Genomic DNA, 57,671 nt, shown 5'->3' with positions numbered 1-57,671 from the left:
CTCGATGCGCACCGCCGCTCCCGGCGTTATGCGCGCATGCTCGAATTTTTCACCGGGCGCGACGATTTCCAACCCTCGGTGGAACGCACCGTGATGGCACAATCGACCCTCAACGCCTTTGATCAACTGCCCACTGAACAACGCGCGCTGCTGCTCTGGGTGTCGGTGGAAGGCTTGAGCTACAAAGAGGTCGCCGAGATTCTAGACGTCCCCCTCGGCACCGTGATGTCCCGCCTGTCCCGGGCTCGCCAGGCCCTGCGCCAACTCAGCGATGGCGAAATCAACCGCCCCTCCCTGCGGAGACTCAAATGATCAGCATGCCCCCCAGCGAGCGTGACCTGCACGCCTATGTCGACCACCAGTTGAGCGACGTCGACCGACGCCTGGTCGAGACTTTTCTGGCGAGCAATCCCGAAATATCCGCGCAAGTGCGCGCCTGGCAACTGGACGCCCAGCAACTGCGCGCAGCCCTCGGTGGTGCCTTGCAGCAACCGGCCAACCCGAACCTCGATCCGGCACTGATTCGCCAGCGCCTCAAACGGCAGTCCCGCCGACACCTGGCCAGCGCTGCGGTGCTGCTGATCGCTGTGTGCGTCGGCGGTTTCAGTGGCTGGCAGGCACGGGAAATGACGCTCCTCAGCGCAGCGCAACCGATGGCCGATGCCATGCAGGCTTACCGTCTGATTGCCGAGCAGGGGTTGTTGCCCGCGGACTACAAAGCCGGCGAAGACGGCGACATGCAGGGTTGGCTCGACCGTTACTTCACCCAGGCCAATCGCTTGCCGGACCTGACCGGCGCCGGGTTCAAACCGGTGAGCGGGCGCCTGCTCAGCACCGAACAGGGACCGGCGGCGATGGTGGTGTACGAGAATCAGGGCGGCAACAAGATCAGCTTCTACGTGCGCCCACCGGGACCGAAGAACTTCATGTTGCCCAGGGGCAGTCGCAGCGATGGCGGGTTGCAGGCCGAATACTGGTCGGGGGGCGGTTACAACTATGCGATGGTCAGCCCGGCGGATACGGCGGCGGCGCAGATGCTTAGGCAGACCACACAGTTCTGACCACACCACCACCTCCTGTGGGAGCGAGCCTGCTCGCGAAGGCGTCAGGTCAGGCTACTTCAATGGCGACTGACAGACTGTATTCGCGAGCAGGCTCGCTCCCACAAGTGGTCTGCGTATATTTCAACCCTGTCCAAACACCTGCGACGGCCTGCGCAGTAACGGATCAAACGGATTGATCCGCGGCCCGATCAACGCTGCTTCGCGCTTGAGCATCTCCACCACCGTCGGCAAACGATCCGGCCCCAAGCGGTCACTCACGGTCGCCACGCTCAACGCCGCCACCGCCCGGCCCTCACGATCGAGAATCGGCACCGCCACCCCGGCCATGCCCTGCAGCACGCCGGTGTTGCGCCCGGCGTAACCGAGCTTGCGCACGTTCTCGACCTCCGAGCGCAGGAACACCTCGTCATACAGATGGAAGTCCTTGAGCCGCGGCAAATTGTAGTGGATCACCGTGTCGCGTTCCTCTTCCGGCAGGAACGCGAGAATCGCCAGGCTGCCCTGCCCCACGCCCAGGGCCACACGCCCACCGATGTCACCGGTGAAGGTGCGGATCGGAAACGGACCTTCGCTGCGGTCCAGGCAGATCGCATCGAAGCCGCTGCGCGCCAGCAGGAACAACGAATCGCCCAGCGACGCCGAGAGCCGCAGCAGCGCCGGGCGCACCAGTTCGCGCAGGTTGCCGCTGTTGCCCGCCCGGGCGGCCAGGGCAAAAAAATCCAGGCTCAGACGATAGCGTTTGCTGCGCGCATCCTGCTCGACCATGCCCTCGTCCATCAGGCTGCGCAGCAAACGGTGGGTGGTCGGTTGCGACAAACCGATGTGCTGGGCCAGTTGCGTCACCCGCTCACCGCCCTCGACGGTATCGCCCAGCGCACGCAGCACTGCAAACAGTCTTGAGACGGCACCCACGCCGACTTCATTTTTGATTTCATTCCGCTCAATGGAATCTGACATGGATATTCTCGATAATTAATTTACTCAGCGAATGAAACTGAAAATAGTCATCGCCTCAGTGAAATTGGCCATTGAGCCCATCCTAGTCTTCGTCCTAATCTGCGTCCAGACAGGGGCGATTCGAACAACAGCGGCAGCCGACTCAAGCCGAGCGCCAACGCACCCCGGCAACATCTTTTCGTATCTGCCCATACAAGAAAGCGCGCCTGCGGGCGACGCATAACAATCTCAGGTGGAGGCGCACTCATGGCTTTTGTGCAACTTGAAAAACTCGGCAAACGCTACGGTGAAATCAACGCCGTGGTCGCCACCGACCTTTCGGTGGAGAAAGGCGAATTCGTTTCCCTGCTCGGCCCCTCCGGATGCGGTAAAACCACCACCCTGCAAATGATCGCCGGCTTCGTCGAAGTCACCAGCGGGCGCATCGTCCTGGACGGTCGCGACATCACCCATGCCAAGCCCGCCAGTCGTGGCCTGGGCGTGGTGTTCCAGAGTTACGCGCTGTTTCCGCACATGACCGTTAAGGACAACGTTGCCTTCGGCCTGCGCATGCGCAAGGTGCCGAACACCGAAATCCGGCAACGGGTCGAACGGGTACTGAAGCTGGTGCGCCTGCACCAGCACGCCGAGCGCTACCCACGGGAACTGTCCGGTGGCCAGCGCCAGCGTGTCGCCCTGGCTCGGGCACTGGTGATCCAGCCGCCGGTGCTGCTGCTCGATGAACCACTGTCCAACCTCGATGCCAATCTGCGCGAAGAAATGCAATTCGAGATCCGCCGCATCCAGCGCGAAGTCGGCATTACCACGTTGATGGTCACCCACGACCAGTCCGAAGCCCTGTCGATCAGCGACCGCGTGGTGGTGATGCAGGCCGGGCGCATCACCCAGATCGACGCGCCTTACACCCTCTACGAACACCCGCGTACCGAGTTCATTTCCGGGTTCGTCGGCAAAGCCAACCTGCTGCCCGGCGAGCGCGACACGGCCGGTGTGGTTCAGGTGTGCGCACGTGGCGATGGCGACCTGACCCTGAGCCTGCGTCCGGAGAAAATCGATCTGCGCGAGGCAGGCGTTGGTCGCCTGCAAGGCAAGGTCAGCAGCCGCTTCTTCCTCGGCAGCCAATGGCTGTACGGTGTGTCGACGACCCTGGGCGAACTCTGCGTGGTGCGCCGCAACGACGGCTCGGCGCCATTGAGCGAAGGCACGGCGGTCGGCCTGGACTGGGACACGGCGCTGTTGCGGGTGCTGAGTGTCGACGAGGTGACGGCATGACTGCACTCGCCGCCATTCGCCAGGGCCGCCAGGGCTACCTGCTGTCGGCGCCCGCCCTGGCGTTGTATGTCAGCCTGCTGGTGATCCCGCTGATGCTGACACTGCTGTTGTCGTTCAACGTCTTCGACTACGGCTCGGGGATCAAGAGCGGCGCCTACACCGTCGACCACTACAGCAGCCTGCTGGGCGATTCGTACTTCTACGAGATCTTCCTGCGCACCCTGTGGATCAGCGCCCTCACCACCTTGCTCTGCGTGCTGATCGGCGTGCCCGAGGCCTACATCCTCAGCCGCATGGGCGCCCCGTGGCGCTCGATTTTCCTGATCCTGATCCTCACCCCGCTGCTGATTTCGGTGGTGGTGCGCGCCTTCGGCTGGAGCCTGCTGCTCGGCGCCGACGGCCTGGTCAATCAGGTCCTGCAGGCGCTCGGTGGTTCGCCGATGAAACTGCTCTACACGCCGTTCGCGGTGGTGATTGCGCTGGTTCACGTGATGCTGCCGTTCATGATCATTCCGGTGTGGACTTCGCTGCAGAAGCTTGACCCGGCCGCCGAGCAAGCCGCGCTGTCGCTGGGTGCCGGCCACTTCACGGTGATTCGCCAGGTGGTATTGCCGCAGGTCATGCCCGGCATCCTGTCCGGCACCCTGATCGTGTTCGGCCTCGCCGCCAGCTCCTTCGCCATTCCCGGCCTGCTCGGCGGACGTCGCCTGAAGATGGTCGCCACGCTGATCTACGACCAGTACCTGTCGGAACTCAACTGGCCCATGGGCGCGGCCATCGCCGTGGCCCTGCTGCTCATCAACCTGCTGATCATGCTGTCGTGGAACCGCATGATCGAAGGCCGCTACAAGAAGTCATTGGGATAATTCGCCATGTCCAGGAACGGTCCTTTCGCCCTGCTGTTTCATGCCCTTGTGGTGCTGTTCATGCTCGCACCGCTGGTGGTGGTGTGCCTGGTGGCCTTCACTCCGGAGAACACCCTGAGCCTGCCGACCACCGAGTTTTCCCTGCGCTGGTTCCGGGCGGTGTTCGAGCGTGCCGACTTTGTCGATGCGTTCTACAACAGCCTGATCCTGGCGTTCAGCGCGGCCAGTCTGGCGACGCTGATTGCGGTGCCGGCGGCGCTGGCGATCACTCGCTTCGAATTCCCCGGTCGGGATTTTTTCAACGGGCTGTTTCTGTCGCCGATCATCATTCCGCACCTGGTGCTGGGTGTGGCGCTGCTGCGTTTGTTTGCCCTGATGGGGGTCAACGGCCGCTTTGCCTGGCTGATCTTCGCCCATGTGCTGGTAATCACCCCGTACGTGCTGCGACTGGTGCTGGCCTCGGCCATCGGCCTGGATCGCAGCGCCGAACACGCCGCGCAATCCCTGGGGGCCGGGCGTTTCACGCTGTTCCGCCAGATCACTTTGCCGATGATCCTGCCGGGGGTTGCCGGGGGGTGGTTGCTGGCGTTCATCAACAGTTTCGACGAAGTCACCCTGTCGATCTTCGTCACCTCGCCGGCCACGCAAACCCTGCCGGTACGCATGTACGTCTACGCCACCGAATCCATCGATCCGATGATGGCGGCGGTGTCGGCGCTGGTCATCGCGCTGACCGCGCTGACCATGATTCTGCTCGATCGGGTCTATGGCCTGGATCGGGTCCTGGTGGGCAAACAATGAGGGCGCCATGGCTCTGCTGAAACGACTGGCCGAAGGCGACCGCCCGGTCCTGGACTTTACCCTCGACGGCCAACCGGCCAGCGGCATGCTCGGCGACACCGTGCTGACGGCGGTGCTGACTTGCAGCGAACACCTGCGCGGCAGCGACTTCAGCGCCGAACCGCGCGCCGGCTTCTGCCTGATGGGCGCCTGCCAGGACTGTTGGGTGCGCCTGGGCGACGGCCGCCGGGTGCGCGCCTGCTCGACGCTGCTGGAAGCCGGGCAACACATCAACCGCGAACCGGGGCGATCCATATGAACACCAACAGAATCTGTGGGAGCGAGCCTGCTCGCGAAAGCGCTCTGCCAGTCAACATCTCAGCTGAATGTGTTGCCGTCTTCGCGAGCAGGCTCGCTCCCACAGGGGGACTGCGCCGGGCACAAAAAGCGCAGCCAACCCCGGCCCACTGTGGGAGCGAGCCTGCTCGCGAAAGCGCTCTGCCAGTCGACATCTCAGCTGAATGTGTTGCCGTCTTCGCGAGCAGGCTCGCTCCCACAAAAGAACAGCAGCCGAGGTGTGCATGAAACCCGTCGTCATCATCGGCGCCGGCCCAGCCGGTATTCGCGCGGCGCAAACCCTGGTCGCCCATGGTGTTCGCCCGGTGGTGCTGGACGAAGCGGCGCGCGGTGGCGGGCAGATTTACCGGCGCCAGCCGGCCAACTTCAAGCGTTCACCGGTCAAGCTGTATGGCTTCGAAGCGCGCAAGGCCAGTGCGTTGCACCAGACCATCGACGCGTTGCGTGATCAGCTCGATTACCGCCCTGAAACCCTGGTGTGGAACGCCGAGGATGGCACCCTTGACACCCTGCAGGACGGACGTGCCGCACGACAGGAGTTTTCCCGGGTGATCGTCGCCACCGGCGCCACTGACCGGATTCTGCCGGTCCCGGGCTGGACGCTACCCGGGGTCTACAGCCTCGGCGCGGCGCAGATCGCCTTGAAATTCCAGGGCTGCGCCATCGGCGAGCGCGTGGTGTTCGCCGGCAGCGGTCCGCTGCTGTACCTGGTCGCCTATCAATACGCCAAGGCCGGCGCCAAGGTGGTCGCGGTACTCGACAGCTCGCCCTTCAGTGCCCAGGCTCGCGCCCTGCCCGGCCTGCTGTCGCAACCGGCCACACTGGCCAAAGGCATCTATTACCGTGGCTGGCTGACCGCCCACGGCATCCCGGTGCATCAAAGCGCAACCTTGAAGCACGTCGAAGGCGAACAACGGGTGCAGGCGCTGATCTGGTGCGACGCAAAAGGTGAGCATCGACTGAACTGTGATGCCGTCGCCTTCGCCCACGGCCTGCGCAGCGAAACCCAGCTCGCCGATCTGCTCGGCTGTGAGTTCACCTGGAGCCCGCTCAACCGCGCCTGGTTGCCCCAACGTGATCGCGCCGGACGCAGCAGCGTCGCCGAGGTGTACCTGGCCGGTGACGGCGCCGGGATCATGGGCGCCGACGCCGCGGAAATGGCTGGCGAACGCGCGGCACTGGCGCTGCTTGAGGACACCGGTTACCTGATCCCGCCACAACGCCCCGCGCAACTGGAACAGGCTCTCGAACGCATCGGCGATTTTCGTCAGGGTCTGGAACGCGCCTTCGCCTTTCCCGAGAACTGGGCCGCCGGCATCGCCGATGAGCTGATGGTCTGCCGCTGCGAGGAAGTTCGCGCTGGTGATATTCGTGAAGTGGTGCGCGAGGGTCACTGGGAAATCAATCGGGTCAAGGCCCATTGCCGGGTCGGCATGGGTCGCTGTCAGGGCCGGATGTGTGGCACCGCCGCCGCGGAAATCATTGCCTGTGAAAGCCGGCGCGCCGTGTCCGACATCGGCCGGCTGCGGGCCCAGGCCCCCATCAAGCCGCTGCCCTTTGGCCTGGAGATCGACGCATGACCGAAGTCGACGCAATCATCATCGGCGGCGGCATCGTCGGTGCTTCGGCGGCGCTGTTTCTTGGCAAGGCCGGGCGTCGCGTGGTGCTGCTGGAACGGGACTTCTGCGGTTCGCATTCCAGCGGCGTCAACTACGGTGGCGTTCGCCGCCAAGGCCGACCGTTGTCGCAATTGCCGCTGTCGCAACAGGCCCACGCCATCTGGGCGCAGCTGCCTCAGTTGATCGGTATCGATGGCGAGTATCAACGCAGCGGTCACCTCAAGCTCGCGCGCAGCCTCGACGATTTGCGAGCGCTGCAGGACTATGAAATCAGCAGTCAGGGCTTCGGCCTGGACTTGCAGGTACTCGACCGCAAGGAATTGCGAGCGCGGTTTCCGTGGGTCGGTGATGTGGCGGTGGGCGCCTCTTATTGCCCCGATGACGGACACGCCAACCCGAGGCTGGTGTCCCCGGCATTCGCCCGCGCGGCACGGCATCACGGTGTGCAGGTACATGAGCAATGCGCGGTCAGCGCCGTGGAACACGACGGTCAGCGCTTTCGCGTGCGCACGCAAACCGGCCTCGAGCTACACGCGCCCTGGCTATTGAACTGCGCCGGGGCCTGGGCCGGCAGCCTGGCTGCGCAATTCGGCGAGCCGGTGCCGATGCACTCCGGCCACCCGGCGATGCTGGTCACCGAACCGTTGCCGTTGGTGATGGACGCCAGTACAGGGGTCGAGGGTGGCGGCATCTACGCGCGTCAGGTCGCACGCGGCAATTGCGTGCTGGGCGGCGGCCAGGGGTTTGCCCTCGACGACGCCCGCGCTCGCCCCGGTCAAGGCACGGTGCTGGATATCCTGCGCCAGGCCGTCGAGCTCTACCCCTTTCTGCAAGGCGCCCAGGCGATTCGCACCTGGAGCGGCACTGAAGGTTATCTGCCCGATCGCCAACCGGTGATCGGCCACAGCCGTACCCAGCCTGGTCTGTTGCATGCGTTCGGCTTTGCCGGCGCCGGTTTCCAGATCGGCCCGGCGGTGGGCCAGGCGCTCACCGAGATCATCTGTAGCGGCGCGTCAAAGACGTCGCTGGATGCGTTTTCCATCACCCGGTTTCACTCCATCTCCGTAGCTTGATAGAGGAAGGTCGCGCCAATGAAAAACCTCAAACGCAACGCACTGCTCGGTTTGTCCTGCATGAGCGCCCTGCTCACCATCACCCAGGCCCACGCCGAACCGACGCTTTACCTGGGCATGAACGGCGGGACCATGGAGCGGTTGTACGCCGACAAGGTACTGCCGGCTTTCGAGAAGGCCAACAACGTCAAGGTGGTGATCGTGCCCGGCACCTCCGCCGATATCCTGGCCAAGGTCCAGGCCAGCAAGGACAACCCGCAGATGCAAGTGATGTTCCTCGACGACGGCATCATGTACCGCGCCATCGCCATGGGCCTGTGCGGCAAACTCGAAGACAGCCCGACCCTGGCGCAAATTCCGGCCAAGGGGCGCATCAAGGACGAAGCGGTGGCCGTCAGCCTCGGTGTCACCGGGCTGGCGTACAACACGCGCCTGTTCAAGGAGAAAGGCTGGAATGCGCCGACCTCGTGGATGGACATGGCCGATCCTCGATACAAGGACAAGGTTGTGTTCCAGTCGATGGCCTCCTCTACCTTCGGCCTGCACGGTTTCCTGATGTTCAACCGGATTCAGGGCGGCAGCGAAACCAACGTCGATCCGGGCTTCAAGGCCTGGCCAGACACGGTTGGGCGCAACGTGCTGGAATACATTCCGAGCTCGGCAAAGATTTCAGAAATGCTCCAGACCGACGAAGCCGCGCTATTCCCGCTGACGCCGACCCAGGTCACCGCGCTGAAACTCAAGGGCATGCCGGTGGAATACGCACAACCCAAGGAAGGTGCCGTGGTACTCAACGTCGCCGAATGCACCATCGCCAACAATACGCAGCCGCAACTGGCGCAGAAACTCGCCGCGTTCCTGCTCACCCCCGAGGCCCAGGCCGCCGCGCTTGAGGACGGCGACCAGATTCCTTCCAACCCCAATACCCCGACATCCGACCGGACCCGCGGCCAGGTCGAAGCGATGAAACAATATCTGCAGACAGCGATCGCGGTGGATTGGGATCAGGTCAACGAACAGCGCCCGGCGTGGAATGCACGGTGGAACCGGAGCATCGAGCGGTAGAAAGCGATCTCGTAAACGACGCAGCTCCCTGTAGAAGCGAGCCTGCTCGCGATGGACGTCAACGATAACGCGTGCTGTCTGAATGAACGCGTTGCCCAGACGTTTTTCGCGAGCAAGCTCGCTCCTACAGTGCCCCGTCGTAACGGTGGACATTCACGCGCTGACACAGCTGGAAGCAAATTCCCTGCTCTGGTTACACTATGCCGCCGCAGCTCGGAGAGACTGCCCGCAGACCAGAGGTGATACTTCAGTGGCCGTTCGACCGCCCAACCGTTCGCGAATCAAATTGCGCTGGCAATCGTTGCGTCGCCTTCTCGGCAAGGTACCGGCTGCCTGCAACGTCGCGGCGGGCCAAGTCATCCGCGACTACTTCCGCCACCAGGCCCACTTCCAGGGCTACACCCTCAGTCACAGCCAACAGCGCGTGATCGACTGCATGGCCCGACAGGCTTGCATACTGGCGGGCAATGCGCCGAACCCCCTTCCCGGCCTGTACCTGCATGGTGCCGTGGGGCGCGGCAAAAGCTGGCTTCTCGACGGGTTTTTCCGGGCCATTCCCCTCGCGGAAAAACAACGCCTGCACTTCCATCAGTTTTTCGCCCAACTGCACCAGGGCATGTTCGAGCACCGCGAACATGCCGACGCCCTGGAGATCACCCTCGACGCACTGCTCAGCGATTGCCGGGTGCTGTGTTTCGATGAGTTCCATGTGCACGACATCGGTGATGCGATGCTCATCACCCGGTTGTTCAAGGCACTGTTTCAGCGCGGCATCCTGTTGCTGGTCACCTCCAACTACCCGCCCGAAAGCCTGCTGCCCAATCCGCTGTACCACGCCCGCTTCAAACCGGTGATCGACTTGATCAATGCGCGCATGCAGGTGATGGAAGTCGGCGGTCCGCATGACTATCGCAGCCAGGTCCGCAGTCACGCGCAACAGCTGTTCACCCAAGGCCATTACGTATGGCCGGCCAGCGCGGCGCAGCGGCGGTCATTGCATTTGCCGGATCGCGGTGCCCCGCCCGTGTCGCTACCCGTGGGCACCCGGCATTTCCAGGCCCGTCTCTGCGATGAGCGGCGCATCGGTTTTACCTTCGCCGACCTGTGCGACCAACCTGTGGCCGTGATGGACTACCTGGAGCTGTGCCGCCGTTTCGATAGCTGGATCATCGATGAACTGCCGCGGCTCGGTGAGTGCTCGATTGCCGCCCAACAGCGCTTCATCAACCTCATCGACGTGCTGTACGACCAGGACAAGCACCTGACGCTGCTCGGGCAGTACGCCCTGCGTGAAAGCCTGGACGGTGATGCGATTGATCTGGCACGCACCCGCAGTCGATTGGGGCAACTGGTCGAAGTCTGCGAGCCGGCCTGATCGATAGCTTTTTGTTGTATTAAAGGGCCCCTTCGCGAGCAGGCTCGCTCCCACACGGGATCGGTGTCACGACAAGAATCCATTGTGGGAGAATCCATTGTGGGAGCGAGCCTGCTCGCGAAGGGGCCTGACAGTCGCCACATCTTTCCCGCTATCATGTCGCGCATTTCCGGGGCCACGCGCCTATTCCCTGATCAATAGCGAATCTGTTCATGCATACCCTTGCTCAATTGCGCGCCGGCGAGTTGTCAGGCATCACGCGGCTGGATCTTGTTGAAGGCCTCACCGAATTTCCCCGGGAGATCTTCGATCTGGCGGATTCGCTGGAAGTGCTCAACCTCAGCGGCAATGCTCTGAGCGCGCTGCCAGAGGATTTGCACCGCCTGACCCGTTTGCGCGTGCTGTTCTGCTCCGATAACCGTTTCACCGAGTTGCCGGCCTGTGTGGGCCGATGCGCCGCACTGACGATGATCGGCTTCAAGGCCAACCGCATCGCCCACGTGCCTGCTGCGGCACTCCCACCGCTGCTGCGCTGGCTGATCCTGACCGACAATTGCATCGAGACGCTGCCGAGCGAGTTGGGAGAGCGGCCATACCTGCAAAAGCTCATGCTTGCCGGTAACCGCTTGCAAGCATTGCCAGAGTCGATGCGCAATTGTCATCGGCTGGAGTTGATCCGCATCGCCGCCAACCAGTTCACCGAGTTGCCGCAATGGCTGCTGGAACTGCCGAGCCTGACCTGGCTGGCATACGCCGGCAATCCGCTGGAAACCGAAGCCGATGCCGCCGCCCTCGAGGCCACGCCACGCATTGACTGGTCGACATTGCATCTGGAGAAAAAACTCGGGGAAGGTGCGTCGGGGGTGATTCATCAGGCCACCTGGCAACCGGCCGACCAGCCGTCCATGGCCGTTGCGGTGAAGCTCTACAAGGGCGAAATGACCAGCGACGGTTCGCCACTGCACGAGATGAACGCCTGCATCACCGCGGGCCTGCACCCGAACCTGATCCGCGTCGAAGGGCGGATTGTCGATCACCCCCAGCAAACCGCCGGGCTGGTGATGCAACTGATCGCACCGAGTTACCGCAACCTCGCCGCGCTGCCGAGCCTGGCATCGTGCAGCCGCGACATTTACCCCGACGACTTGCGCTTCAGTGCTGCCGTGGCGTTGCGCATTGCCTCGGGCATTGCCTCGGTGGCCGAACACCTGCACAGCCATGGCATCACCCACGGCGACCTCTATGGGCACAATATTCTGTGGAATGAACAGGGCGATTGCTTGCTGGGGGACTTTGGTGCGGCGTCGTTCCACGCGATTTCCGACAGCCTTGAAAGCCGTGCCTTGCAGCGGATCGAAGTGCGGGCGTTCGGGGTGTTGCTGGGGGAGTTGCTGGAGCGGATCGACTCAGGGCTGAGCGCTGAACGGCGTGGGGTGCTGGAGGATCTGGAGCGGCGTTGCTGTCAGCCGCAGGTGCTGGCGCGGCCGGGGTTCAGCGAAGTCGTGGAGCAACTGGAACATCTGTGACCGCTGCGCGGTCAATCGCGAGCAGGCAACTCCGTCAACTGTGGGAGCGAGCCTGCTCGCGATGACGGCCTGCCAGACAACAGAGCCGTCATTGACACAAAGACTTAACCCGCCAACCCGACAAACATGTCCTGCACGTCGTCGTGGTTATCAAGGCCTTCGAGGAACGCTTCGACTTCCGCCATCTGCTCGTCGCTCAGGCCGCTGACCGGGTTTTTCGGCTGGTAGCCCAGTTTGGCCGACAGCACGGTGAAACCTTGTTCCGGCAGGGCTTTCTGTACCGCGTCGAGGTCGGTTGGCTCGGTCAGGAACAGGGTTGCACCGTCTTCACCCGGTTCGAAATCCTGTGCACCGGCTTCGATGGCGGCCATTTCAGGATCGGCGTCCGGGGTGTCCGGCGATGCTTCGATCATGCCGACATGATTGAAGTCCCAGGCCACCGAACCGGAAGCGCCCAGTTGGCCCTTGCGAAATGCCACGCGGATCTCGGCGACGGTACGGTTGATGTTGTCGGTCACGCATTCAACGATCAGGGGCACCTGATGCGGGGCGAACCCTTCATACGTCACGCGATGGTATTGCACGGTTTCGCCCAGCAGGCCCGCACCTTTCTTGATGGCGCGATCCAGTGTTTCCTTGGGCATCGAGGCTTTCTTGGCCTGTTCAACGACCAGACGCAAGTGCGCGTTGGTAGCAACATCAGCGCCGTTGCGCGCAGCAATGGTGATTTCTTTCACCAGTTTGCCGAAGATCTTGCCCTTGGCATTGGCTGCCGCTTCTTTGTGTTTAACCTTCCACTGTGCGCCCATTTCTCACTCTCTTATCTGTGGCATCTGTGGCGCCGAGACAACGATTGGCCGGCGCTTTGCGCAAGTTTATACGGCCTAAAGTTGGCAATCGACCAAAAAATCCCGACTGGTATCGACATCTTCACCAGCGGTTGTAGGGCAATTCGGAAATGTCGCTTTGGCGTGCCCGCAATGCGCCGGGGTTTCGTACGCTTTGCAGCCTATTCCACGGCAGCAGCGTGTTCGATGCACAACGACAAGGAAAGTCCCGCCACCCTGACCCTTCTCGATGACGACCTGAGTTTCCAGGTGGTCCGGTTCAGTGGTCATGAAGCACTCAACCAGCCCTATCGATTCGACATCGAGGTGATCGGGCTGGCACCGGCCCTGAACCTTGAACGATTGCTGCACCAAACCGCGTTCCTCGAATTTGGCCATGACCAAGGCATTCATGGCGTACTGGACAGCGCCGGTTGTGAACACCGAAGCGCGCACCGGGTCGCTTACAAACTGGTGCTGGTGTCCCGTATCCAGGCGCTGGATCGGCAACGATGCCGGCGGGTTTTCCAGCACGCCAGCGTGCCCATGATCCTGCGCCAGTTACTCGAGGAACACCGGTTGCCCGCCAGCAGCTATCGCTTTGAACTGGCAACCGGGAGTTATCCCCTGCGACCATTTTGCATCCAGTACGAAGAAACCGACCTGGCGTTGCTGCAACGGCTGTGCGAGGAGGAAGGCATCCACTATCACTTCGAGCATCACCGCGACGGCCATGTGCTGGTGTTGGCCGATGACAGCCTGAGTTTCCCCCAGGAACCGCTGCTCATGCCGATGCGCAGCGACGCCCTCGACGAGCATCACGAACCTGTGATCAGCGAATTGTTCCAGCGCCATGACGCTCCGCTCTCCCCCGGGCGCCCAGGCGCCAGGAATCCGGGTGCACCGGACATCGGCGACGGCGCAGCCAATCACTCGTTCGCGAAGGCCAGACACTCTCCCTCTCGCGAACAACAACATCGTGAACAGCTCGGCCGTCGACAACTGGAACGCCTGCGTTGCCGGCACCTGCAGATCCACGGTCAAAGTAACCAGGGAGCATTACGCAGCGGCCGGATCGTACAAGTGGCCGAGCACCCGTTGGCGACTTTCAACGATCAATGGCTGGTCACCGACATTCGCCATCAGGGGCATCACGCCTCCATCCTGCTCGACGAAACTCCAGGCACGGCGCCGGGTTACCGCAATCAGTTCAGCGCGATCCCGTGGTCGACGGTGTTCAGGCCGGCATACAAACAACCCCGGCCGAGTATCCCCGGGTATCAGCCCGCTCAGCTGTGCGGCCCGGCGGGGCAACCGGCGACAGTGGATGAGGATGGCCGGGGTCAGGTAATCCTCTGGCCCGCCACGCAATCAACCAACGAGGTGCCCACCGGCCTGTGGATACCGCTGGCACTGACCAGCGCCGAGGACTGGATCGATCCGGCCCGCCTGCCCGTGGCTGGCAGCGAGGTACTGGTGATTTTCCTCGACAGTGACCCGGATCGCCCGGTGCTCCTTACGGCCATGAGCCCTCGGCCACGCCCTCACCGACCTCGTCCGCGGGAGCCCCGCGGCGATACCCGCCTGCTGTTCGACTGGCTGCTCAACCGCTCGGACCTTGCGCCCTGAGGCTCAGCCCTTGTCAGCCTTTCCGGCCGCAGCGGCGAACTTTGCCAGACGCACATCCAGATGCCGCGGCCGACGCCCGTGATCCTCTGCGCGCTCCTTGCGGCGGATGGCGTTGCGCACCATCAGCGAACCGAAGTAGCGAATCGGCTCCGGCGGGAAAAAACCCAGCGGCCCGTTGACCAGCGGCGAACGGGTCCAGGGGTTGTCCAGGCCCTGGACCATCGACGCCAGGATCTGCCCACCCATGTGGCAGGGCCCGACGCCGCTGCCGGAGTAGCCAAAACCATAGAACACATTGCCACTGGCGCTCATCTGTCCGAAAAACGGCAACCCGGTCACCGAACGGTCCGACGGGCCGTTCCAGGTCGCTTCGACCCTGACGTCGGCAAACGCCGGGAAGAAATCCGCCAGGCTGCTCCGCAACAATCCGGCATAGGGTGAAGGCTGATCGAACACCGGCAACATGCGTCCGCCATAAGCGAAGGTATTACCGCCCTTGCCCAGCATGATCCGGCCGTCCGGGGTGTTGTGGTAGTAGTGCACGAAAATTCGCGAATCGAGCACCGTGACACCACTGGTCAAGCCGATTTCCTCGAGCAAATCCGGCCGGGGCTCGGTGATCAGCATGTCGCTGGAAACGATTGCCACGCTGCGTTCGAACTGCGGGAACGCCCGGGCCATCCAGGCGTTCATCGCCAGTACCACGCGATCGGCACGAACAGTGCCGTTGGGGGTTTGAATACCCACCGGCTTGCCTTCTTCCAGCCCGGTCATCGCGGTGTTTTCGTGAATCCTCACACCCAATTGCAGGGCGACCCGGCGCAGACCGCGCACCAGTTTGCCCGGCTGCACGCTGGCCGCGGCCGGGGAAAACCAGCCTTCCAGGTGCTTGCTGGATCCGGCCAAGCGCTGCACATCGGCCACCGGCCGCTGGGTGAACGAGTTGATGCCGTTGCGCTCCAGTGCGGCGATGACCGCATCGGTCGAGCCGCATTGCGCACGGTTGGTGGCGGTGTAGAGCGTACCGTCGAGACGATAATCGGCGTCCACCGCATACTGCTCGCAGAAGGCGCCGATGGCATGGATGCTGCGCTCGGACTCCTTGACCAGGCGCACGGCTTCTTCGACGCCGAACAACCGTTCCAGGGTGAAATACTTGGCCGACCACGACAGCGCACAACCGCCATTGCGGCCACTGGCCCCGGCGCCGCAGATGTCCGCTTCGATGAGCAACACGTCCAGCTCGGGGTTCTGTTCCTTGAGCATGATCGCGGTCCACAACCCGGTGTAACCGCCACCGACGATACACACGTCGGCGCGGCTGTCGCCTTCCAGCGGCGGACAGGTTTCGGATGCATCAGCCTTCAAGGCCTGGTCCAGCCAAAAGGGTCTCATGGGGGCAATCTCCAGTCAGTGGCCCACACGCCAGCCTGCCGCAGGCGCAGCAGGCGACGAGGGACAGGATTCAGGTACGCAGGGGTTTGATGGTCATCGCTTTATTGGGTACGTAGGCGAAGTGAGTACCCAGGCCACCGGGGCGACTGTTCCAGTGCGGGATCAACACCAGCGCCGAGAACATGGCACAGCCGGCGAAGACGATGAACACGGTAACGGTGTCGAAGTAGCCCGGCAGCAGCCCGCCAAGAATCGCCCCGACCGAACCACAGCCATTGACGAAACCGGCTGCCGTGGCGCCAGCCTTGGCGGTGCCGAAGTCGATGGCGGCCGCGCCGCTGATCATCGAGTCCGGTCCGTAGAGGGTCAGGCCCATGACGAACAGCAGTGCCACCACCAGCAACACGCTGCCGGTATGCAGGGCGCCCATGAAAAATGCCAGGGACACCGTCAGCGCCAACAGGCTGATCACGCAGGCTGGCATGCGCCGGGCGCCGAACAGTTTGTCCGAAGCCAGGCCAATCAGAATCGGCCCTAGCAACCCGGCCAGTTCAAAGGCGGTCGGAATGATCGCCGCACCGACCTTGCCCACCGAAGGCATCTGTTCGAAGACGATCACCGGCCCCCACAGCAGAATCGCGTAGCGCGCCGGCTTGAGCATGAAGTACGCCAACCCCAGCACCAGCACCGTACGATTGCGCAGGATTTCCTTCAACGGCTCCCACATGCTGATTTTGCTTTGCGCGTCGGCTTGTTCGGCGGTCAGCTCGGGTTCCGGCTCCACCGCCGGCAAGCCGACGTCTTCCGGTTTGTTGCGTTGGAAAATAAAAAACAGCACGGCGACCAGCCCAACCACCGCCGCACTGGAAATGAACGCCGCATGCCAGCTACCGATGAGCGTGTACGCCCACCAACCGGCAAACGGCGAGGCCACCAGACCGCCAAAGGCGTAGCAGGAACTCCACAGGCCCAAAACCCGTCCGCGTTGCTCGGAGGGAAAGAAACTGCCGAGGTTCTTGCACAGCCCCGACCAACCGGTGGACTGCGCCAGGCCTTGTATCAGCATGCAGGTAGCGAAAATCGGTAACGTTGCAAAGTTGCCCATCACCAGCGCCGCGCCAGCGGAAATCAGCAACCCGCCCAGCACCACCACCCGCGGGCCAAAGCGGTCGGCAAGGATGCCCCAGGTGAACTGGCCGACGGCATAGGCCGTCAGGTAGATGGCGTCGAGGTTGGCCATGGCCATTTTGTCGAGCATGAAGGTCGGGTCTTCGCCAATACCGAGTTTGGCGACCGAGAAGGCTTTGCGGGTGAAGTAGAAAGCGGCGTAGGCGAGCCAGGTGATCGCGAAGATCTGCACGCGCCAACGCTTGATGGTGCCGATGTGCTTGTTCATTGTGGTTCTGACCTCAGGGTGTGAGTGTGCCGGCAGAATTGGAAGAAAACGCCTGTTTTTTTATTGTTGAGCACTGCGATATCGCCCTGTCCCTACGGCGGATACCGGTCAGATGAGTCCTGTTGTTGCACGCCCAGGCTCATGGCTCCCGCGGCTGTTCGACTGACCAGTCAGCGGGGCTGAGGTGGATAAAAACAATTACTGATTAATAAGTGAAATCGATTTATCGTATTTCAAATATAAGGTCAGCTTGTTACTGGAGATTACGATGTCGGTTTCCCACGCCCAGCTCAAAGCGTTCCACGCCGTGGCGGTCCATGGAAGCTTTACCAAAGCCGCCGAACGGCTTTTTCTGACGCAACCGGCGATCTCCGACCAGGTACGCAAGCTCGAAGAGCGCTACGGTGTCCTGCTGTTTCACCGCAACAAGCGCTCGGTGCGCCTGACCGATCTGGGCGAGCGCCTGTTGAGCGTTACCCAGCGGCTGTTTGTGATCGAGGCCGAAGCCCAGGAACTGCTTCAGGAATCCCAGGCCTTGCAGACTGGCAGCCTGATTCTCGCGGTGGATGCACCGGTGCACGTGCTGCCGCAGATTGCCCGGTTCTGCGAACGCTACCCCGGGATCAGCGTGAAGATCGAAACCGGCAACACCGACGAGTCGCTTTTCCGACTGTTCAACTACCAGGCCGACCTGGCGCTGCTGGGCCGTGACGTCAGCGATGAACGCCTGATCTCCCTGCCCCTGCGCAACGACCCGATGGTGGCGTTCGTGTCGCGCCATCACCCGTGGGCCGACCGCGAATCCATCACCCTCGCGGACCTCGACGACACGCCCTTGGTGCTGCGGGAAATCGGCTCGGTGACCCGACAGACCCTGGAAGAGGAAATGCAACGCGCCGGGTTCCGCATTCGTCCGGCGATTCAGGTCGAGGGCCGGGAGGCTGCGCGGGAAGCGGTGGTGGTCGGGATCGGGATCGGGGTGGTGTCGGCTGCCGAGTTTGGCGCGGACTCCAGGGTTTGCGCGCTGCCGATTACCGATTGCGAACGGCGGCTGACGGAAACGCTGGTGTGCTTGCGCGAGCAGAGTTCGCGGCGGTTGGTGGCGACGTTTCTGGAGATGGTGCGCGAGAGTCTGGTGTAGGCAGGTCCGGCCCCTTCGCGAGCAGGCTCGCTCCCACATTGGGTCCGCGGTGAACACCTACCCCCTGTGGGAGCGAGCCTGCTCGCGAAGCCCGCACCTCGATCCTACCTGACTGGCGCCAGCCCGAAAAACGCCTGGATCAAGCGCAAATCCCTGCGCCGCTCCATGCACCCGATCATGTGCCGGTTCACCAGCCCCTCGCCAATGATCGGCACCGCCGCCACTCGCGGGTCGTGGCTGACCTCCACCGATGACACCACCCCCACCCCCAGCTCGGCGGCCACCGCCTCGGTCACCGCCTCACGGCTGTCCAGTTCCAGCAACACCCGCGGATTGACCCTGGCCTGGGCGCAAGCCTCATCGAAGGTGCGCCGGGTGATCGAACTCGGTTCACGCAGCACCATGATCACCTGATCCAGCTCCTTGAGCTGCACGCCTTTGCTCTTCTGCGCCCAAGGATGCCCATCGGGCACCAGCGCGCAAATCCGGGATTCGTTCAGCGCTTGCAGGTGCAAGCCCTTGCGCGGCTCGACCTCGGTCAGCACCGCCACGTCGGCATGCTCGGACAGTAGCGCCGCCAGGGTTTCCTGGGCGTTGCCCAGGCGCAGGTTCACCGTGATCCCCGGATAGCGCGCGCGCAGGCTGGCGAGCATCGGCATGACCATGTGCGGACCGTCCGCCGCCACCTCCAGGCGCCCGGTCAGCAATTGCCGATTGGCTTCAAGCATCACCTGCGCCTCTTCGGCCAGGCCGAACATCGCCCGGGTGATGGCCGCCAGCTTGGTGCCCTCCTCCGTCAGCTCCACTCGGCGGGCGGTACGGCGCAACAGGGTGATCTGGTAGTGCTCCTCCAGGGCCTTGATATGCCCGGTAACCGCCGGCTGGCTGATAAACAACCGCGCCGCCGCCCGGGTAAAGCTGCCTTCGCGCGCCACGGCATCGAAGGCGCGGAGCTGAAACAGGTTCATGAATAACCCTCACTGATGGCTGGCATAACAACAAACAATTTGATTGATAACACGGCAAATTGCAATTTAAGCCCCGTAGCTTCATCCCATCGATTGCGAGGACATGAGAATGAGTACTGCCGAACCCATCCTGCTCACCCCCGGCCCATTGACCACTTCGCCCCGCACCCGCCAGGCGATGATGATCGACTGGGGTTCATGGGATGACCGCTTCAATCAATTGACCGCCAGCCTCTGCGAGCAACTGCTGGCAATCGTCAACGGCGCCGCCACGCACCACTGCGTGCCCCTGCAAGGCAGTGGCACCTTCGCGGTCGAGGCTGCGATCGGCACGCTGGTGCCTCGCAACGGCAAGGTTCTGGTACTGATCAACGGCGCCTACGGCAAACGCCTGGCGAAGATCTGCGAAGTGCTGGGCCGCTCCTTCAGCACTTTCGAAACCGCCGAAGACGAGCCGACCACCGCCGCCGACGTCGACCGCCTGCTGCGCGCCGATAACGGCATCACCCACGTCGCCCTGATTCACTGCGAAACCAGCACCGGTATCCTCAATCCGCTGCCGGAAATCGCCGACGTGATCGCCCGGCACGGAAAACGCCTGATCATCGATGCCATGAGCTCCTTCGGCGCGCTACCGGTAGACGCGCAACAGATTCCGTTCGACGCACTGATCGCCGCCTCAGGCAAATGCCTGGAAGGCGTGCCGGGCATGGGCTTTGTCTTCGCCCGCAAGGAGTCCCTGGCCGCTGCCGCCGGCAATTCGCACTCGCTGGCGATGGACCTGCAGGACCAGCACGCCTACATGGCCAAGACCGGCCAGTGGCGTTTCACCCCGCCGACCCATGTGGTCGCCGCGCTGCACGAAGCCTTGCTGCAATACAACGAAGAAGGCGGCTTGCCGGCGCGACACGAACGCTACGCCGCCAACTGCCAGGCATTGATGGAAGAGATGGGCAAACTGGGGCTGCGCAGCTTCCTGCCGGCGGCTATCCAGGCGCCAATCATCGCCACCTTCCATGCCCCGAAAGACCCGCGCTACCAGTTCAAGGAGTTCTACGAGCGGGTCAAGGCCAAGGGTTACATCCTCTACCCCGGCAAGTTGACCCAGGTCGAAACCTTCCGCGTCGGCTGCATCGGCCACGTCCAACCGGCCGAAATGCGCGAAGCCGTGGCCGCGATTGGCGAGGTGTTGCGCGAGATGGAAGTGCTCGACATCTGAACCACACCGCATCCCCCTGTGGGAGCGAGCCTGCTCGCGAAGACGGTCGAACATTCAACACCAATATCGACTGATCCACCGCTTTCGCGAGCAGGCTCGCTCCCACAAAAAAGCAACGCCCCCACCAATAGTTGCCACAGGACTTGATCACCATGAACTACGCCAACCCAACCAAACTGCAAGCCGCCATCCTCGACTGGGCCGGCACCGTGGTCGACTTCGGCTCCTTCGCCCCGACGCAGATTTTCGTCGAGGCCTTCGCCGAGTTCGACGTCCAGGTGTCCATCGAAGAAGCCCGAGGCCCGATGGGCATGGGCAAGTGGGACCACATCCGCACCCTGTGCGACCTGCCGGAAGTGGCCGAGCGTTATCGCAAAGTCTTCGGCCGCACGCCGACCGACGATGACGTCACCGCGATTTACCAACGCTTCATGCCGCTGCAGATCGAAAAGATCGCCGAACACTCGGCACTGATCCCTGGCGCCCTGGAGACTATCGCCAACCTGCGCCAGCAAGGGATCAAGATCGGCTCCTGCTCCGGGTACCCGAAACAGGTCATGGACAAAGTGGTCGAGCTGGCCGCCACCAACGGCTACGTGGCCGATCATGTGGTCGCCACCGACGAAGTCCCGAATGGCCGCCCATGGCCCGCCCAGGCGCTGGCCAATGTCATCGCCCTGGGCATCGACGATGTTGCCGCGTGCGTGAAGATCGATGACACCGTGCCGGGCATTCTCGAGGGTCGCCGCGCCGGCATGTGGACCGTGGCGCTGATCTGCTCGGGCAACGCCCTGGGCCTGGACTACGAAGGTTATCGCGCGCTGGGCAGCGACCAGCTGGACAGCGAGCGCAAGCGTATCCATGGGATGTTCGAAGGTTCACGCCCGCACTACATGATCGACACCATCACCGATCTGCCGGAAGTCATCGCCGACATCAACAAGCGTCTGGCCAACGGTGAAATGCCGCAATCGAGCTAAAAAACGCAACGCCCCCCTGTAGGAGCGAGCCTGCTCGCGATGGAGTGTCAGTCCACATCAACGTATCTGACACACCATCGCGAGCAGGCTCGCTCCTACAGGGTTTTTTCTGTCTATTACCCGAACCAGAGCATCCAGCGGCCAATCGCCTCAGGCAAACCCGGTGAAACAGGATTAAAGTTACCAAACACCGCCGTACAAGTGCGGTGGCTTTAAACCGGACCTCTGAGGAATACCGTATGCCGTGGAAAAACTCCGCCTCGCGCTACAGCACCGTATCGATCGCACTGCATTGGTTGATGCTGGTCCTGTTGGCGCTGGTTTATGCTTGTATCGAGTTTCGCGGGATCTTTCCCAAGGGCAGTGGCGGGCGCACGCTGATCGTCGAATCTCACTTCATGCTCGGCCTGACCGTCTTCGTTCTGGTCTGGCTGCGCCTGTTCGCGCGCAGTCTCGGCCCGGCGCCGCAGGTCTTCCCGGCTTCACCGCAGTGGCAAACGACGCTGGCCAGGCTGATGCATTGGGCGCTGTACATTTTCATGATCGTCACGCCGATTCTCGGGTGGCTGGTCACCAGCGCCAAAGGCAATCAGGTGATGTTCTACGGCTTCGACCTGCCAATGCCAATTGCGGAAAACAAAGACCTGGCCAAACAGCTCCAGGAATGGCACGAGCTTGGCGCCACTATCGGCTATTGGCTGATCGGCCTGCATGCCGCGGCCGCGCTGTATCACCATTACGTGGTGGGTGATAACACCTTGCTGCGGATGATGCCCAAGAGCGTAAACCGCGATAACTGAGGCCGCATGAGATTGCGTGTGTGCTTCAGATTTGTGGACTGAACCCCCGGCGTCCCTGCAAACCGCCGGTGTGGACGAAAATCAGCCGCGAGCCACGGGCAAACTTTCCCGCTTCGAGTTGCTGCTTGAGTGCCAGCAGCGCTTTGCCGGTGTACAGCGGCTCAAGGGGAATGCCGCTGGCCTGCCCGGTCTTTTCGATGAATTCGAGCAACAGAGGATCGACTCTGGCAAAACCGCCCCGGCTGGCGTCGAACAGTTCATAAACCGGATCGGCGATAGCGGCCTGCTGCACGATCGTCTCGACCTGCTGCGCCACCCCATGATCGTCCGGCACCGCCAGGGCACCGTACACCGGATGATCCCCCGCTTCGGCCAGCACCAGGCCAGCCAGCGTCGTGCCGGTTCCACAGGCCAGCCACCAGCCGTCGTAGTCGCTCCAGCCCAAGCCCCGCAATTGCGCGCACACGGCGGCCCGCAATGGCAGGCAGCCCAGGGCGCCAGGCAAACCACCTCCCCCTTCCGGCACCGGATGCAACGTCGGGTAACGGGTGTGCCAGGGTTGCCAGAAATCCACTGCATGCCGCGCCCGATAACCTGCGTAACCCAGCCAGTGCAGCTGCATGCCGAACGCCTGCAAGTCTTTGACCGTCGGGGTTTCCTGAGGATGCCCGCGTAACAGGCCTACAGTGGAAAAGCCGAATCGCTTGCCCGCAGCCGCCAACGCATGGAGGTGATTGGAGTGTGCGCCACCGAGACTGATGATGCCTTCGGCACCCAGGCGGACGGCGGTCTTCAGGTGTTCGACGAGCTTGAACCATTTGTTGCCGCTGATCAGCGGGTCGATCAGGTCCAGGCGCAGGATCGCCACCTCGATGCCGGCTTGAGTGAGCCAGTCGAGGTGAAGGTGTTCGAGAGGAGCCTGGGGTCGCCAGGTATCGGGAGGGAGAAGCATCGATGCCTGATCCGAGTAGAGAGCAAGCATCTTAACAGCCTTGAGGACGCCTTCGCGGGCAAGTCGAATCGTCGCACCGCCGCTCCCACAGTGGTTTCGCGTCGTTCACAACATGAATGAACAACTCAGATCCTGTGGGAGCGGGCTTGCCCGCGAAAGCCATTGGCACGCTGGTCCTGCGTATTACAACTCTGCCGCCAACCGCGAACCCTGATTGATCGCCCGCTTGGCATCCAGCTCTGCCGCGACATCCGCGCCACCGATCAGGTGCACATTCTGCCCCGCCGCCACCAGCCCTTCATGCAATTCACGCAGCGGGTCCTGCCCGGCGCAAATCACGATGTTGTCCACTGGCAGCACCTGCGGCTCGCCGGTTTCGCCGATACGGATGTGCAAACCTTCGTCATCGATCTTCAGGTATTCAACGCTGTTGAGCATCTGCACCTGCTTGTTCTTCAGGCCAGTGCGATGAATCCAGCCGGTGGTCTTGCCCAGGCCGTCGCCGACCTTGGATTTCTTGCGTTGCAGCAGGAATACCTCGCGGGCCGGCGCATGGGGCGCGGCCTTGATACCGGCAACACCACCGCGTGCCTCAAGGTGCGTATCGATGCCCCACTCTTTCCAGAACGCGGCGCGATCCTGGCTGGTAGCGACACCTTCATGAACAAGGAACTCGGAGACGTCGAAACCGATACCGCCGGCACCAATCACCGCGACACGCTTGCCGACCGATTTGCGCTCCAGGATCACATCCAGGTAGCTCAACACCTTGGCGTTTTCCACCCCCGGAATCGCCGGCACGCGCGGCGCAATGCCGGTGGCCAGGATGATCTCGTCGTAGCCGCCCTCGACCAGCCGGGCCACGTCGACGCGAGTGTTCAGGCACACCTCGACGTTGGTGGTCTGCAGCTTGCGCTTGAAGTAGCGAATGGTTTCGTAGAACTCTTCCTTGCCCGGAACGCGCTTGGCGATGTTGAACTGACCGCCGATTTCGCTGGCCGAATCGAACAGCGTCACCTGATGGCCGCGCTCGGCGGCCACGGTCGCGGCGGACAAACCGGCAGGGCCGGCACCGACCACGGCGATTTTCTTCAGTTGCTGCACGGGCAGGTAGTTGAGTTCGGTTTCGTGGCAGGCACGCGGGTTGACCAGGCAACTGGTCAGCTTGCCGCCGAAGGTGTGATCGAGGCAGGCCTGGTTGCAACCGATGCAGGTGTTGATTTCATCGGCACGACCTTCAGCGGCCTTGTTGACGAAGTCCGGGTCGGCGAGGAACGGCCGCGCCATGGACACCATGTCGGCATCGCCCTCGGCCAGGATCTGTTCGGCCACCTCCGGCGTGTTGATGCGGTTGGTGGTGATCAGCGGAATGTTCACAGAACCCCGCAGCTTGGCCGTGACCTTGCTGAACGCCGCACGCGGCACCTTGGTGGCGATAGTCGGAGTCCGCGCTTCGTGCCAGCCGATACCGGTGTTGATGATGGTCGCGCCGGCCTGCTCGATGGCCTTGGCCAGTTGAACGATCTCTTCCCAGGTGCTGCCGCCTTCGACCAGGTCGAGCATCGACAGACGGAAAATGATGATGAAGTTCGGGCCGACCGCTTCACGCACGCGACGGACGATTTCCACCGGCAGGCGCATGCGGTTTTCATAGCTGCCGCCCCAGCGGTCGGTACGGTGGTTGGTGTGGGCGGCGAGGAACTGGTTAATGAAATAACCTTCGGAGCCCATGATTTCCACACCGTCGTATTCGGCGGTTTGTGCCAATACCGAGCAGGTGACGAAATCGCTGATCTGTTTCTCGATGCCTTCCTCGTCCAGCTCCTTGGGCTTGAACGGGTTGATCGGCGCCTGGATCGCGCTAGGCGCAACCTGTTTCGGGCTGTAGGCATAACGACCGGCATGGAGGATCTGCATGCAGATCTTGCCGCCGGCTTCATGCACGGCACGGGTGACGATGCGGTGCTTGAGCGCCTCTTCTTCGGTCGTCAGCTTGGCCGCACCGGAATACACGCCACCTTCGTCGTTCGGGCCGATACCGCCGGTGACCATCAGGCCGACACCGCCACGGGCACGTTCGGCAAAGTACGCCGCCATGCGTTCGAAACCACCCGGTTTCTCTTCAAGGCCGGTGTGCATCGACCCCATCAGGGTGCGATTGCGCAGCGTGGTGAAACCCAGGTCCAGTGGAGCCAACAGGTGCGGGTATTGAGCGGCGGTCATCGGTAACTCCACATCGAGCAATTACGGAAAGTGCAGGAGCTCTGCGGCCCCCATCAGTCATGTTCGACAGACTAAGAGTCATGCCGCTGTCGCTCAATGACCGTAACTGACAACTTAATGATCGAAATGAGCAGCGACATTGGGCAAACACGGGTATCGGTGTGCTTCGCCACGCCCCGGGCTGATATGTTTATTTTCATTTTGTTGCATATTGATTTTTATTGTGTCATTTATAGTCCCGCCGATCACAGGACTGATCCACCGCGCCACCCCGGATGGCGGGCACCCGTTTCCCCCCGAATGCCCTCCAAGGAGTCAACAATATGAACAAGACAGAACTTCTAGGTGCTCTGGCGCTGTGCGCTTTCAGCTTCCTGGCACATGCCGACGAAGACAGCCTGCGCATCGGTATCGAAGCCGCCTACCCACCCTTCTCCTTCAAGACGCCGGAGGGCAATGTCAGCGGGTTCGATTACGACATCGGCAACGCCTTGTGCGAAGAGATGAAGGTCAAGTGCGAGTGGGTCATCCAGGAATTCGACGGCATGATCCCGTCGCTCAAGGTGCGCAAGATCGATGCCGTGCTGTCGTCGATGTCGATCACCGAAGACCGGATGAAGTCCGTGGACTTCAGCAAAAAGTACTACCACACACCGGGCAAGTTCGCGATGAAAGCCGGCAACGTGATCAATGACCCGTTGGTAGACCTCAAGGGCAAGAAACTCGGCGTGCAGCGCTCCTCGACCTACGATCGTTTTGCCAGCGAGCAACTGGAAAAAGCCGGCGTCGTCGTGGTGCGCTACGGCTCACAAAACGAAGCCTTCCTCGATCTCGCCTCGGGTCGACTGGACGCCACCCTTGCCGACATCGTCAACACCGACGAAAGCTTCATCAAGACTGCGGCCGGCCAGGGTTTTGCGTTGACCGGACCGGACATCAACGACCCGAAATACTTCGGCCGGGGCGCCGGGATCGCCGTGCGCAAAGGCGACACCGCCAACGTTGCGCGCCTCAGTGCGGCGATTGATGCGATCCGCGCCAATGGCAAGTACCAGCAAGTGATGGCCAAGTACTTCGCGTTCGATATCTACGGCGAGTAAGCCTTACCCATAGCCCCGGTGCCGGCCCATTGCAGGCGCCGATTCGGGCTTGTCTTGCGCCCCTCGCGGCGCTCGCTTGAGGAACTTCATCATGCTTCACGGCTACGGATCGAGCATTCTCGATGGCGCCTGGCTGACCATAAACCTGGCCCTGACCTCCATGTCCCTGGCAATTGCCCTGGGCCTGGTCGGCGCGGCCTTCCGATTGTCGCCACTCAAATGGCTGGCCATGCTCGGGGAAAGCTACACCACCCTGATTCGCGGCATTCCAGACCTGGTGCTGATCCTGCTGATCTTCTACGGCGGCCAGGATCTGGTGAACCGCATTGCCCTGGCGCTCGGTTACACCCGTTATATCGACATCAACCCCTTTATCGCCGGGGTCTGCACCATGGGCTTCATTTTTGGCGCCTATCTCTCGGAAACCTTTCGCGGCGCCTTCATGGCGATTCCCAAAGGTCAGGCCGAAGCCGGCGTGGCCTATGGCATGAGCGGGGCACAGGTGTTCTGGCGAATTCTGGTACCGCAGATGATTCGCTTCGCCATCCCCGGGTTCACCAACAATTGGCTGGTGCTAACCAAGTCCACCGCGCTGATCTCGGTGATCGGCTTGCAGGACATGATGTTCAAAGCCAAGAACGCAGCGGATGCCACACACGAGCCGTTCACGTTTTTCCTCGCCGTGGCGGCGCTGTACCTGATGCTCACCAGCCTGTCCTTGCTGGTGCTGCGCTATCTGGAAAAACACTACTCGGTCGGCATCAAAGCCGCTGAACTGTGAGGGGAGCCCGCCCATGATTCTCGACTACAACCTGATCTCGGAAAACCTGCCGCTGTACTTCAATGGCGCCTTGTTGACCCTCAAAGTCCTGCTCATTTCCCTGGCCCTGGGCTTGGTCCTGGCGATTCCACTGGCACTGATGCGGGTGTCGCGATCGCCGCTGATCAACTTCCCGGCCTGGCTCTATACCTACGTGATTCGTGGCACGCCGATGCTGGTGCAATTGTTCCTGATCTATTACGGCCTGGCGCAATTCGAAGCCGTGCGTCAAAGCGTGCTCTGGCCTTACCTGTCCAGCGCCACTTTTTGCGCCTGCCTGGCCTTCGCGATCAACACCAGTGCCTATAGCGCAGAGCTGTTGGCCGGCAGCCTGAAATCCACCGCCCATGGCGAGATCGAAGCCGCCAGGGCCATGGGCATGTCACGCCTGACCCTGTACCGCCGCATTCTGCTGCCGTCGGCCTTGCGCCGGGCATTGCCGCAGTACAGCAACGAAGTGCTGATGATGCTGCAAACCACCAGCCTGGCCTCCATCGTCACGCTCGTGGATATCACCGGCGCGGCACGCACAGTCAGCTCACGGTTCTACCTGCCGTTCGAGGCGTTCATCACCGCCGGTCTCATCTACCTCGCCCTGACCTTCATTCTGGTGCGTCTGTTCAAGCTGGCCGAGCGCCGCTGGCTGGCGTATCTGGCACCGCGCAAGCATTAAGGAGCTGATATGGAACACATTCAATACCTGCTGCCGTGGAGTGCATCAGGCACTGAACGCACGCTGTCGCTGTTTCGTTTTGGCAGCGGGCCACGCAAAGCGTACATCCAGGCTTCCCTGCATGCCGACGAGCTGCCGGGGATGCGTGTCGCCGTTGAACTCAAGCGCCGTCTGCTTGAACTGGAAGCCCAAGGCCGCCTGACAGGAATCATCGAATTGGTACCGATGGCCAACCCGATCGGTATCGGCCAGATGTTCCAGGCCACCCATCAGGGTCGCTTCGAGTTCTCCAGTGGCAAGAACTTCAACCGCGACTTCCCGGAGCTGGCCGAAGCCGTCGCACCGTTGCTGGAAGGCCGACTGGGAAATGACGCCGACGCCAACGTTGCACTGATCCGCCGTGCCATGGCCGATGTGCTCGCCGACATGCCGCCACCGGCTTCGGAGCTCGATGGCCTGCGCCGCGTGTTGCTGCAGCATGCCTGTGACGCCGATGTGGTGCTGGACCTGCACTGTGATTTCGAATCGATCATGTTGTTGTACACGATGCCGCAACACTGGCCACGCTTGCAGTCACTGGCCGCGCGCCTCGGCGCCGGCGTCACGCTGTTGGCCGAAGATGCGGGCGGCAGTGCCTTCGATGAAGCCTGCGCAATTACATGGTTACGCCTGGCGGAGCTGTTTCCTGAAGCCAGTATTCCCTTGGCGTGTGCGGCCACCACCATTGAATTACGTGGCATGGCGGACACCGAACGCGAGCAATGCGTCGACAGCGCCCAGGCCATTCTCGGTTATCTGGCAGAGCAAGGCCTGATCAGCGGTGAATGGCCGGCAGCACCGCCGTCCCGTTGTGAAGCGATGCCCTTCGCCGGTGCGCAGTACGCGTATGCGCCGCATCCGGGGGTGGTGAGTTTTCTGCAACCGCTGGGAGCGCGAGTCAAAGTCGGCGACCCGCTGTTCGAAGTCATTGACCCGCTGAACGACCACCACAGCGTAGTGCGCGCCAGCACCGACGGCATCCTCTACGCCCGCGAACGCCTGCGTTTTGCCCAGCCCGGTTTGTGGCTGGCCAAAGTCGCAGGCTTCACCCCTATTCGCCAAGGCCGCTTGCTCAGCGACTGATGCCAGAGAGTTCAAACCATGTACAAACTTGAAATTCAGGACCTTCACAAAAGCTACGGCGACCACCAGGTGCTCAAGGGCATATCCCTGCAGGCCCAGGCCGGTGATGTGATCAGCATCATCGGCTCCAGCGGCTCGGGCAAAAGCACCTTCCTGCGCTGCATCAACCTGCTGGAACAGCCCAACGCCGGCAACATCGTGCTCAACGGCGAACAACTCAAACTGGTGGCCAACAAACTCGGCGGGCTCAAGGCTGCCGAACCAAGACAGTTGCAACGCATGCGTTCACGCCTGTCGATGGTGTTCCAGCACTTCAACCTCTGGTCGCACATGAGTGCCCTGGAGAATGTCATGGAGGCCCCGGTGCATGTGCTGGGCCTGGGCAAGAAAGAGGCTCGGGAAAAGGCTGAGCACTACCTGAACAAAGTCGGTGTGGCACACCGCAAGGATGCCTGGCCAGCCCATATGTCGGGTGGCGAACAGCAGCGCGTGGCGATTGCCCGCGCACTGGCGATGGAGCCGGAGGTGATGTTGTTCGATGAGCCAACCTCGGCCCTCGACCCCGAACTGGTGGGTGAAGTGCTCAAGGTCATGCAGGACCTGGCACTGGAGGGGCGCACCATGGTGGTCGTGACCCACGAAATGGGCTTTGCCCGTGAGGTCTCCAACCAACTGGTGTTCCTGCACAAGGGCCTGGTCGAAGAACGCGGCGACCCGCGAGAAGTGCTGGTCAATCCACAGTCCGAGCGCCTTCAGCAGTTCCTGGCCGGGAGCCTGAAGTAGGCTGCTGTTCAACGATCGATTGCGCTGCGCTGCCCTGACCGGGTTGGCTTCGGATACACTCCAGCCAACCTTGTCAGGGCATCAGGCACAGCCCTTCTCCCACCTTCAGGAACCGTTGAGCCGGATATGCCAAGCCCATCAAAAGACACCACGGTCTACGCCGCGCCGGTCATGCGCAAACTGACGGAAATCGTTTCCGAGCTACCGCCGTCACTGCGCAAGGTGGCGGACTTTATCCTGCGTCACCCGTTGAAAGCCGCGACGCTGACCATCGAGGAAATGGCTCACGAAACGTCGACCTCACCCGCCGCCGTCAACCGTTTGGCCAAGGCGTTGGACCTCGGTGGCTACACCGGCATGAAAGCCGAACTGGTCGCGACGCTGCAGCAGATGGTGTCGCCGGTCGACAAGCTGCGCAACGAACTGGCCCATCGCCCGGGCGGCGCATTCGGCCTGCATGAGCAGATCCAGAGCGCCAGCAGCAACCTCGCCACGGCGGCGACCAACAACCACGCCGACACCTTTGAAGCGTTCGTCACTCGCCTGACCACCGCGCGCAAGATTTATATCCTGGGGTTCGGCAACAGTGTCTACTTCGCCGGCCTCGCCGCCTCGACCCTGATGCCCTTCTGCGCCGACGCCACCGCTATCAGCATGGAAGGCGGCAACGAAAATGCCGCATACCGACTGGCCGCGATCACAGATCAGGACGTGTTGCTGGCGATCTCCCTGCCGCGCTACTCCCTCGACACCCTGCAACTGGCACGTTTTGCCAATGAGCGTGGCGCGTCGGTGCTGGCAATTACCGACTCACCCGCCTCGCCGCTGACCGGCATTGCCGAGCACGTGCTGTTTGCGCCTTGCGATCATCCGGTGTTGACCAGTTCCAACATCGCCATGCTGGCCTTGATCGAAGGGTTGGTCGCCGGCGTGATGGCGCGCAACAAAGAGGCGGTCAAACTGGCGACCGAACTGACAGAAAGCGTGATGTCGTACCTGCACATTCCAACCAGCGGTAAACCACCGAAGAAGTGATGCCGTTATCGTTTGGCGATGCCTTGAAAGCAAAACGGCCCGGCTGACAAATGTCAGCCGGGCCGTTTCTCAAATCAGATCAACGCTGAGAGAGAGGTTGTTCGTTGGAAACCAGGGCCGCCTGTCCTGCCATCGGCTTGACCCACGTCAGGTAGGCCAGCACCAGCAACACGATCCACACCACGCCGACGATCAACGCAGCCTGTGTATCCGGGAAGTAGCCCAGCACACCGAAGACGAACAGCATGAAGGCAATCGCCGCCATCGGTGCATAGGGCCAGAACGGTACAGGGAATTTCAGTTGTGCAACCTGCTCGGCGCTCATCGAGCGACGCATGGCCACCTGGGTCAACAGAATCATCAGCCAGACCCACACCGTGGCAAAGGTCGCGATGGAGGCGATCAGCAGAAAGACGTTTTCCGGGATCAGGTAGTTCAGCAACACGCCCAGCAGCAGCGCACAGCTCATCACAACCACCGTCAGCCACGGTACGCCATTGCGCGACAAGCGGGCGAAGCCTTTCGGGGCGTGCCCTTGCTGGGCCAGGCCATACATCATGCGGCCCGCACCGAAGATGTCACTGTTGATGGCCGACACTGCCGCCGAGATCACCACGATGTTGAGGATGGTGGCCGCCGAACTGATGCCCAGGTTGTCGAAAATCTGTACGAACGGGCTGCCCTGGCTGCCGATCTGCTGCCATGGAAAGATCGACATCAGCACCAGCATCGTCAGCACGTAGAACAGCAGGATACGCAATGGCACGGCATTGATTGCCCTTGGCAGCACATGTTGCGGATCCTTGGCTTCGCCAGCGGTAACGCCGATGATTTCAATGCCACCAAAGGCAAACATCACCACCGCAAACGAGGCGATCAGACCGCCCACGCCATTGGGCATGAAGCCGCCCTGGGTCCAGAGGTTGCTGATGTCGGTCGCCTGGGTACCCGGTGCACTGCTGATGCCGAACAGCATGATGCCGAAGCCGCCGAGGATCATCGCGACGATGGCTGCGACCTTGAGCAACGACAGCCAGAACTCCATTTCACCGAAGACCTTGACGTTGCACAGGTTCAAGCCGCCGACCACCGAGACGATGCCCAGCACCCAGATCCAGCGCGAGACCTCCGGAAACCAGAACCCCATGTAAATGCCGAACGCCGTCACGTCGGCCATACCGACGATGACCATTTCAAACGCGTAGGTCCAACCGAGGATGAAGCCCGCCATCGGCCCCAGATAGGTGCTGGCGTACTGGCCGAACGAGCCGGCCACCGGGTTGTGCACCGCCATCTCACCAAGGGCGCGCATGACCATGAACACCGCCGCGCCACCGATCAGGTAAGCGAGCAGGACGGCGGGGCCGGCCATTTGAATGGCCGAGGCAGAACCGTAGAACAGCCCGGTGCCGATCGCCGAACCCAGTGCCATGAAGCGAATATGTCGGGCAGAGAGCCCGCGTTTCAAACCTTTTGCTGGCTGTTGCATTGCTCGTCCTTATTTATTCTTGTTCGACGCAAAATCGAATCGCTGTAGGAGCGAGCTCGCTCGCGATGGTCGTCAACGATAACGCGCCCGGCCTGAATGACCGTGTTGCCCAGGCGTTTCTCGCGAGCAAGCTCGCTCCTACAGGAAGAGCCTGTTACAGGCTCGGCAGCAACTTCGCCGAAACCAGCTCATTCAGGCAACGCGACGCCAGCAACTCGGTCGCCGCGTTGATGTCCGGCGCAAAGAAGCGGTCCTTCTCATAGAACGGCACTTCGTTACGCAGGATGGCGCGGGCCTGTTCCAGTTTCGGCGAGGTCTTCAGGCCATTGCGCAGGTCCAGGCCCTGGGCGGCGGCCAGCCATTCCACGGCGAGAATCCCGCGGGTGTTCTCGGCCATTTCCCACAGGCGCTTGCCGGCCGCCGGGGCCATCGAGACGTGGTCTTCCTGGTTGGCCGAGGTCGGCAGGCTGTCCACCGAATGCGGATGGGACAGCGCCTTGTTCTCGCTGGCCAGGGCCGCCGCGGTGACCTGGGCGATCATGAAGCCGGAGTTCACGCCGCCGTTGGCCACCAGGAACGGCGGCAGTTGCGACATGTGCTTGTCCATCATCAGCGAGATGCGGCGTTCGCTCAGCGAACCGATTTCGGCGATGGCCAGGGCCATGTTGTCGGCGGCCATGGCCACCGGCTCGGCGTGGAAGTTGCCGCCGGAGATCACGTCGCCTTCGGCGGCGAACACCAGCGGGTTGTCGGAGACGGCGTTGGCTTCGATGGCCAGCACTTCGGCGGCCTGGCGGAACTGGGTCAGGCAGGCGCCCATGACTTGCGGCTGGCAGCGCAGGGAGTACGGGTCCTGGACCTTTTCGCAATTCTCGTGGGAGTCGGAGACTTCGCTGCGCTCGCCCAGCAGGTCGCGGTAAGCGGCGGCGGCGTCGATCTGGCCTTTCTGGCCACGGGCGGCGTGGATGCGCGCGTCGAACGGCGAACGCGAACCCAGCACCGCTTCAACGGTCAGGCCGCCCAGGGCCAGGGCGCCGGCGAACAGGTCTTCACCTTCGAACAGGCCGCGCAGGGCGAACGCGGTGGACACCTGGGTGCCGTTGAGCAGGGCCAGGCCTTCTTTCGCGGCCAGGGTCAGCGGGGTCAGGCCGGCGACTTTCAGCGCTTCGGTGGCTTCCATCCACTCGCCCTTGTAGCGCGCCTTGCCTTCGCCCAGCAGCACCAGCGACATGTGCGCCAACGGCGCGAGGTCACCGGAGGCACCGACCGAGCCTTTCAATGGAATGTGCGGGTACACCTCGGCGTTGATCAGGGCGATCAGCGCATCGATCACCACGCGGCGGATGCCGGAGAAACCACGGCTCAGGCTGTTGACCTTGAGCACCATGATCAGGCGCACCAGCTCGTCGCTGATCGGCTGGCCGACACCGGCGGCGTGGGACAGCACCAGCGAGCGCTGCAGGTTTTCCAGGTCTTCGCTGGCGATGCGGGTCGAGGCCAGCAGGCCGAAACCGGTGTTGATGCCGTAGGCGGTGCGGTTCTCGGCGAGGATCTGTTCCACGCAGGCCACGCTGGCCTCGATCTGGGCCGCGGCGCTGTGGTCGAGGGTCAGCTTCACCGGCTGCTGATAGACGGCACGCAGTTGGGCGAGGCTCAGTTGGCCGGGGATCAGGTTCAATGTGTGCATTTTCAGGCTCCTATAACCGGGGTAATCATTGGCAGGCTCAAGCCCTGCGCTTTGGCACATTCAATTGCAATGGGGTAACAGTGCGCACCCGCGAATTCGTGGACGATGGTTGAGTCCTCTCGACTCATACACATACGTATTTACTTGTACATACAATCATATGCAATCGAGCGGCCAACTTGTTGAATGAGCATTCAAGAAAAATTCGGAAAGGGCTGCAGAGCGCAAGATTCAAGGGCTCTGGCGTTGGTGAAATTTTTCGAGGGGATTTTTTGAGGACGAGATAATTGTTACCTGAGAGCGATTTTACGCTACACCAGTGGGGGTTGGTAACACCGGGGTCACTTCTTCAGGCTTGCACACCGCTCGACGCAGTTGAGGACAACGGCCCGTCGAATGGCAATGACTCAAACAAAAGGGCCTTGCGGTGCAGGTCCGGGATGAAACCTGCACCAGGAAGATTGCCACCTTTCGGGCTCTGGGCAAGCCCGAGGGATTTACCCGCAGAACCGGCTCAGCATGCGCCTGCCACTGTTCGCTGAGGCGCAACGCAGGCGTCCTGTTGCTTAGCTCGCTGGGTCAGCACCAGCATCGCCAGGAATCCGAGCGCAATCAGTAACGGATAAGCCATCAACAGTTCGCCAAGGGAAAATTTCCAGGCCAAAGGGCGCCCGACACCCAGCATGGCGGCATACATCCAGGACACCGCCGACAACGAGCCACAGGCCAGCGCCAGCATCCGCGCGCTGAAGCCGAGATTGAGCAAGGAGCCTGCCTTTTGCAGTGCCGGCAGTACCCTGCGATGCAACAGGACGCCGTTGTAACTCAGCAACGCGACAATAATCACTTTGGCTTGAAGCTTTGGATTCATGAAGTATTCGACGCCTTTATCCTGGTAATCAATACCGACGACAGCGATCCCCGTTATCCACAAAGCTATTAGTGCAACGACCACAGACTTTTGCAGACTTTCCATGTGAGCATTATCATGCTCAGTGAACACCTTCCGCCTTAAAAGATCTTTAACCATCGCGACATCACTGGTCAACACCAGTCCAATGGCTACACAACATGCCACCAAATGAACGTAAACAACCCCCAGACGCAAAAACTCAAGGAATTCCTTATTTCCCAGCAGACTCATGATTGTATTTATCGCCACGGTAATTTCTCCACCTTATTCGACAGTACAGATCAACTACTTGACAAAATTCCTAAACATCAAGAACCCTGTGCGACCTTACTGCTACAAGATAAGCCAAATCATCGACTCGGCACTGTCAACCTCATTGATTCGCCTGGCAAATCAATGACCGGCTTGTTTATTACCTCCCTGAGTTTCAGATAAACCCCCATTTGCACTCACAGCATTTGAGACGCGACTTCCACTTCTTTTTTGCAATGGTGGGAGCAGGTCATGGCTGACGCGCTGAAGAGTCAGAGGGCTCAGAGGCTCCAATGTTCATTTCTCGAACAGGCCACCGACAAACGGTGCGTAGCGCAAGTGCACCTGAAGCGACAGTAACAAGCCAACTTCCCCGCCATCCCCCACTATAACTGGCCTGCTTGATTGCATGCACTTCGACAACTGCATATTGGATCCACCAGTCGTTATACATCCCACAACTCGCGCAATAGCGAGCGACTCTCATCCAGAACAGACACCAACCGCGATTTCCGCAGTAATCCGGTCACTCTTTCAGCCGGCAACAACGCAGGACTATTTGAATCCATCAGAGTATCAATCAAGTAACAACAGCCAATGGAAGTTTGAGTCACTGACGCAGACGAACTGCATTACAAGGGACCATGTTAGTACCGTGAGCAACTCACACTTGCACTTGCTGGTTACGCTGACTGCTCAAAACCCGAAGTAAACAAATGCCGTCGCTACAGCGATACCCCACGCGGCCAACGCCATCACCGTTGAGTTGTATGCAAATCCGGAATCGCTCAATCGCTGCAAGCGGGGCTTCGAAAAACCGGTCTGGTCATAACGGCAATGCAGGATTGCCCGGTAGGTATACAGGATGCCGACCAGCAGAAACAGGGTGATCAGGCCGAGGACAAGTCCATGCCTGATAGCCGGCTTGACCAATGGCGCCAAGTGATCCTGTTTGCAGGCAACGCTATCGACTTGCGCAACGGTAATTCGCTGATAGTCCGTCAATGACCTCTTTTGGCCGACCTGGATTGCAGCTTGTTGCTCCAGATCCAGCGCCTGATACTTCCAGAGCGTTGACGATCCTTTTCGGCAGAAGGTAAATGCAGCAGGACTTGAGACGGCGATAATAAAAGCATCGTCGATGTCCAGCTTTTTCAGCGTTTCCGTGGCTGACCGGGTGAAGCCCAGGTCGAAGACCGAAGTAACCCCGGTAGCAGAAGCCGCGACCGCAACCAACAGGCTGCTCAAGAGGCAGATGGCTGAAATGTTCAAGGCCGGGGTTCCTTTTTCCATTGGTTTTTTGATTTCGCAGTTCGGTTCCAACCTGCTTTGATGAGCGCCAGTACGCTGCTGACACCCCGATACCTGACGGGCAATCGAGTGGAAGGAGAAAGGGAGGGCATCCTTTGCCCTCCCCTCCCTCTACTGTCCCGCCCTCCTGCGACGGTGCTGACCAGGACCTCAAGTGGCCAGAATGAAGTCCGTCTGATCAATGGCCGCACTGCTGACACCAACAAGACGGATGGTGTCCGCCCCGAACCCGACCACCGTGTCTGCCCCGTCAGCCGTTATGCTCACGCTGGCAGCGAATGTCGCGCTGGTGATCCCCAGCCCCGAGACATTGAGCAAGTCCTGTTCTGCGGCCAGATTGGCGCCGAAGTTCAGGATCGCATCGTTGCCGAAACCCGCGGCAGCAAACACGAAAGTATCGTTGCCGGCGACGCCGCCACTCATCAGGTCGTTACCGCCACCGCCGATGAGAACGTCGTTACCCGCACCACCCACGATCACGTTGGCCAGCGCGTTGCCGGTGCCCACGAAGTTGCCGCTGCCGCCGAAAAGCAGATTTTCGACGTTGGCACCCAGGGTGTAGCTCGAGAGCGAGGTCCACACCGTGTCGTTGCCGGCACCGGCGAGTTCGTTCACCACGTCCCCAAGGTCGGTGACTTCATAGTTATCGTTGCCAGCGCCACCGTCCATCACGTCGGCACCTGCGCCGCCGATGAGGACGTCATTACCCGTCCCCCCCACAAGCGTGTTGGCCAACGCGTTTCCGATGCCCACAAGGTTGCCGCTGCCGCCGAAATACAGATTCTCGACGTTGGCACCCAGGGTATAGCTCGCGAGCGAGGTCCAGACCGTATCGATGCCTGCACCGGCGAGCTCGATCACCGTGTCCCCAAGGTCGGTGGCTTCGTAGAGATCGCTTCCATCACCGCCGGCCATCGTGTCGGCACCTGCACCACCGATGAGGACGTCGTTACCCGCACCGCCCGCGATCACGTTGGCCAACGCGTTGCCGGTGCCCGCGAAGTTGCCGCTGCCGCCGAAAAACAGATTGTCGACGTTGGCACCCAGGGTGTAGCTCACGAGCGAGGTCCACACCGTATCGATGCCGGCATTGGCGAGCTCGCTCACCACGTCCCCGAGTTCGGTAACTTCATAGTTATCGTTGCCAACGCCACCGGCCATCACGTCGGCACCTGCGCCGCCGATGAGGACGTCGTTGCCCGCACCCCCCACGAGCGTGTTGGCCAACGCGTTGCCGCTGCCCGCGAAGTTGCCGCTGCCGCCGAAAAACAGATTGTCGACGTCGGCCCCCAGGGTGTAGCTCGCAAGCGAGGTCCAGACCGTGTCGTTGCCGGCACCGGCGAGCTCGCTCACCGTGTCCCCGGAGTCGGTGACTTCGTAGATATCGTCGCCAACTCCTCCAGCCATGATATCGGCACCAGCGCCCCCGATGAGAACGTCATCACCCTCGTCACCATTGAGGATGTCGTTGCCGCCCAAGCCGTTCAGGATGTCGTTGCCAGCACCTCCGCTGGCAATGTCGTCGCCTGTCGTACCGCTCCATATGTCGACACCGGCGGTACCGGCAAACAGAGCACCGGCGGCCACCGGGGCCGTAGCGTCGGACGCAATGCTTTCGGCCGCACCGAAGTCATCCACGTAACTGACCACCACGCGCAGCTGGTCGCCGACCTGATCCAGGCCAAGCGTGAACGTGCTGGCGGTGGCTCCGACAATGTCGACGAAGGTGACCCCGTTGGTCTCCTGCCACTGGAAGGTGAACTGCGGATTGCTGAGGCCATCGACGTCGATGATGCTCGACGTATCGGCAGTCAACACCTGGTCCGGAAACGCAACCCCGAGGATGGTCGGCCCTGCAGTCGGTGCGTTGTTCCCCGACGAGTCGACGATCTCCAGCGTACCCCTGGCATCCTGATACACCGCCCGAACGCGGATGTTCAGACCGGCGACATCATCCGCCACCCGATAGGTGGCGCCGGTCGCCCGCGACACCTCGCCGGCGGCGAAAAAGGTGATGTCTTCAAAGACGCCCGAGCCCGCAGCGTTTTCAACCTGCCAGTAGTAAGCCACGGGACCGCTGACCGCGCCGGTCGGATTGGCCGCACTCACGTTGTCCGCGTCGCGGACCGATTGGTCGCTGACACGCAGCAGTTGGCCGGCGACAGACGCGTCGGTACGCGCACCAGTGGCATCATCGAGGATCGCCAGACGCCCCACAGGACCGCTGTTCAAGGCGGTGCCAACACCGGACGCCTTCGCCTGGTCGGCGAACTGCAGACGCTCGATGCCCGTCAGGCGATCTGAACCATCACGCCCCACCACCTGGTCGGTCACAGTGACCGTGTTGCCATCGACTGTAACGATGTAATCCGATGCATTGCCGGAGAACACCGCGGTGTCGAAGTTGTCGGTGCCGGTCTTAATCTCCCGCACGATGACCAGCTGGCCCGGGTTGTAAGTACCGTTGAGCATCGCCTGGACCATTGGCTCCATGCTGTCGAACGTGGCGATTTCCGCGCCGGTGCCATCAGCGTTTGCCCGTACGCTGATGCGTACGTTCAGCCACTTGTCACCATCGATGATGTCGTCACCACCGCGGCCTTCGATGAGGTCGCTGCCGCTGCCACCGAGGATGATGTTGCCGCCGTCGTAGAACGTCGCTCCGGGTGGCAGCAGATCCGCCAGGCCGTCGATCAGGCTGATGTTGGTCAGCACACTGCCAGTTGCACCTGCGGTAGGCAGCGATGTCGCATCTTCGTTATCACCGCGCAGGAAGTCACCGTGGGACGAACCCGACAGGCCTTCCATGATGTCGAAACGCACCAGTGCCGAAGCACCCGAACCCGGCTGCACTGGCACATCGAAGAAGCGGTCGCTGTAATCGATGGTCACGCCCTGAGCGAGGTCCTTGAAGGTCGCCCAGTCATAGCCGGAGCCGCCGATATAGCGGTCACCGAAGCCCAGGCTGCCGACCATGATGTCATCGCCGCCTTCGCCGTTGAACTTATCGTTCTCGTTACCGCCGATGAATACATCGTTGCCGATCACCGGATCGTTGCCGAGCGGATCGAAGTTGTCGCCAGGCGCACCATCCGAAGTGCCCTTCTCGATCCAGTCGTCGCCTTCGTTGCCCATGTCCTGTTCGTTGGCTTTGCTGCCCAGGATGAAGTCGTTGCCCTGGCCACCAATGGCTTCGGAGGCGTCCTCACCGGTCACGATGAAGTCGTTGCCGAACCCGCCAATGATCAGGTTGATGCCGTTGCCTCCGTGCAGCACGTCGTTACCGTCGCCACCCTGGATGTTATCGTCGCCACCGGTGTCGGTGATGATGTCGTCGCCGGCGCCACCGCGCAGCTGGTCATTGCCGTTACCGCCGTCGATGCGATCGTTGCCGGCATCACCCCAGACCGTGTCATCGCCATCACCCGAGAGGAGGATGTCTGCGTCGTCAGTGCCACCCAGCACGATGTGCTCTTCACCTGTGTACTTGATGTAGTTGGTGTCCAACCCCACAGTCAGCGGGTTGTCGCGGTACACCACCTGCGCGCCGTTCGGACCAAGCGGATCAAGGGCGAGCAGGCCTTCGTTGAATTGCTTGCCCGGGTCCACTTCCAGGTAGAACCCCGGATCCGAGAACACCAGGCCCGGCAAGTGCGTGACCGACGTGTTGGCCATGATCAGCTTGGCGAACGAGTTGCTTTCAAGTTCGGCATTCATCGACAGGCCAGAGGTACGCTCCAGGTAGTAGAAGCGGTCGCCGTCCTGCAGTTTTTCCAGCTGGTTCTCGAACACGAAGTTGAAGGTCGAGCCGAGCATGCCGCCGAACGGGGTTTTCTGTTCGGCCAGGCCGCCGATCCACAGGTCGATGGCATCGACGCCCGTGACAGTCACACCCTTGAGGTCGTCGGCAGTATTCAACTGCCCATCCTTGCCGGCCAGCGTTACGTTGGCAAAGGCACCGGTGCTGTTGAGGAAGTCCAGGCGGTCAGCCGGTGCCCCCGTACCACCGAAGACCAGTGCCATGGCTGCAGCGCGTTTGCCTTCCAGCGTGGTCGCCGCCGTGATCGTGTCATGCGTGCCATAGGCCGCGATGAAGTTGATCAACGACTCCGGATGCTTGAGGTGCTGCACCAGGTCGACCCAGCTGTTGTACGGCTTGAGTTGGGCATCACCGGTCTGGCTGTAGATGTCGCGGCGGATCGCATTGAGTGAGGGAATCCCCACGTCGCGACCACGGGCGATGTTGAGCGCCGGCAGGTCGAGCGGCAGTCCGAGCAGGTTGTTGCGCAGCGCCTCGGTAACGAACTCGTCGATTTCGTTACCGGTTTGCCGAGTCACCCCACGCACGATTGCGCTGGTTGCATCCTCTGGTGAAACGCCACTGGCGACGTACGCCAGCGGGTTGAGGAACGCCGCGATCAAGCCCAGTTGCTGATCGGGATTGGCGCTGTTCGGATCGCCTACCACATTGAAGTCGATATCGTAGCGATCGACGGTCTCGGTCAGCATCGAGTGGCCAAACCGGTACACGGTGTGGGCGAACTCGGCGACGATCGAGGCATCGAGGTCGACGTCATAGACCTGGGTCGGCGCGAAGAACAGGTCGACGTTGGGCTGGATGGTCCGCGCAAACTCCTCGAACACCAGGTGCTGATACTGCATTTCGGTGCCGAACTTGGCCGCCTGGAACAAGCGTTCGCCATTCCACAACAGCGCATCGAACTCAGCCTGGGTGGTTGGCAATGCAGCCACCGGAGTGAGCAGCCACTCGTTGAGGAAGGCCACGTCCCCCGAATCGAGCACGGTATCCTTGGTCTGCTGGACCAGGCGGTTGTGCTCGGAGTGGAAGATCGCATGCACCGCGGTCAGGCCGATGTTCTCGTTGACCCGGCCGTCGCCAGCGATGTAGTGGGCGTCCAACAGTTCGTTGTCGTAGAAGCCCGGCGCAGGTGTACCACCGGCGATATCGTCCGCATCGGGCTGGAGCGCTGCGCCGGTCTGGCTGTCCACCGGCACCGCATTGTGGTTGATGTCGACGAGGAACTGGTGACCGGTGCGCACGGCATTGGTCAGTTCAATGGGTGCATCCAGGTTGCCTTCGACCAGTTGAGTGAGGTCATCGGCTGTCCCGGCAATGCCGTCAGCGCCGTTGCCGATGCGCATCACCACCTGGGGCATGCCGCTCGGCCCCTTGATGAAATTGCCATAGGCGTCGGTTGCCAGCAGCGGGGCATTATCGACGTCGGCGTCGGTCAGGTTGATGCCGAGAATGTCACGGGCTTGCGCCTTGACCACCTTCCAGGTGGCCATACCACCGATTTCAATGTCGTCAATGGTGCCAAACTTGCCATCCGCCCCCAGATCACGGTTAGTGATCAACCTGCCGGTCGCCACGGGGCCGCTGTCGGTCAATTGATAAGCGCGCAGGAACACCTGGTGCGACGGGTGCGAGCTATAGGTCTGGTTCTGGTCCACGAACGGCGTGGTGGTGTTGGTTTGCTCATGGATGTCGTCGGCCGTGCCGAGAATGCCATCCGCCCCTGGCAGGTTGGTCGCGCGGGTCAGCACCATGAAGTTGGCACTGCCGCCAGGCACAAACAACGGATCATCCTCTTTCAGCGGGATGAAGATAGTGCCCGAACCGCCTTTGGTGACCAGGTCCAGACCATGATCGAAGAACTGCCCGAAGAAGGTCATCCAGGCGTTGAACGGCGCGGACAACCCCGCATCCGCCGTGGTGTTCTCGAAAAGGTACACGTCGTGATCATCAGGAGTACCGAACTGACCATCCAGGCCGGGGCTGGCGACTATCCGTACGCCATCCTTGAGTACGTCGTCATTAAGCGGACCCACCACGCCGAAGTCGAGGTGACCGTTCGCACCCGGGTCGAAAGCCGTGGCATAGGCCGCCGGGTTGTTCGACGTCTGATCGACGATCAGGTTACTGATGGTGCGCGGCTGCGAGTCAAACACATTGCCGCTGTTCTGCGCATACGACGATCCTGGGATAGCCGGCGAGCCGGGGCCGAAGAAGCCGGCAGGAACACCTTCGGCCGGATTGAAGACCGGATCGGTCAAGCGCGGAAAGACGTTATCGGCGGCACCAAACTCGGTGTGATTGTTGCCGTTGAGGTTCATCAGGTTGTTGTTCGACCCGTCGACCGCACGCAGGCCCAACGGCGCGCGGATGTTCGGGATCAGCGAGAGGATGTCCTGACCGGCCGCATCAGCCTCGGCAATCTTGATCTGGTCAAGGATGAAGTTGAGGTCGGAGCGAACCATGTGAAGGCCCGCGCCGCCCGCGGTGGCATCGACTACAGGTACCGGAGCCGTCGGCGTGACCGGTGCACCGGGGGCTACGGTAGCCGTCGGCGTGGAGAACAGGATCTCCGTGGTGCCGTGACCGTCCTGATAGATCGCCTTGACCCGCAACGACAACCCGGCGAGGTCAGGAGAGACCTTGAACGAGGTACCATCGGCGCTTTGGAACGCCAGGTCACCCGCCGGCAACAGGATGATGTCCTCGAACACGCCGCTGCCTGGAGTGGCCTCGAACTGCCAGATGTAGGACACCGAGGAGTTGGTGATAAACCCCTGCGGATTACCCGCTGCGACACTGTCGGCATCGCGTACCCCGGCCACGCTGACCGTCAGCGTGTCGCCCACCGTGATCGCCCCGCCGTTTCCATCCGTAAGGGTAGGACGGCCAACCGGTTGGGCATTGAGCCCCGTCACCAGCACTTGCTGGGTATCGGCGAACTGCAGGCGTTCGATATGCAGCAGGGTATCGGTGCCGTCGCGACCCGCCACGGTATCTCTCACAGTCCAGACATCGTCCGCCACGCTGGCCGTGCCGCGGTTGTCACGGGTCACCGTATACTCGGACGCAACCCCGGAGTAAATGGCGGTGTCGAAGGCCGCCCCGCCCGTCGAGGTGCCGGGCATGATTTCCCGCACAGCCTTGAGTTGACCGGGGTTATAGGTGCGGTCCAGCATGAACGGAATCATGTCGACCATGCTGTCGAAGCTGGCGATTTCGGGACCGGTATGGTTGACATCACCAGGGGCATAAACGGCAATTCTGACGTTGATCCATTTGTCGCCGTCGATCAGATCATCGCCACCACGGCCTTCGATCAGGTCACTGCCATTGCCGCCGAGGATGATGTTGCCGGTGGCAAAGCCGGTGGTCGGCAATCCGGCATCGGCCAGGAACTGCTCCAGTCCGCGGATCAACGCGACATTGGTCAGCGCACTGCCCGTGGTACCACCATGGTTGATGATAGTGACAGCATCAACATCATCGCCCTTGAGTACGTCGCCGAAATTCGAACCGGACAAGCCCTCGACCTCGGCAAAACGGTCAAGGATCGACGCGGGCGAGGCGCCGACCGGATTGAACACACCGGCATTCTGGTTTGGTGCATTGCCATGGGGTTGCGCCAACGCAGCCAGGCTCAGGTCAACGGTCACGCCAACCTTGTCATTCTTGTAGGTCACCCAGTCGAAGCCGGACATGCCGTCCATCTTGTCCTGGGCATCGCTGCCGACAAAGATGTCGTCGCCACCTTCGCCGATCATTTCGTCGAAGCCACCACCACCGACAAAGATATCGTTGCCGATCACATCGTCATTGAGCAGCGGCGAGAAGTTATCGCCAGGCGCACCGTCCTGGGTGCCCTTCTCGATCCAGTCATCACCTTCGTTGCCGGTAGGTGGCAAGTTGGTCTTGGCACCGAGGATGAAGTCGTCACCCTGGCCGCCGAAGGTGGTGCTGATGTCTTCGGTGGTGATGATGAAGTCCTGGCCATCGCCCCCCAGGATCAGGTTGCCTGCAGCAAGCATGCTGCCGACCACGATCACATCGTTACCGGCATTGCCTTCCAGGCGGTTGTCGCCGAACGAGTCGCTGATGATGTCATCGCCTGCGCCGCCCAGTACCGCATCGTTGCCGGCACCGCCTTCGAGGAAGTCATCACCGGCATCGCCGTAAAGGGTGTCATCGCCGTCACCGGAAATGATGATGTCATTGCCGGCGGTGCCGCCCATGACGACATGATCTTCACCGGTGTACTGCAGGTAATTGGTGTCCGGACCGGCGGTGTTTGGGTTGTCGCGTATCACCAGCGGCACGACTTCCACGCCGTTGATCATGATGCCGCCCGTCGGGTCGGCGCGGCTATCCAGGCCAAGGCCCGTGAACTGATTGGCCTGATTCACTTCGAGGGTGAACGTCGGCGTCAGGAACACGGTGTTCGCCAGGTGGGTGACATCGGTGTTGAGCATGATCAACTTGGCAAAGGAGTTGTTCTCGAGCTCGGTGCCGAAGTTCAGGCCCGCGGTACGCGACAGGTAGTAGAAGCGGTCGCCGTTCTGCAATGCCTCCATCTGGGTTTCAAACACGAAGTTGAACGTCGAGCCGAGCATGCCGCCGAACGGCATCTTCTCTTCGGCGAGGCCACCGACCCAGAAGTCGATGTCGTCGACGCCGGTGATCGTCACGCCCGTCTGGTCATCTGCAGTACCCAGTACCCCGTCCCTGCCGACCGTCGTTACATTGGCATAGGCACCGGTGCTGTTGAGGAAGTCCAGACGGTCAGCCGGCGAACCCGTACCACCCAATACCAGCGCCAGGGCTGCAGCGCGCTTGTCTGCCAGTGTGGTCGCCGACGTGATCGAGGTATGCGTGCCAAAGGCCGCGATGAAGTTGACCAGCGACTCGGGGTGCTTGAGGCTGTCTGCCAGGTCAGCCCAACTGATGTATGGCTTGAGTTGGCTGTCGCCGGTCATTGCGTAGAACTCACGGCGCGCCTCATTCAATGTAGGGATGCCCGTGTCGCGACCACGCGCCAGGTTCAGGCTCGGCAAATCGAGCGGCAGACCGAGCAGGTTGTTACGCAACGCTTCAGTGACGAACTCATCGATCTCGTTGCCGACCTGGCGGGTCACACCGCGAACGATCGCCCCTGCCGCCTGGTCCGCAGTCACCCCGCTGCCGGCGAACGCCAGCGGGTTGAGGAAGGCTGCGATCAGACCCAGTTGCGAGTCCGGATTGGCCGGGTTGGTGAGGAGCGGATTGAACGCGGGATCGAAGCGATCGACGGTCTCGGTCAACATCGAGTGACCGAAGCGGTACACCACGTGGGCGAACTCGGCGAGGATGGCCGGATTGATCGAAGTGTCATACCCATTGGGCGCAAGGAATTCGTCGACCTGCGGCTGAACGGTCCGCGCGAACTCCTCGAACACCAGGTGCTGGTACTGCATCTCGGTGCCGAACTTGGCAGCCTGGAACAGGCGTTCACCGTCCCACACCAGCGCCGCGATCCCGGCCGGGGTAGTCGGTATCGCGGCCACGTCGTCAACCAGCCACTCATTGAGGAAGACCAGGTCACCGGAGGCCAGGATGGTGTCCTTGGATTGCTGGACCAGGCGGTTGTGCTCAGAGTGGAACACATGGTGCACGGTGGTCAGGCCAATGTTCTCGTTTACCCGGCCGTCGCCGGCGATGTAGTGCGCATCCAGCAACTCGTTGTCGTAGGTGCCGGGCAATTGCGGGCCGCCAATGGCGCTGTCCGCGTCGGCCGTCAGGCCGCCGGCCGGATCGGCACTGTGGGCGATGTCGTCAAGGAAGCCATGCCCTGTGCTCACAGCATTGGCCAGACTGATCGGAGCAAGCAGGTTGCCTTCGACCAATTGAGTGACGTCATCAGCCGTCCCGGCGGTGCCATCAGCACCGTTACTGACGCGCATCACCACCTGCGGCATGCCGCTCGGCCCGCGGATGAAGTTGCCGTACGCATCGGTTGCCAGCAACGGCACGCTATGCACGTCGGCGTCAGTCAGGTTGATGCCGAGAATGTCTCGGGCCTGGGCCTTGACCACTGCCCAGGTCGCCATGCCGCCATTTTCGCCGCTGCCATCATCGGCAGTGCCGAACTTGCCATCGGGGCCGAGATCGCGGTTGGTGATCAAGCGTCCCGTTGCAACAGGATCGCCTGCCGCGTTGAGGACGTACTCACGCAGGAACACCTGATGCGACGGATGCGAGCTGTAGGTCTGGCTCTGGTCCACGAACGGCGAGGTGGTGTTGGGCTGGCCATCATCGGTCGTGCCGAGTATTCCGTCCGCACCGGCGGTACGCACCGCACGTGGCAGCACCATGAAGTTGGGGGCGCCCGGTACGAACAACGGATCGTCCGCCTGCAGCGGGATAAACACGAAGTCGGTAGAGCTCTTGGTGACCAGGTCGAGACCGTGGTCGAAGAACTGGCCGAAAAAGGTCATCCACGAGTTGAAGCTGGCAGTCAGGCCGACGTCCGGCGACACGTTGGGCATGAAGAACACTGGCTTGTCATCGGCCGTGCCGAACACGCCATCCAGCCCTGGGCTGGTGACAGTCTGTGAACCCGGATTGGCCGCTGCGGCCGCGACCGCCGCCGGATTGTTGGCGGTCTGGTCGACGATCAGGTTACTGATAATCCGTGGTTGCGGGTCGGTCACCGACCCTGTCCCGGCGTATGCCGGCGATAGAAAGGAAGGATCGAGCAGGCGCGGGAAGGCATTGTCCGCGGCGCCAAACTCGCTCTGGCCCGTGACCAGGTTGTTGAAGCTGCCATCGACGGTACGCAGGCCGAATGGGACCTGAGCGTTGGGAAGCAAATCAATGAGGCTTGCGCCGTCGGCATTCGCTTCTGCGATAAAGATTTGTTTGAGGATGAACTCCAGATCCGACTTGTTGAAATTGGCCATTTTGGATTGCCCTCGAGCTATTTGGGTAAAGGCACGGGACGAGAGAATCCGCCCGCGCCAAGTCAAGTGCTGGCTTGCGCAGTGTGTTAGTCATGTTTTTTGGCGAGGGATCTGGCGTTACCCGGGACCCGGGATACGCGCCTGGAATTCGCGTAGTGAATTGCTCGCCGGTCGATCAGGCAGTACGGATCCGAGCCTTGGGCGGGTCATGGAATCTGGAAGTGAAGGCGAACGTCCTGGACAGCCCCTTCCCTCTGCAAAAGCACGAAAAGATCGACATAAGTCTGCTCCTCCCCGGGAAATCACCGCGCCTTGCATTGCCAAAGCGATGGCAAGCTTCAGGCGGGCGGCCCCCCCGATAACTAAGACTAAAGTTCCATAGCAAATCTTTGTCAATATTACGTCGCTAAAACAGACGACTGGTGCTTAAGCTTTACAACTAGCTGTTTTTAAAAGACATATAGGCTGTTGAGTGCAGGTATAGAGCGAAATGTTATTTCGAACTGCTGCTCCTCCACCTACGCTGCTGCATAAGGGAGCACGCAGCGATTTTGCAAGACTCGCCATCCACAGAGCGGCCAGCCTGCGTGTCCATAAGCTGTTCAAGGAACTGCATTTACCGTTTGCTGCCGCGCCACAAGGGCGACCGGCATTTCGAAGTGGGAGGATCAACATGCCCAAGCAGTCGAGCATCCGTTCCGAACTGGCCGACGCGATCTTTCGCATGTGCCGCAGTTTTTATTCGCTGGCAGGGTTCAGCGGCGTCATAAACGTCATGATGTTGACGCCAGCCGTTTATTCGAGCCCTGGCATGGCTCACCGAGCAGGCGACGCAGAGGCCGCTGGCCGAAGACAACCAGGCCGCCCTCTCCTGCGCCCAGTACGCCAACAACCTGCGCAACGCCGAGGTCATCGAAGTCGAATCGCAACGGACTGAAACTGCCAAGGAAAACACCACCCTGGCCGACCGCTTGCGCGCGCTCGACTATGAAGTGACCCATACGGTGATTCCCGTGCAGGCCATCGACAAGATGGTCCCCGGCCTGCCCGTGGACATTTCCTTCCCGGCCTTCAACCATGCCAGCTCGCGGAAGATCGAATCAATGTCGGTCAGCAGGCGCTGTTTCAGGCAGTGATTGAGGATGAGATCAGAAACAGCAGCGAAATGCTGGCGGGTGGACAAAACGCATCAGGCGACCAGCTGGAGCAATGTTTACGCAACTGCCTAAGTACCCAAGTACCCAAGTACCTTTCATGTCCTTCATCCAGAAGAAGGTTGTGTCCTTCCAGCCTTGATTCCCACACCGAATGCATTCATGAGGCAATTGAGTGAAAGGAGAAAGGGAGGGCATCCATTGCCCTCCCTTCTTCTGTTCCGCCCTCTTGCGACAGTACTGACCAGGACCTCAGGTGGCCAGAATGAAGTCCGTCTGATCAACGGCCGCGCTGGCGATACCGACAAGACGGATGCTGCCCGTCCCGATCCCGACCACCGTATCCGCCCCATCAGCCGCGATGCTCACGGCGGCAGCGAACGTCGCGCTGGAGATCCCCAACACCGAGACATCGAGCAAGTCCTGTGCTGCGCCCGGATTGGCGCCGAAGTTCAGGATCGTATCGTTGCCGAACCCCAGGCCATCAAACACGAAAGAATCGTTGCCGGCGCCGCCATTCATCAGGTCGTGACCGCCACCGCCGTTCAGGACGTCATTACCCGCACCCCCCACGAGTATGTTGTCCAGCCCGTTGCCGCTGCCCGCAAAGTTACCGCTGCCGCCGAAAAACAGATTCTCGACTTCGGCACCCAGGGTGTAGTTCGCGAGCGAGGTCCACACCGTGTCGTTGCCGGCACCGGCGAGTTCGCTCACCACGTCCCCAGGGTCGGTGACTTCGTAGATATCGTTGCCGACACCGCCGTCCATCGCGTCGGCACCGCCGCGGCCAATGAGCACGTCGTTACCTGCGCCACTGATGAGGGCGTCGTTACCCGCACCGCCCACGATAATGTTATCGAGCAGGTTGCCGCTGCCCGCAAAGTTGCCGCTACCGCCGAAAAACAGATTGTCGACGTCGGCACCCAGGGTGTAGCTCGCGAGCGAGGTCCACACCGTGTCGTTGCCGGCACCGGCGAGCTCACTCACCACGTCCCCGAGGTCGGCAACTTCATAGTTATCGTTGCCAACGCCACCGTCCATCGCGTCGGCACCTGCGCCACCGATGACGGTATCGTTACCTGCGTCACCGATGAGGACGTCGTTACCCGCACCGCCCGCGATCACATTGGGCAGCGCGTTGCCGGTGCCCGCGAAGTTGCCGCTGCCGCCAAAAAACAGATTGTCGACGTTGGCACCCAGGGTGTAGCTCGCGAGCGAGGTCCAGACCGTATCGATGCCGGCATCGGCGAGCTCGCTCACCACGTCCCCGAGCTCGGTAACTTCATAGTTATCGTTGCCAACGCCACTGGCCATCGCGTCGGCACCTGCGCCGCCGATGAGGACGTCGTTGCCCGCACCGCCCACGAGCGTGTTGTCGAGCGCGTTGCCGCTGCCCGCGAAGTTGCCGCTGCCGCCGAAAAACAGATTCTCGACGTCGGCACCCAGGGTGTAGCTCGCGAGCGAGGCCCAGACCGTATCGATGCCGGCACCGCCGAGCTCGGTCACCACGTCCCCAAGGTCGGTGACTTCGTAGATATCGTCGCCAACACCGCCGGCCATGGTATCGACACCCGCACCGCCGATGAGAATGTCATTGCCCGCGTCACCATTGAGGATGTCGTTGCCGCCCAACGCGTTCAGGATGTCGTCGCCAGCACCTCCACTGGCCACGTCGTCGCCTGCCGTGCCGGTCCATGTGTCGACACCGGCGGTACCGACAAACAGATCACCGACCACTGTCGTTGCCGCAGAGGTGACTCGCTCAAATGTGCCGAGGTCATCGGTGTAACTCACGACGACCCGCAGTTGCCGACCGACCTGCGCCGGGGTGAGCGTGAAGGTCGTGCCCGTCGCACCGGCGATGTCGCCAAAGATCCCACCGCTCCCCACCTGCCACTGATGGGTAATCACCGAGGTTGTGGTCCCGTCGGCGTCGGTGAACGCATCCGTGGCGGTCAAGTCCGAGCCTAACGTGGGGGTCGTATCGCTGATCAGCACCGTGCCAACCGGCACGACGTTGACAGGGCTGCCACCGAGTGGCGCAGTTGGCGCGGTCGGCGCCGAGAACACGCTTTCCAGCACGCCATGGGCGTCCTGATAGACGGCCCTGACGCGCAGCAGCAGTCCCTCCTCAGCCGCGGTCACCGTGAAGGTTGGACCGGTCGCGGTTCCCAGTCCGCCTCCGACCGCAATACCGATGTCGTCGAAGATGCCGCTGCCCGGGTTTGTTTCGACCTGCCATACGAAGGCGATGGGACTGGCGATCGTACCTGCGCTAGCGACATTGTCCGCATCGCTGATGGTGTCGGCCAACACCGTCAACACTTGGCCAACGGCCGGCGAGCCATCGCTGATCCTCAGCAAGCCCACCGGCTCGGCGTTCAAGCCCGCCACCAGGACCCGTGACTGATCGGCGAACTGCAGCCGCTCGATACTGCTGAGCCTGTCAGTACCGTCCCGACCGACGACGCTGTCGGCCACGGTGATCGTGCCGTCGACGTTCTCGGTGACGGTGTAGTCGCCCACAAGGCCGGTGTACAGGGCCGTGTCGAAGGAATGGCCAGGGTTAAGGGGGTCAGGCGCATCCGTCAGGATCTCACGGACGGCAACGAGTTGGCCGGGGTTGTAAGTGCCGTTGAGCATGAGCGGCTCCAACGGGACCATGCTGTCGAACGATGCGATCTCCGGACCTGTGCCATCAATGTTCTGCCGCACACTGATACGTACGTTGAGCCACTTGTCACCGTCGACCAGGTCATCGCCACCACCACCTTCGATGATGTCGCTGCCGCCGCCGCCGAGGACGATGTTGCCGGCGCCGAACTGATCGTCTGCCGTGCCCACAATGCCGTCCGGGCCGGCTGCTGCGGTGCCGACGAACGAGCGCAGGCCGCTGACCAGGTCGAAGTTGGTGAGCACGCTGCCCTGAGCACCGGCAGCCGCGATCACGGTGGCATCGGCATCATCGCCACGCAGGATGTCGCTGAAGTGCGATCCCGTCAGACCTTCCACCAGCTGGAACCGAGCCACGGTTGCGGCCAACTCCGGCAGTGGTGGCGCGATAGCGATTTCGGCGAGGCCCAGGTCGGCGGACACGCCGAACGGGTCGTCCTTGAAGCCGGCCCAGTCGTAACCGGAGCCACCCAGGTAGCGGTCCCCCGCGCCGCCGTTGCCGAACATGATGTCGTCGCCACCTTCGGCCATGAATCTGTCGGGCCCGCCAGTGCCGATGAAGATGTCGTTACCGCGTATCAGGTCGAGCCCGTTCGGGTCGAAATTGTCGCCGGGAGCACCATCGGCGGTTCCCTTCTCGATCCAGTCATCACCTTCGTTACCCATCAGTTGTTCGTCGGCGATACTGCCCATGATGAAGTCGTCGCCCGCACCACCGAAGACCTCCGAGGAGTCCTCACCGGTGACGACGAAGTCCTTGCCGAAGCCGCCCAGGTTCAGGTTCACGCCGTTGCCACTGTGGATGACGTCGTTGCCGTCGCCGCCATGAATGGTGTCGTCGCCCCCCATGTCGGTGATGATGTCGTCGCCGTCGCCCCCGATGATGAAGTCGTTGCCGTAGCCACCTTCGAGGCGGTCATTGGCACCGTCGCCATAGAGCGTGTCGTCGCCGTCGCCAGAAACGAGAATGTCATTGACGGCCGAGCCACCGAGCACCACATGGTCTTCGCCGGTGTACTGCAGGTAGTTGGTATCAGGGCCGACCGTCGCAGGGTTGTCCCGAATGACCAGCGGCGTGAGGAGGATGCCGCCGACAGGGTCGGAATTACCGGGCAGGTCGTCGATGGTGCCCACGATGCCGTCCGGACCGGCAATCACACTCGCGTTGAACTGCCTGATCGGGTCGACCTCCAGGGTAAAGGCCGGTGTCAGGAACATGACGGCCGGGAGGTGGGTCGCATCGGTGTTGGCCATCACCAGTCTCGCGAACGAGTTGTTCTCCAACTCGGTGACGAAGTTAAGCCCCGCGTTGCGTTCCAGGTAGTAGAAGCGGTCGGCGTTCTGCAGCTTCTCCATCTGGTTCTCGAACACGAAGTTGAAGGTCGAGCCGAGCATGCCGCCAAACGGCATTTTTTCCTCGGCCAGGCCGCCGATCCAGAGGTCGATGGCATCGACGCCCGTGACCGTCACATCCCTCAGGTCGTCGGCAGTACCCAGTACTCCATCGCTGCCGGCCAGCGTTACGTTGGCAAAGGCGCCGGTGCTATTGAGGAAGTCCAGCCGGTCCGCCGGCTCGCCGGCGCCGCCCAACACCAGGAGCGAGGCCGCGGCGCGCTTGCCGTCGAGCGTGGTGGCGCTGGTAATGGAGGCGTGCGTGCCGTAGGCGGCGATGAAGTTGATCAGCGATTCCGGGTGTTTCAGGTGTTGCACCAAATCGGCCCAGCTGATGTAGGGCTTCAGGTTGCTGTCGCCGGTCGCGGTGTAGAACTCGCGACGCGCCTCGTTCAGGGTCGGAAGCCCGACATCACGGCCGCGCGCGATGTTGATGGCGGGCAGGTCGAGTGGCAGGCCCAGCAAATTGTTGCGCACTGCTTCGGTGACGAACTCATCGATCTCGTTGCCGACCTGGCGCGTCAAGCCGCGCACGATGGCACCGGCCGCCTGCTCCGGCGTCGGGCCGCTGGCCGCAAACGCCAGCGGATTGAGGAAGGCCTGAATCAGGCCGATCTCGCTCGAGGCGAAGTTGGGGTCCAGCCGGTCGATGGTCTCGGTCAGCATCGAGTGGCCGAGGCGGTAGACCGCGTGCGCGAACTCGGCGACGATCGCCGGGTCGATCTCGGTTTGATAATTCTGGTGTTCGCCAAGGAACGGATCGATGTTCGGCTGAATGGTACGCGCGAACTCTTCGAACACCAGGTGCTGGTACTGCATCTCGGTACCGAATCTCGCCGCCTGGAACAGACGCTCTCCGTTCCAGTGCAGGGCAGCGATCTCAGCCGCGGTTGTTGGCAACGCCAACAATTGGGCATCAGGCATCAGCCACTGGTTCAGGAAGTTGACATCGTTGGAGGCGATGGCCACATCCTTGGTGTGCTGGACCAGACGGTTGTGCTCCGAGTGGAAAATCGCGTGGACGGTGGTCAGGCCGATGTTCTCGTTGACCCGGCCGTCGCCGGCGATGTAGTGCGCGTCGAGCAGTTCGTTGTCGTAGAAGCCAGCCGCAGGTGTACCACCCACGACATTGTCCGCATCGGGCAGCAGTGCTGCACCGGTCTGGCTGTCCACCGGAACGGCGTTGTGGGCGATATCGATGAGGAACTGGTGGCCGGTACGCACGGCATTGACCAGGCTGATCGGCGCCGCCGGATTACCCTCGACGAGAACATCATCGGCGGTATCGGCAATACCATCCGCGCCCCTCATCATGACCATCGGGAAGCCGTTCGGGCCCTTGATGAAATTGCCGTAGGCGTCAGTGGCGAGCAGCGGCACGTTGTCGAAGTCGGCATCGGTAAGATTGATGCCAAGCAGATCGCGCGCCTGCGCCTTCACCACTTTCCAGGTGGCCATCCCACCGATTTCGACGTCGTCCGCAGTGCCGAACAGGCCATCGGCGCCCAGGTCACGATTGGTGATCAGCCTGCCGGTCGCCACCGGATCGCCGGCGGCATTGAACTCGTAGGCGCGCAGGAACACCTGGTGCGAAGGGTGCGAGGTATAGGTCTGGTTCTGGTCGACGAACGGCGTGGTGGTGTTTGAAGCCTCGTGGATGTCGTCGGCGGTGCCGAGGATGCCATCAGGCCCTGGCAGGTTGGTGGCCCGCGTCATCACCATGAAGTTGGTCGGGCTGCCCGGAACGAACAGCGGATCGTCCGGCTGCAGCGGGATGAACACCGTGCCGCTGCCGCCCTTGGTCACCAGGTCGAGGCCATGGTCGAAGAACTGACCGAAGAAGGTCATCCACGGGTTGAACGGCGCGGACAGACCCACGTCCGGCGACTGGTTAGGCATGAAAAAGGTCTGGAAGGTCGTGCCATCGGTACGGGTTCCGGTAACGACCTGCGCACCGTCCTTCAAGACATCGTCAACCGTGCCGAGGATGCCATCCGGACCGGGATCGAACGTGGCCGCGATCGCTGCCGGGTTGTTGGCGGTGCTGTCGGCGATCAGATTGCTGATGGTCCGTGGCTGCGAGTCGGTCACCAGGCCACTGGTCTGAGCGTAAGAGGTTCCCGCTTCCGCCGTATCGAACTGCGCCGGAACCAGTCGCGGGAAGACCGTGTCGGCTGCACCGAACGCGTTCTGACCCGCCACCAGGTTGTTGAACGACCCGTCGACCGTGCGCAGGCCCAAAGGCACCCGTGCATTGGGCAGCATGCTGAGCAGATCCTCACCGGCAGCATTCCTTTCCGAGAGCAGAATCTGGTCGAGAATGAACTGCAGATCGGCCCGGATATAGTGCACACCCGTGCTGGCGACCGGAGTCTCGGCCGGCAGCGGGGCTGCCGGTGGCGGAGCAACGCCGGCTACGACCGCAGCGGTTGGAGCAGAGAACGCAGTCTCAAGCACACCATTTTGATCCTTGTAGACGGCCCTGACGCGCAATTCCAGCCCGGCGAGATCCGGGGTCACCCTGAAGGTCGGCCCGGTTATGTGCGCCAATGCTGCGCCCCCGTCCGCAATACGGGTGATGTCCTGAAAGACGCCCGTACCCGGGACTGCTTCGAACTGCCAGTAGAAGGCGATCGGTCCGGTGATGGCGCCGCCGGTGTTGTCGGCATCGGTCACGCCAGCAGCCGACACCCTCAGCAACTGACCCGTGGTCGGCGTAGCGTCCGGGGTGTTGCTGGCAGCGTCGAGGATGGCCAGCAAGCCCACCGGGTCGCTGTTGAGCCCGACCCCGCCTGGCAGGGTGAGCGACTGATCGTTGAACTGCAGCCGCTCGATATTGGTCAGGCGGTCGGTGCCGTCGCGCCCGACGACGCTGTCGACCACGGTGGTCACGCCGCCCACAGTGGTGACGGTATAGTCGAGCCGGTTGCCAGTGAACAAGGTCGTGTCAAAGGCGGGGGCATCCGTCAGGATCTCGCGGACGATGACCAACTGACCGGGGTTGAAGGTGCCATCGAGCATGAACGGGATCATGGGTTCCATGCTGTCGAAGGTGGCAATCTCCGGCCCGGTTCCGTCAAGGTTCTGGCGTACGCTGATGCGCACATTCAGCCACATGTCGCCATCGATCAGGTCGTCACCGCCGCGGCCTTCGATGATGTCGCTGCCACCACCGCCGAGGAGGATGTTGCCCGCGCCGAACTGATCGTCGGCCGTGCCCAGGATACCGTCCGGGCCGGCTGCAGCCGCGCCAAGAAACGCCCGCAGACCGTTGACGAGGTCAATATTGGTGAGCACGCTGCCCGGGATACCGGCAGCGGCGATCGCGACCGCATCGGCATCATCGCCGGTCAGCATGTCGCTGAACGCCGACCCCGACAGGCCTTCCACCTGGGCGAACTTGGTATGCACGCCTGCAACCGAAGGCGACAGGGCCGATTGTTCGAAGGCGATGCGGCTCATGTCCACATTCACGCCAAAATGATCATCCTTGTAGGTGGCCCAGTCGAAACCGGACATGCCCAACATCTTGTCCGGGCCCTCACTGCCGATGAAGATGTCATCGCCGCCTTCACCGATCATTTCATCGAAGCCGCCGTCACCGCTGAAGACGTCGTGGCCACTGGTCAACTCTGCCAGCAAAGCCGGTGGCAGGTTACCGACGAAATTATCGCCGGGGGCGCCGTCCTGGGTCCCGACCTCGATCCAGTCGTCGCCATCGCCGCCCATCATTTGTGCGTTCAGCCGGCTGCCGAGCATGAAGTCATTGCCGGCGCCGCCGAAGACCTCCGTAAAGTCGTCGCCGGTGACGATGAAATCGTTGCCGTCACCGCCGAGGATGATATTGGTGCCGTTGCCGCTGTGGATGACGTCGTTGCCGGCCTCGCCGTGGATGACGTCGTCGCCGCCCATGTCGGTGATGATGTCGTCGCCATCGCCACCCTCGATCTCGTCATTGCCGTAGCCGCCTTCGAGGCGATCATTACCGGCGTCGCCCCAGAGCGTGTCGTCGCCGTCGCCAGAGACGAGAATGTCATTGCCGGCGGTGCCGCCGAGCACGACATGGTCTTCGCCGGTGTACTGCAGGTAGTTGGTATCGGGCCCGACCGTCGCGGGGTTGTCGCGAATGACAAGCGGTGTGACCTGGACCCCGTTGATCAGGGTGCCGCCAGTGGGATCGGTGTTGCCAGGCAGGTCGTCGACGGTGCCCACAATGCCGTCCGGACCGGCAATCACGCTCCGGTTGAACTGCCTGGTGGGGTCGACCTCGAGAGTAAAGGTCGGGCTCGAGAACATGAGGGCCGGGAGATGGGTCGCGTCGGTGTTGAGCATCACCATCTTGGCGAACGAGTTGTTTTCGAGCTCGCTCAGGAAGTTGAGTCCCTGGGTGCGGTGCAGGTAGTAGAGCCGGTCGCCGTTTTGCAGCTTCTCGAGCTGGTCCTCGAAGACGAAGTTGAAGGTCGAGCCGAGCATGCCGCCGAACGGCATTTTTTCCTCGGCCAGGCCGCCGATCCAGAAGTCGATGGCATCAACGCCGGTAATGGTTGCCCCATTTGCCAGGTTGGCATAGACGCCGGTGCTGTTGAGGAAGTCCAGGCGATCCGCCGGCTCACCGACGCCGCCCAACACCAGGAGCGTGGCCGCTGCGCGTTTCGCGTCGAGCGTGGTGGCGCTGGTAATGGAGGCGTGCGTGCCATAGGCGGCGATGAAGTTGATCAGCGATTCCGGGTGCTTCAGGTGTTGCACCAAATCGACCCAGCTGGTGTAGGGCTTCAGCTGGCTGTCGCCGGTGCCGGCGTAGAATTCACGACGCGCCGCGTTCAAGGACGGGATGCCGGTATCGCGGCCGCGCGCGATATTGAGTGCGGGCAGGTCGAGCGGCAGGCCCAGCAGGTTGTTGCGCACCGCTTCGGTGACGAACTCATCGATCTCGTTGCCGACCTGGCGCGTCAAGCCGCGGACGATGGCGCCGGCCGCCTGCTCCGGGGTCGGGCCGCTGGTCGCAAACGCCAGCGGGTTGAGGAAGGCCTG

Annotated in this window: 36 protein-coding genes and 1 pseudogene (2 of these 37 only partly in view); 23 read left to right on the top strand and 14 right to left on the bottom strand. The window is 61.9% G+C overall.

Annotated features, from left to right (window positions below; all coding sequences use genetic code 11):
- On the top strand, positions 1–312 hold the 3' portion of the coding sequence (locus ACEN8E_RS09300) for a sigma-70 family RNA polymerase sigma factor (protein ID WP_495592349.1). The gene continues 195 nt to the left of window position 1, outside the view; only the last 312 of its 507 coding nucleotides appear in the window; its start codon lies beyond the left edge, outside the window; its stop codon occupies positions 310–312.
- The gene (locus tag ACEN8E_RS09295; RefSeq protein WP_495592348.1) at positions 309–1,061 is read left to right on the top strand and encodes an anti-sigma factor family protein; all 753 of its coding nucleotides are present in this window, start codon (positions 309–311) and stop codon (positions 1,059–1,061) included. The genes ACEN8E_RS09300 and ACEN8E_RS09295 overlap by 4 nt, the downstream gene beginning before the upstream one ends.
- A gap of 123 nt (positions 1,062–1,184) precedes the next feature.
- On the opposite strand, the gene ACEN8E_RS09290 is transcribed toward ACEN8E_RS09295, so the two are convergent.
- On the bottom strand, positions 1,185–2,021 hold the full coding sequence (locus tag ACEN8E_RS09290) for an IclR family transcriptional regulator (protein ID WP_495592347.1): 837 nt from the start codon (positions 2,019–2,021) through the stop codon (positions 1,185–1,187).
- A gap of 246 nt (positions 2,022–2,267) precedes the next feature.
- Here ACEN8E_RS09290 and ACEN8E_RS09285 point away from each other — a divergent pair, with 246 nt between their 5' ends.
- The 9 genes from ACEN8E_RS09285 to ACEN8E_RS09245 all read left to right on the top strand — a co-directional run bounded on the left by ACEN8E_RS09285 (position 2,268) and on the right by ACEN8E_RS09245 (position 11,954).
- Positions 2,268–3,293 carry an ABC transporter ATP-binding protein gene (locus tag ACEN8E_RS09285; protein WP_495592346.1) on the top strand — a complete coding sequence of 342 codons (1,026 nt, stop codon included), beginning with the start codon at positions 2,268–2,270 and terminating at the stop codon, positions 3,291–3,293.
- Positions 3,290–4,159 (top strand): ABC transporter permease, encoded by an 870-nt coding sequence (locus ACEN8E_RS09280; RefSeq protein ID WP_495592345.1) that lies wholly within the window; start codon positions 3,290–3,292, stop codon positions 4,157–4,159. Before ACEN8E_RS09285 ends, ACEN8E_RS09280 begins: the two co-directional genes overlap by 4 nt.
- A 6-nt stretch (positions 4,160–4,165) precedes the next feature.
- Positions 4,166–4,960 (top strand): ABC transporter permease, encoded by a 795-nt coding sequence (locus ACEN8E_RS09275; RefSeq protein WP_495592344.1) that lies wholly within the window; start codon positions 4,166–4,168, stop codon positions 4,958–4,960.
- A 7-nt stretch (positions 4,961–4,967) separates the two neighbouring features.
- Positions 4,968–5,258 carry a (2Fe-2S)-binding protein gene (locus ACEN8E_RS09270; RefSeq protein ID WP_495592343.1) on the top strand — a complete coding sequence of 97 codons (291 nt, stop codon included), beginning with the start codon at positions 4,968–4,970 and terminating at the stop codon, positions 5,256–5,258.
- A 262-nt stretch (positions 5,259–5,520) separates the two neighbouring features.
- Positions 5,521–6,876 (top strand): FAD/NAD(P)-dependent oxidoreductase, encoded by a 1,356-nt coding sequence (locus ACEN8E_RS09265; RefSeq protein WP_495592342.1) that lies wholly within the window; start codon positions 5,521–5,523, stop codon positions 6,874–6,876.
- A complete protein-coding gene (locus tag ACEN8E_RS09260) occupies positions 6,873–7,988 on the top strand; it encodes an NAD(P)/FAD-dependent oxidoreductase (RefSeq protein ID WP_495592341.1) in 1,116 nt (371 codons plus the stop codon). Before ACEN8E_RS09265 ends, ACEN8E_RS09260 begins: the two co-directional genes overlap by 4 nt.
- An 18-nt stretch (positions 7,989–8,006) precedes the next feature.
- Complete coding sequence (locus ACEN8E_RS09255) at positions 8,007–9,053, top strand: ABC transporter substrate-binding protein (RefSeq protein WP_495592340.1); 1,047 nt, start codon at positions 8,007–8,009, stop codon at positions 9,051–9,053.
- A 250-nt stretch (positions 9,054–9,303) separates the two neighbouring features.
- A complete protein-coding gene (zapE, locus tag ACEN8E_RS09250) occupies positions 9,304–10,428 on the top strand; it encodes a cell division protein ZapE (RefSeq protein ID WP_495592339.1) in 1,125 nt (374 codons plus the stop codon).
- Positions 10,429–10,640: 212 nt separating this feature from the next.
- The gene (locus ACEN8E_RS09245; protein ID WP_495592338.1) at positions 10,641–11,954 is read left to right on the top strand and encodes a leucine-rich repeat-containing protein kinase family protein; all 1,314 of its coding nucleotides are present in this window, start codon (positions 10,641–10,643) and stop codon (positions 11,952–11,954) included.
- Between the two features lie 104 nt (positions 11,955–12,058).
- On the opposite strand, the gene ACEN8E_RS09240 is transcribed toward ACEN8E_RS09245, so the two are convergent.
- The gene (locus ACEN8E_RS09240; RefSeq protein WP_008020881.1) at positions 12,059–12,763 is read right to left on the bottom strand and encodes a YebC/PmpR family DNA-binding transcriptional regulator; all 705 of its coding nucleotides are present in this window, start codon (positions 12,761–12,763) and stop codon (positions 12,059–12,061) included.
- A 225-nt stretch (positions 12,764–12,988) separates the two neighbouring features.
- Here ACEN8E_RS09240 and ACEN8E_RS09235 point away from each other — a divergent pair, with 225 nt between their 5' ends.
- Positions 12,989–14,410: a type VI secretion system Vgr family protein gene (locus ACEN8E_RS09235; RefSeq protein ID WP_495592337.1), complete on the top strand. Its 1,422-nt coding sequence runs from the start codon at positions 12,989–12,991 to the stop codon at positions 14,408–14,410.
- A gap of 3 nt (positions 14,411–14,413) precedes the next feature.
- Here ACEN8E_RS09235 and ACEN8E_RS09230 read toward each other — a convergent pair whose 3' ends face one another.
- Both ACEN8E_RS09230 and ACEN8E_RS09225 read right to left on the bottom strand, forming a co-directional pair.
- Entirely contained in the window at positions 14,414–15,805 is a 1,392-nt protein-coding gene (locus ACEN8E_RS09230; RefSeq protein WP_495592336.1) for an FAD-dependent oxidoreductase, read from the bottom strand.
- A gap of 70 nt (positions 15,806–15,875) precedes the next feature.
- A complete protein-coding gene (locus ACEN8E_RS09225; protein WP_150671792.1) occupies positions 15,876–17,201 on the bottom strand; it encodes an MFS transporter in 1,326 nt (441 codons plus the stop codon).
- A 268-nt stretch (positions 17,202–17,469) separates the two neighbouring features.
- On the opposite strand from ACEN8E_RS09225, the gene ACEN8E_RS09220 reads away from it, so the two are divergent.
- Positions 17,470–18,342, top strand: coding sequence for a LysR family transcriptional regulator (locus ACEN8E_RS09220; RefSeq protein ID WP_495592335.1), 873 nt, complete (start codon positions 17,470–17,472; stop codon positions 18,340–18,342).
- Between the two features lie 104 nt (positions 18,343–18,446).
- Here ACEN8E_RS09220 and ACEN8E_RS09215 read toward each other — a convergent pair whose 3' ends face one another.
- On the bottom strand, positions 18,447–19,310 hold the full coding sequence (locus ACEN8E_RS09215) for a LysR substrate-binding domain-containing protein (RefSeq protein ID WP_495592334.1): 864 nt from the start codon (positions 19,308–19,310) through the stop codon (positions 18,447–18,449).
- Between the two features lie 109 nt (positions 19,311–19,419).
- Between ACEN8E_RS09215 and ACEN8E_RS09210 the strand changes: the two genes are divergently transcribed.
- From ACEN8E_RS09210 to ACEN8E_RS09200, 3 genes are all read left to right on the top strand, one after another.
- On the top strand, positions 19,420–20,529 hold the full coding sequence (locus ACEN8E_RS09210) for a 2-aminoethylphosphonate--pyruvate transaminase (protein WP_495592333.1): 1,110 nt from the start codon (positions 19,420–19,422) through the stop codon (positions 20,527–20,529).
- A 152-nt stretch (positions 20,530–20,681) separates the two neighbouring features.
- Positions 20,682–21,509 carry a phosphonoacetaldehyde hydrolase gene (gene phnX / locus ACEN8E_RS09205; RefSeq protein ID WP_495592332.1) on the top strand — a complete coding sequence of 276 codons (828 nt, stop codon included), beginning with the start codon at positions 20,682–20,684 and terminating at the stop codon, positions 21,507–21,509.
- A 239-nt stretch (positions 21,510–21,748) separates the two neighbouring features.
- A complete protein-coding gene (locus ACEN8E_RS09200; protein WP_495592331.1) occupies positions 21,749–22,309 on the top strand; it encodes a cytochrome b in 561 nt (186 codons plus the stop codon).
- Positions 22,310–22,334: 25 nt separating this feature from the next.
- Here ACEN8E_RS09200 and ACEN8E_RS09195 read toward each other — a convergent pair whose 3' ends face one another.
- Both ACEN8E_RS09195 and ACEN8E_RS09190 read right to left on the bottom strand, forming a co-directional pair.
- Positions 22,335–23,261, bottom strand: coding sequence for a 1-aminocyclopropane-1-carboxylate deaminase/D-cysteine desulfhydrase (locus ACEN8E_RS09195; protein WP_495593294.1), 927 nt, complete (start codon positions 23,259–23,261; stop codon positions 22,335–22,337).
- Between the two features lie 183 nt (positions 23,262–23,444).
- Positions 23,445–25,484, bottom strand: coding sequence for an oxidoreductase (locus ACEN8E_RS09190; protein WP_495592330.1), 2,040 nt, complete (start codon positions 25,482–25,484; stop codon positions 23,445–23,447).
- 323 nt (positions 25,485–25,807) lie between these two features.
- Between ACEN8E_RS09190 and ACEN8E_RS09185 the strand changes: the two genes are divergently transcribed.
- The 6 genes from ACEN8E_RS09185 to ACEN8E_RS09160 all read left to right on the top strand — a co-directional run bounded on the left by ACEN8E_RS09185 (position 25,808) and on the right by ACEN8E_RS09160 (position 31,017).
- Positions 25,808–26,584 (top strand): ABC transporter substrate-binding protein, encoded by a 777-nt coding sequence (locus ACEN8E_RS09185; protein WP_495592329.1) that lies wholly within the window; start codon positions 25,808–25,810, stop codon positions 26,582–26,584.
- Between the two features lie 91 nt (positions 26,585–26,675).
- Complete coding sequence (locus ACEN8E_RS09180) at positions 26,676–27,365, top strand: ABC transporter permease (protein ID WP_495592328.1); 690 nt, start codon at positions 26,676–26,678, stop codon at positions 27,363–27,365.
- A 13-nt stretch (positions 27,366–27,378) separates the two neighbouring features.
- Complete coding sequence (locus tag ACEN8E_RS09175) at positions 27,379–28,077, top strand: ABC transporter permease (RefSeq protein ID WP_495592327.1); 699 nt, start codon at positions 27,379–27,381, stop codon at positions 28,075–28,077.
- A gap of 9 nt (positions 28,078–28,086) precedes the next feature.
- Complete coding sequence (locus tag ACEN8E_RS09170; protein WP_495592326.1) at positions 28,087–29,199, top strand: succinylglutamate desuccinylase/aspartoacylase family protein; 1,113 nt, start codon at positions 28,087–28,089, stop codon at positions 29,197–29,199.
- A gap of 18 nt (positions 29,200–29,217) precedes the next feature.
- Positions 29,218–29,982 carry an ABC transporter ATP-binding protein gene (locus ACEN8E_RS09165; protein WP_495592325.1) on the top strand — a complete coding sequence of 255 codons (765 nt, stop codon included), beginning with the start codon at positions 29,218–29,220 and terminating at the stop codon, positions 29,980–29,982.
- Between the two features lie 126 nt (positions 29,983–30,108).
- Positions 30,109–31,017 (top strand): MurR/RpiR family transcriptional regulator, encoded by a 909-nt coding sequence (locus ACEN8E_RS09160; protein WP_495592324.1) that lies wholly within the window; start codon positions 30,109–30,111, stop codon positions 31,015–31,017.
- 79 nt (positions 31,018–31,096) lie between these two features.
- Here the strand turns inward: ACEN8E_RS09160 and ACEN8E_RS09155 are convergent, their stop codons facing one another.
- From ACEN8E_RS09155 to ACEN8E_RS09130, 6 genes are all read right to left on the bottom strand, one after another.
- Complete coding sequence (locus ACEN8E_RS09155) at positions 31,097–32,506, bottom strand: amino acid permease (RefSeq protein WP_495592323.1); 1,410 nt, start codon at positions 32,504–32,506, stop codon at positions 31,097–31,099.
- 154 nt (positions 32,507–32,660) lie between these two features.
- Positions 32,661–34,193, bottom strand: a complete 1,533-nt coding sequence (gene hutH / locus ACEN8E_RS09150; protein WP_495592322.1) for a histidine ammonia-lyase — start codon at positions 34,191–34,193, stop codon at positions 32,661–32,663.
- 514 nt (positions 34,194–34,707) lie between these two features.
- On the bottom strand, positions 34,708–35,355 hold the full coding sequence (locus tag ACEN8E_RS09145; RefSeq protein WP_495592321.1) for a hypothetical protein: 648 nt from the start codon (positions 35,353–35,355) through the stop codon (positions 34,708–34,710).
- 699 nt (positions 35,356–36,054) lie between these two features.
- Positions 36,055–36,630: a hypothetical protein gene (locus ACEN8E_RS09140; RefSeq protein WP_495592320.1), complete on the bottom strand. Its 576-nt coding sequence runs from the start codon at positions 36,628–36,630 to the stop codon at positions 36,055–36,057.
- Between the two features lie 189 nt (positions 36,631–36,819).
- The gene (locus ACEN8E_RS09135) at positions 36,820–47,421 is read right to left on the bottom strand and encodes a peroxidase family protein (protein WP_495592319.1); all 10,602 of its coding nucleotides are present in this window, start codon (positions 47,419–47,421) and stop codon (positions 36,820–36,822) included.
- A gap of 773 nt (positions 47,422–48,194) precedes the next feature.
- Positions 48,195–48,422, bottom strand: coding sequence for a hypothetical protein (locus ACEN8E_RS09130; RefSeq protein ID WP_495593415.1), 228 nt, complete (start codon positions 48,420–48,422; stop codon positions 48,195–48,197).
- Here ACEN8E_RS09130 and ACEN8E_RS09125 point away from each other — a divergent pair.
- Positions 48,336–48,518, top strand: a pseudogene (locus ACEN8E_RS09125) (HlyD family type I secretion periplasmic adaptor subunit); the annotation flags it as partial. The gene ACEN8E_RS09130 and the pseudogene ACEN8E_RS09125 sit on opposite strands and share 87 nt — an antisense overlap.
- Before the next feature lie 309 nt (positions 48,519–48,827).
- Here ACEN8E_RS09125 and ACEN8E_RS09120 read toward each other — a convergent pair.
- Positions 48,828–57,671: the 3' portion of a peroxidase family protein gene (locus ACEN8E_RS09120; RefSeq protein WP_495592318.1), read on the bottom strand. Its footprint extends 1,704 nt past the window's final position; only the last 8,844 of its 10,548 coding nucleotides appear in the window; its start codon lies off the right edge, out of view; it ends in the stop codon at positions 48,828–48,830.

This window comes from Pseudomonas sp. Pseusp9 (assembly GCF_059491265.1).
Note: the sequence above shows the minus strand (reverse complement) of the source record. Positions and strands in the feature narration are given on the sequence as shown.

Bases quoted from the DNA above. Each gene is read 5' to 3' on its own strand.
- ACEN8E_RS09165 (WP_495592325.1), top strand. From the start codon at position 29,218: ATGTACAAACTTGAAATTCAGGACCTTCACAAAAGCTACGGCGACCAC.
- ACEN8E_RS09245 (WP_495592338.1), top strand. From the start codon at position 10,641: ATGCATACCCTTGCTCAATTGCGCGCCGGCGAGTTGTCAGGCATCACG.
- ACEN8E_RS09235 (WP_495592337.1), top strand. From the start codon at position 12,989: ATGCACAACGACAAGGAAAGTCCCGCCACCCTGACCCTTCTCGATGAC.
- ACEN8E_RS09225 (WP_150671792.1), bottom strand. From the start codon at position 17,201: ATGAACAAGCACATCGGCACCATCAAGCGTTGGCGCGTGCAGATCTTC.
- ACEN8E_RS09190 (WP_495592330.1), bottom strand. From the start codon at position 25,484: ATGACCGCCGCTCAATACCCGCACCTGTTGGCTCCACTGGACCTGGGT.
- ACEN8E_RS09160 (WP_495592324.1), top strand. From the start codon at position 30,109: ATGCCAAGCCCATCAAAAGACACCACGGTCTACGCCGCGCCGGTCATG.
- ACEN8E_RS09195 (WP_495593294.1), bottom strand. From the start codon at position 23,261: ATGCTTCTCCCTCCCGATACCTGGCGACCCCAGGCTCCTCTCGAACAC.
- ACEN8E_RS09230 (WP_495592336.1), bottom strand. From the start codon at position 15,805: ATGAGACCCTTTTGGCTGGACCAGGCCTTGAAGGCTGATGCATCCGAA.
- ACEN8E_RS09265 (WP_495592342.1), top strand. From the start codon at position 5,521: ATGAAACCCGTCGTCATCATCGGCGCCGGCCCAGCCGGTATTCGCGCG.
- ACEN8E_RS09260 (WP_495592341.1), top strand. From the start codon at position 6,873: ATGACCGAAGTCGACGCAATCATCATCGGCGGCGGCATCGTCGGTGCT.
- ACEN8E_RS09130 (WP_495593415.1), bottom strand. From the start codon at position 48,422: ATGGGTCACTTCATAGTCGAGCGCGCGCAAGCGGTCGGCCAGGGTGGT.
- ACEN8E_RS09135 (WP_495592319.1), bottom strand. From the start codon at position 47,421: ATGGCCAATTTCAACAAGTCGGATCTGGAGTTCATCCTCAAACAAATC.
- ACEN8E_RS09290 (WP_495592347.1), bottom strand. From the start codon at position 2,021: ATGTCAGATTCCATTGAGCGGAATGAAATCAAAAATGAAGTCGGCGTG.
- ACEN8E_RS09200 (WP_495592331.1), top strand. From the start codon at position 21,749: ATGCCGTGGAAAAACTCCGCCTCGCGCTACAGCACCGTATCGATCGCA.
- ACEN8E_RS09270 (WP_495592343.1), top strand. From the start codon at position 4,968: ATGGCTCTGCTGAAACGACTGGCCGAAGGCGACCGCCCGGTCCTGGAC.
- ACEN8E_RS09240 (WP_008020881.1), bottom strand. From the start codon at position 12,763: ATGGGCGCACAGTGGAAGGTTAAACACAAAGAAGCGGCAGCCAATGCC.
- ACEN8E_RS09295 (WP_495592348.1), top strand. From the start codon at position 309: ATGATCAGCATGCCCCCCAGCGAGCGTGACCTGCACGCCTATGTCGAC.
- phnX (WP_495592332.1), top strand. From the start codon at position 20,682: ATGAACTACGCCAACCCAACCAAACTGCAAGCCGCCATCCTCGACTGG.
- ACEN8E_RS09220 (WP_495592335.1), top strand. From the start codon at position 17,470: ATGTCGGTTTCCCACGCCCAGCTCAAAGCGTTCCACGCCGTGGCGGTC.
- ACEN8E_RS09185 (WP_495592329.1), top strand. From the start codon at position 25,808: ATGAACAAGACAGAACTTCTAGGTGCTCTGGCGCTGTGCGCTTTCAGC.
- ACEN8E_RS09170 (WP_495592326.1), top strand. From the start codon at position 28,087: ATGGAACACATTCAATACCTGCTGCCGTGGAGTGCATCAGGCACTGAA.
- ACEN8E_RS09255 (WP_495592340.1), top strand. From the start codon at position 8,007: ATGAAAAACCTCAAACGCAACGCACTGCTCGGTTTGTCCTGCATGAGC.
- ACEN8E_RS09215 (WP_495592334.1), bottom strand. From the start codon at position 19,310: ATGAACCTGTTTCAGCTCCGCGCCTTCGATGCCGTGGCGCGCGAAGGC.
- ACEN8E_RS09180 (WP_495592328.1), top strand. From the start codon at position 26,676: ATGCTTCACGGCTACGGATCGAGCATTCTCGATGGCGCCTGGCTGACC.
- ACEN8E_RS09280 (WP_495592345.1), top strand. From the start codon at position 3,290: ATGACTGCACTCGCCGCCATTCGCCAGGGCCGCCAGGGCTACCTGCTG.
- ACEN8E_RS09175 (WP_495592327.1), top strand. From the start codon at position 27,379: ATGATTCTCGACTACAACCTGATCTCGGAAAACCTGCCGCTGTACTTC.
- ACEN8E_RS09210 (WP_495592333.1), top strand. From the start codon at position 19,420: ATGAGTACTGCCGAACCCATCCTGCTCACCCCCGGCCCATTGACCACT.
- ACEN8E_RS09155 (WP_495592323.1), bottom strand. From the start codon at position 32,506: ATGCAACAGCCAGCAAAAGGTTTGAAACGCGGGCTCTCTGCCCGACAT.
- ACEN8E_RS09285 (WP_495592346.1), top strand. From the start codon at position 2,268: ATGGCTTTTGTGCAACTTGAAAAACTCGGCAAACGCTACGGTGAAATC.
- ACEN8E_RS09275 (WP_495592344.1), top strand. From the start codon at position 4,166: ATGTCCAGGAACGGTCCTTTCGCCCTGCTGTTTCATGCCCTTGTGGTG.
- hutH (WP_495592322.1), bottom strand. From the start codon at position 34,193: ATGCACACATTGAACCTGATCCCCGGCCAACTGAGCCTCGCCCAACTG.